General features: G+C 32.1%; 58 protein-coding genes (1 of these 58 running past the window's edge). 17 read left to right on the plus strand and 41 right to left on the minus strand.

Features of this window, described 5'->3' with window-relative positions:
* On the minus strand, window positions 1-1,420 hold a 1,420-nt coding region (locus CKA54_RS03405), incomplete at its 3' end, for a cache domain-containing protein (protein ID WP_120760007.1).
* A gap of 306 nt (window positions 1,421-1,726) precedes the next feature.
* Window positions 1,727-2,323: a peroxiredoxin gene (locus tag CKA54_RS03410; RefSeq protein ID WP_039664504.1), complete on the minus strand. Its 597-nt coding sequence runs from the start codon at window positions 2,321-2,323 to the stop codon at window positions 1,727-1,729.
* Window positions 2,324-2,506: 183 nt separating this feature from the next.
* Between CKA54_RS03410 and CKA54_RS03415 the strand changes: the two genes are divergently transcribed.
* The 6 genes from CKA54_RS03415 to CKA54_RS03440 all read left to right on the plus strand — a co-directional run bounded on the left by CKA54_RS03415 (window position 2,507) and on the right by CKA54_RS03440 (window position 5,825).
* Entirely contained in the window at window positions 2,507-2,791 is a 285-nt protein-coding gene (locus tag CKA54_RS03415; RefSeq protein WP_043020167.1) for a ferredoxin, 4Fe-4S, read from the plus strand.
* Between the two features lie 141 nt (window positions 2,792-2,932).
* On the plus strand, window positions 2,933-3,346 hold the full coding sequence (gene ndk, locus CKA54_RS03420; RefSeq protein ID WP_039664506.1) for a nucleoside-diphosphate kinase: 414 nt from the start codon (window positions 2,933-2,935) through the stop codon (window positions 3,344-3,346).
* Window positions 3,346-3,699: a hypothetical protein gene (locus tag CKA54_RS03425; RefSeq protein WP_120760009.1), complete on the plus strand. Its 354-nt coding sequence runs from the start codon at window positions 3,346-3,348 to the stop codon at window positions 3,697-3,699. The genes ndk and CKA54_RS03425 overlap by 1 nt, the downstream gene beginning before the upstream one ends.
* A 14-nt stretch (window positions 3,700-3,713) precedes the next feature.
* The gene (gene rpmF, locus CKA54_RS03430; RefSeq protein ID WP_012662034.1) at window positions 3,714-3,860 is read left to right on the plus strand and encodes a 50S ribosomal protein L32; all 147 of its coding nucleotides are present in this window, start codon (window positions 3,714-3,716) and stop codon (window positions 3,858-3,860) included.
* Window positions 3,861-3,865: 5 nt separating this feature from the next.
* Window positions 3,866-4,855 carry a phosphate acyltransferase PlsX gene (gene plsX, locus CKA54_RS03435; RefSeq protein ID WP_043020168.1) on the plus strand — a complete coding sequence of 330 codons (990 nt, stop codon included), beginning with the start codon at window positions 3,866-3,868 and terminating at the stop codon, window positions 4,853-4,855.
* A complete protein-coding gene (locus CKA54_RS03440) occupies window positions 4,842-5,825 on the plus strand; it encodes a beta-ketoacyl-ACP synthase III (protein WP_120760011.1) in 984 nt (327 codons plus the stop codon). Before plsX ends, CKA54_RS03440 begins: the two co-directional genes overlap by 14 nt.
* 14 nt (window positions 5,826-5,839) lie before the next feature.
* Here CKA54_RS03440 and motB read toward each other — a convergent pair whose 3' ends face one another.
* The 4 genes from motB to CKA54_RS03460 all read right to left on the minus strand — a co-directional run bounded on the left by motB (window position 5,840) and on the right by CKA54_RS03460 (window position 10,528).
* Window positions 5,840-6,574 (minus strand): flagellar motor protein MotB, encoded by a 735-nt coding sequence (gene motB, locus CKA54_RS03445; RefSeq protein WP_120760012.1) that lies wholly within the window; start codon window positions 6,572-6,574, stop codon window positions 5,840-5,842.
* A 10-nt stretch (window positions 6,575-6,584) separates the two neighbouring features.
* The gene (gene motA, locus CKA54_RS03450; RefSeq protein WP_120760014.1) at window positions 6,585-7,358 is read right to left on the minus strand and encodes a flagellar motor stator protein MotA; all 774 of its coding nucleotides are present in this window, start codon (window positions 7,356-7,358) and stop codon (window positions 6,585-6,587) included.
* Window positions 7,359-7,370: 12 nt separating this feature from the next.
* The gene (gene polA, locus CKA54_RS03455; RefSeq protein WP_120760015.1) at window positions 7,371-10,010 is read right to left on the minus strand and encodes a DNA polymerase I; all 2,640 of its coding nucleotides are present in this window, start codon (window positions 10,008-10,010) and stop codon (window positions 7,371-7,373) included.
* Between the two features lie 74 nt (window positions 10,011-10,084).
* A complete protein-coding gene (locus CKA54_RS03460) occupies window positions 10,085-10,528 on the minus strand; it encodes a YqaA family protein (protein WP_120760017.1) in 444 nt (147 codons plus the stop codon).
* Between the two features lie 178 nt (window positions 10,529-10,706).
* On the opposite strand from CKA54_RS03460, the gene CKA54_RS07665 reads away from it, so the two are divergent.
* Both CKA54_RS07665 and CKA54_RS03465 read left to right on the plus strand, forming a co-directional pair.
* Window positions 10,707-10,874 carry a hypothetical protein gene (locus CKA54_RS07665; RefSeq protein ID WP_172586665.1) on the plus strand — a complete coding sequence of 56 codons (168 nt, stop codon included), beginning with the start codon at window positions 10,707-10,709 and terminating at the stop codon, window positions 10,872-10,874.
* A 10-nt stretch (window positions 10,875-10,884) separates the two neighbouring features.
* Entirely contained in the window at window positions 10,885-12,471 is a 1,587-nt protein-coding gene (locus tag CKA54_RS03465; RefSeq protein WP_120760019.1) for a disulfide bond formation protein B, read from the plus strand.
* 33 nt (window positions 12,472-12,504) lie between these two features.
* Here CKA54_RS03465 and uvrA read toward each other — a convergent pair whose 3' ends face one another.
* Window positions 12,505-15,321 carry an excinuclease ABC subunit UvrA gene (gene uvrA, locus CKA54_RS03470; RefSeq protein ID WP_120760021.1) on the minus strand — a complete coding sequence of 939 codons (2,817 nt, stop codon included), beginning with the start codon at window positions 15,319-15,321 and terminating at the stop codon, window positions 12,505-12,507.
* A gap of 154 nt (window positions 15,322-15,475) precedes the next feature.
* Between uvrA and CKA54_RS03475 the strand changes: the two genes are divergently transcribed.
* The 3 genes from CKA54_RS03475 (at window position 15,476) to kcuS (ending at window position 18,623) form a co-directional block, all read left to right on the plus strand.
* Window positions 15,476-16,189 (plus strand): DUF4198 domain-containing protein, encoded by a 714-nt coding sequence (locus CKA54_RS03475; RefSeq protein WP_120760023.1) that lies wholly within the window; start codon window positions 15,476-15,478, stop codon window positions 16,187-16,189.
* A 140-nt stretch (window positions 16,190-16,329) separates the two neighbouring features.
* Window positions 16,330-18,435 (plus strand): carbon starvation CstA family protein, encoded by a 2,106-nt coding sequence (locus CKA54_RS03480; RefSeq protein ID WP_120760025.1) that lies wholly within the window; start codon window positions 16,330-16,332, stop codon window positions 18,433-18,435.
* Window positions 18,432-18,623: a KCU-star family selenoprotein gene (gene kcuS / locus CKA54_RS07625; protein WP_143297922.1), complete on the plus strand. Its 192-nt coding sequence runs from the start codon at window positions 18,432-18,434 to the stop codon at window positions 18,621-18,623. The genes CKA54_RS03480 and kcuS overlap by 4 nt, the downstream gene beginning before the upstream one ends.
* A gap of 65 nt (window positions 18,624-18,688) precedes the next feature.
* Here kcuS and serC read toward each other — a convergent pair whose 3' ends face one another.
* From serC to CKA54_RS03625, 28 genes are all read right to left on the minus strand, one after another.
* On the minus strand, window positions 18,689-19,765 hold the full coding sequence (gene serC, locus CKA54_RS03490) for a phosphoserine transaminase (RefSeq protein WP_120760029.1): 1,077 nt from the start codon (window positions 19,763-19,765) through the stop codon (window positions 18,689-18,691).
* Between the two features lie 11 nt (window positions 19,766-19,776).
* The gene (xseA, locus tag CKA54_RS03495) at window positions 19,777-20,940 is read right to left on the minus strand and encodes an exodeoxyribonuclease VII large subunit (protein WP_120760030.1); all 1,164 of its coding nucleotides are present in this window, start codon (window positions 20,938-20,940) and stop codon (window positions 19,777-19,779) included.
* Complete coding sequence (gene ubiE, locus CKA54_RS03500) at window positions 20,937-21,638, minus strand: bifunctional demethylmenaquinone methyltransferase/2-methoxy-6-polyprenyl-1,4-benzoquinol methylase UbiE (RefSeq protein WP_120760032.1); 702 nt, start codon at window positions 21,636-21,638, stop codon at window positions 20,937-20,939. Before ubiE ends, xseA begins: the two co-directional genes overlap by 4 nt.
* Window positions 21,639-21,645: 7 nt before the next feature.
* The gene (locus CKA54_RS03505) at window positions 21,646-22,830 is read right to left on the minus strand and encodes a hypothetical protein (RefSeq protein WP_120760034.1); all 1,185 of its coding nucleotides are present in this window, start codon (window positions 22,828-22,830) and stop codon (window positions 21,646-21,648) included.
* Window positions 22,830-23,243 carry a peroxide-responsive transcriptional repressor PerR gene (gene perR / locus CKA54_RS03510; RefSeq protein WP_087699633.1) on the minus strand — a complete coding sequence of 138 codons (414 nt, stop codon included), beginning with the start codon at window positions 23,241-23,243 and terminating at the stop codon, window positions 22,830-22,832. The genes CKA54_RS03505 and perR overlap by 1 nt, the downstream gene beginning before the upstream one ends.
* 82 nt (window positions 23,244-23,325) lie before the next feature.
* Window positions 23,326-25,155: a 1-deoxy-D-xylulose-5-phosphate synthase gene (dxs, locus tag CKA54_RS03515; protein ID WP_120760036.1), complete on the minus strand. Its 1,830-nt coding sequence runs from the start codon at window positions 25,153-25,155 to the stop codon at window positions 23,326-23,328.
* Window positions 25,152-25,955 carry a flagellar assembly protein FliH gene (gene fliH, locus CKA54_RS03520; RefSeq protein WP_120760038.1) on the minus strand — a complete coding sequence of 268 codons (804 nt, stop codon included), beginning with the start codon at window positions 25,953-25,955 and terminating at the stop codon, window positions 25,152-25,154. Before fliH ends, dxs begins: the two co-directional genes overlap by 4 nt.
* Before the next feature lie 4 nt (window positions 25,956-25,959).
* Entirely contained in the window at window positions 25,960-26,988 is a 1,029-nt protein-coding gene (gene fliG, locus CKA54_RS03525; protein ID WP_043020181.1) for a flagellar motor switch protein FliG, read from the minus strand.
* Window positions 26,988-28,673: a flagellar basal-body MS-ring/collar protein FliF gene (fliF, locus tag CKA54_RS03530; RefSeq protein WP_120760040.1), complete on the minus strand. Its 1,686-nt coding sequence runs from the start codon at window positions 28,671-28,673 to the stop codon at window positions 26,988-26,990. The genes fliG and fliF overlap by 1 nt, the downstream gene beginning before the upstream one ends.
* A gap of 14 nt (window positions 28,674-28,687) precedes the next feature.
* On the minus strand, window positions 28,688-29,779 hold the full coding sequence (gene hisC, locus CKA54_RS03535) for a histidinol-phosphate transaminase (RefSeq protein ID WP_120760041.1): 1,092 nt from the start codon (window positions 29,777-29,779) through the stop codon (window positions 28,688-28,690).
* Window positions 29,769-30,842 (minus strand): prephenate dehydratase, encoded by a 1,074-nt coding sequence (gene pheA / locus CKA54_RS03540; RefSeq protein WP_120760043.1) that lies wholly within the window; start codon window positions 30,840-30,842, stop codon window positions 29,769-29,771. Before pheA ends, hisC begins: the two co-directional genes overlap by 11 nt.
* Window positions 30,839-31,600, minus strand: a complete 762-nt coding sequence (locus CKA54_RS03545; RefSeq protein WP_120760045.1) for an HAD-IIA family hydrolase — start codon at window positions 31,598-31,600, stop codon at window positions 30,839-30,841. The genes pheA and CKA54_RS03545 overlap by 4 nt, the downstream gene beginning before the upstream one ends.
* A gap of 1 nt (window position 31,601) precedes the next feature.
* Window positions 31,602-32,807: a diaminopimelate decarboxylase gene (lysA, locus tag CKA54_RS03550; protein WP_120760047.1), complete on the minus strand. Its 1,206-nt coding sequence runs from the start codon at window positions 32,805-32,807 to the stop codon at window positions 31,602-31,604.
* Between the two features lie 17 nt (window positions 32,808-32,824).
* Window positions 32,825-33,886, minus strand: a complete 1,062-nt coding sequence (locus CKA54_RS03555; protein ID WP_120760049.1) for an LptF/LptG family permease — start codon at window positions 33,884-33,886, stop codon at window positions 32,825-32,827.
* Between the two features lie 3 nt (window positions 33,887-33,889).
* Window positions 33,890-34,429: an aminoacyl-tRNA hydrolase gene (gene pth, locus CKA54_RS03560; protein WP_120760051.1), complete on the minus strand. Its 540-nt coding sequence runs from the start codon at window positions 34,427-34,429 to the stop codon at window positions 33,890-33,892.
* Between the two features lies 1 nt (window position 34,430).
* Complete coding sequence (locus CKA54_RS03565) at window positions 34,431-34,967, minus strand: 50S ribosomal protein L25/general stress protein Ctc (protein ID WP_039627041.1); 537 nt, start codon at window positions 34,965-34,967, stop codon at window positions 34,431-34,433.
* Between the two features lie 46 nt (window positions 34,968-35,013).
* A complete protein-coding gene (locus CKA54_RS03570; protein ID WP_120760053.1) occupies window positions 35,014-35,985 on the minus strand; it encodes a transaldolase in 972 nt (323 codons plus the stop codon).
* Window positions 35,982-36,608: a phosphoserine phosphatase SerB gene (serB, locus tag CKA54_RS03575; RefSeq protein WP_120760055.1), complete on the minus strand. Its 627-nt coding sequence runs from the start codon at window positions 36,606-36,608 to the stop codon at window positions 35,982-35,984. Before serB ends, CKA54_RS03570 begins: the two co-directional genes overlap by 4 nt.
* Window positions 36,608-37,126, minus strand: coding sequence for a chemotaxis protein CheW (locus CKA54_RS03580; protein ID WP_120760057.1), 519 nt, complete (start codon window positions 37,124-37,126; stop codon window positions 36,608-36,610). Before CKA54_RS03580 ends, serB begins: the two co-directional genes overlap by 1 nt.
* Window positions 37,127-37,130: 4 nt before the next feature.
* On the minus strand, window positions 37,131-39,437 hold the full coding sequence (locus CKA54_RS03585; RefSeq protein WP_120760058.1) for a chemotaxis protein CheW: 2,307 nt from the start codon (window positions 39,435-39,437) through the stop codon (window positions 37,131-37,133).
* A 2-nt stretch (window positions 39,438-39,439) separates the two neighbouring features.
* Window positions 39,440-40,393: a chemotaxis protein gene (locus CKA54_RS03590; protein ID WP_120760060.1), complete on the minus strand. Its 954-nt coding sequence runs from the start codon at window positions 40,391-40,393 to the stop codon at window positions 39,440-39,442.
* The gene (locus CKA54_RS03595; protein ID WP_120760062.1) at window positions 40,393-41,115 is read right to left on the minus strand and encodes a metallophosphoesterase; all 723 of its coding nucleotides are present in this window, start codon (window positions 41,113-41,115) and stop codon (window positions 40,393-40,395) included. Before CKA54_RS03595 ends, CKA54_RS03590 begins: the two co-directional genes overlap by 1 nt.
* On the minus strand, window positions 41,112-42,851 hold the full coding sequence (locus CKA54_RS03600; RefSeq protein WP_120760064.1) for a phosphoethanolamine transferase: 1,740 nt from the start codon (window positions 42,849-42,851) through the stop codon (window positions 41,112-41,114). Before CKA54_RS03600 ends, CKA54_RS03595 begins: the two co-directional genes overlap by 4 nt.
* Window positions 42,851-43,336 carry a transcription elongation factor GreA gene (gene greA / locus CKA54_RS03605; protein WP_120760066.1) on the minus strand — a complete coding sequence of 162 codons (486 nt, stop codon included), beginning with the start codon at window positions 43,334-43,336 and terminating at the stop codon, window positions 42,851-42,853. The genes CKA54_RS03600 and greA overlap by 1 nt, the downstream gene beginning before the upstream one ends.
* Before the next feature lie 3 nt (window positions 43,337-43,339).
* Window positions 43,340-44,443, minus strand: a complete 1,104-nt coding sequence (lpxB, locus tag CKA54_RS03610) for a lipid-A-disaccharide synthase (protein ID WP_120760068.1) — start codon at window positions 44,441-44,443, stop codon at window positions 43,340-43,342.
* 78 nt (window positions 44,444-44,521) lie between these two features.
* Window positions 44,522-45,100, minus strand: a complete 579-nt coding sequence (locus CKA54_RS03615) for a cytolethal distending toxin subunit A (RefSeq protein ID WP_120760069.1) — start codon at window positions 45,098-45,100, stop codon at window positions 44,522-44,524.
* Window positions 45,101-45,109: 9 nt separating this feature from the next.
* Window positions 45,110-45,916 (minus strand): cytolethal distending toxin subunit B family protein, encoded by an 807-nt coding sequence (locus CKA54_RS03620; RefSeq protein WP_120760071.1) that lies wholly within the window; start codon window positions 45,914-45,916, stop codon window positions 45,110-45,112.
* 9 nt (window positions 45,917-45,925) lie between these two features.
* Window positions 45,926-46,732, minus strand: coding sequence for an RICIN domain-containing protein (locus tag CKA54_RS03625; protein ID WP_120760073.1), 807 nt, complete (start codon window positions 46,730-46,732; stop codon window positions 45,926-45,928).
* 153 nt (window positions 46,733-46,885) lie between these two features.
* Between CKA54_RS03625 and pepT the strand changes: the two genes are divergently transcribed.
* Window positions 46,886-48,118, plus strand: coding sequence for a peptidase T (pepT, locus tag CKA54_RS03630; protein ID WP_120760074.1), 1,233 nt, complete (start codon window positions 46,886-46,888; stop codon window positions 48,116-48,118).
* A gap of 18 nt (window positions 48,119-48,136) precedes the next feature.
* Here pepT and dcuC read toward each other — a convergent pair whose 3' ends face one another.
* Together dcuC and pepE are read right to left on the minus strand one after the other, a co-directional pair.
* Entirely contained in the window at window positions 48,137-49,429 is a 1,293-nt protein-coding gene (gene dcuC / locus CKA54_RS03635) for a C4-dicarboxylate transporter DcuC (protein WP_120760076.1), read from the minus strand.
* Between the two features lie 9 nt (window positions 49,430-49,438).
* Window positions 49,439-50,143 (minus strand): dipeptidase PepE, encoded by a 705-nt coding sequence (gene pepE / locus CKA54_RS03640; RefSeq protein WP_120760078.1) that lies wholly within the window; start codon window positions 50,141-50,143, stop codon window positions 49,439-49,441.
* A 116-nt stretch (window positions 50,144-50,259) separates the two neighbouring features.
* On the opposite strand from pepE, the gene surE reads away from it, so the two are divergent.
* Genes surE through CKA54_RS03660 form a run of 4 tightly spaced genes read left to right on the plus strand, consistent with a single transcriptional unit; the run spans window position 50,260 to window position 53,320 of the window.
* Entirely contained in the window at window positions 50,260-51,033 is a 774-nt protein-coding gene (gene surE / locus CKA54_RS03645) for a 5'/3'-nucleotidase SurE (RefSeq protein ID WP_120760080.1), read from the plus strand.
* Entirely contained in the window at window positions 51,026-51,679 is a 654-nt protein-coding gene (locus CKA54_RS03650; RefSeq protein ID WP_120760081.1) for a ThiF family adenylyltransferase, read from the plus strand. The genes surE and CKA54_RS03650 overlap by 8 nt, the downstream gene beginning before the upstream one ends.
* Before the next feature lie 60 nt (window positions 51,680-51,739).
* Window positions 51,740-52,486, plus strand: a complete 747-nt coding sequence (gene blaOXA / locus CKA54_RS03655) for an OXA-493 family class D beta-lactamase (RefSeq protein ID WP_120760083.1) — start codon at window positions 51,740-51,742, stop codon at window positions 52,484-52,486.
* A gap of 15 nt (window positions 52,487-52,501) precedes the next feature.
* Window positions 52,502-53,320 (plus strand): CPBP family intramembrane glutamic endopeptidase, encoded by an 819-nt coding sequence (locus CKA54_RS03660; RefSeq protein WP_172586666.1) that lies wholly within the window; start codon window positions 52,502-52,504, stop codon window positions 53,318-53,320.
* Here the strand turns inward: CKA54_RS03660 and CKA54_RS03665 are convergent.
* Genes CKA54_RS03665 through CKA54_RS03675 form a run of 3 tightly spaced genes read right to left on the minus strand, consistent with a single transcriptional unit; the run spans window position 53,317 to window position 55,753 of the window.
* Window positions 53,317-54,021 carry a methyltransferase domain-containing protein gene (locus CKA54_RS03665; protein WP_120760087.1) on the minus strand — a complete coding sequence of 235 codons (705 nt, stop codon included), beginning with the start codon at window positions 54,019-54,021 and terminating at the stop codon, window positions 53,317-53,319. The two genes, CKA54_RS03660 and CKA54_RS03665, sit on opposite strands and share 4 nt — an antisense overlap.
* Entirely contained in the window at window positions 54,006-54,632 is a 627-nt protein-coding gene (locus CKA54_RS03670) for a pimeloyl-ACP methyl esterase BioG family protein (protein WP_120760088.1), read from the minus strand. Before CKA54_RS03670 ends, CKA54_RS03665 begins: the two co-directional genes overlap by 16 nt.
* The gene (locus tag CKA54_RS03675; RefSeq protein WP_120760191.1) at window positions 54,629-55,753 is read right to left on the minus strand and encodes a pyridoxal phosphate-dependent aminotransferase family protein; all 1,125 of its coding nucleotides are present in this window, start codon (window positions 55,751-55,753) and stop codon (window positions 54,629-54,631) included. The genes CKA54_RS03670 and CKA54_RS03675 overlap by 4 nt, the downstream gene beginning before the upstream one ends.
* A 127-nt stretch (window positions 55,754-55,880) precedes the next feature.
* Between CKA54_RS03675 and CKA54_RS03680 the strand changes: the two genes are divergently transcribed.
* A complete protein-coding gene (locus tag CKA54_RS03680; RefSeq protein WP_120760090.1) occupies window positions 55,881-57,149 on the plus strand; it encodes an adenosylmethionine--8-amino-7-oxononanoate transaminase in 1,269 nt (422 codons plus the stop codon).
* On the opposite strand, the gene bioD is transcribed toward CKA54_RS03680, so the two are convergent.
* On the minus strand, window positions 57,123-57,671 hold the 3' portion of the coding sequence (bioD, locus tag CKA54_RS03685) for a dethiobiotin synthase (RefSeq protein ID WP_120760092.1). 24 nt of this gene lie beyond the right edge of the window; the window shows 549 of its 573 coding nt (coding positions 25-573); its start codon lies beyond the right edge, outside the window; the stop codon is at window positions 57,123-57,125. The two genes, CKA54_RS03680 and bioD, sit on opposite strands and share 27 nt — an antisense overlap.

Genomic DNA, 57,671 nt, shown 5'->3' on the forward strand with positions numbered 1-57,671 from the left:
AATCAGTTAGGTTTTTAACCGCACTTTGTAATTTACCACTTTCATCTGCTAATAAAGAAGCAAATTCAGATGATTGTCTTAACATAGCTACAATTTCTTGACCTAATACATTTGTAGTTACTTCAACCCCACCTTTAGCATTTTTAACTTCAGTAGTAAAGTCTAATGCTTTATAGCTATCAAATACTCTATTAATTTCATTCATATTAGAACCTACTTTTTGTTCTAATACATTAAGCATATCATTTAAAACATTTTTTAATTCTATAAGCTGAGGATTAGCAGGAGTTGCAGTAATTCTTACCATTAGATTACCACTTTCTATTTCTTTGGCTGTTTCTACTGATTGTTCTACTGCTTTAGCATCTTGTTCTAATGCATTTTTAGTTTTAGTGATGTTTTCATTAATGGTTTTAGCCATAGCACCAAGTTCATCATTGCTTTTTACATCAATCATAGCTGAATCTTTAGTTTTATGATTGATAAAATCAAAGAAAGAGTTAAGGCCGGTAGTGATTACCGCAATAGGTTTTAAATTTTTTATAATAGCAAATCTTACCAATATTAATGCTATGATTATGGCTATAAATGCAATAATAACTTGTTGGAATAAAACTTTATTCACAGCGGTAGTATATACTGATTCGTTAGTAATAGAACACACCATATATTTAGGATTTAAGGCTTGATTACATGTTACTACTTGAGTTTTACCATTACCATCTTTAGCATAAAACAAAGTTTTTTCTTTAGTTAGATCAATTAAACTTGGATTTGATTTAACTGCATTGGCAATATTAACACTTAGATCATTTTTAGTAAGCATTCTTCCTTCATCTTCATGAAAAATTATCATTCCCTCTTTATCATAAACCGCAGCATAAGAACTTTGAGAGTCTCCTATAGCTAAAACATCTTTGGAAAATGTTTTAAGGTTATAATCTCCACCAACTACACCTATAAACTTTCCATTTGCATACACAGGAATTGCATAAGTAATACCCATCTCTCCCGTTGTAATCGATTTATATGGATCAGTTGTGATAAATCCACCAGCTGCTTTAGCTTCTTTATACCAACCTCTATTTTTAGTATCATAACCTTTTGATAAATCAAGTATTTCACCATCAGACTGATAATTCTTTCCACTATCTTCAAATCCTATATAAACAAGCTCAAACCCTGATGTTTTTGCTGCCAATTTAAGAATATGCATTATTTCTTCAGTTGGCATATTTAAATTTGTAGAAAATTGTTCTGCTAAAGACTCTATTGCCATTCTTTTAGTATTTCCATAAAAATCATACAATGCGTTTGCATCTGTCATATTTTTTACTTGAATTTCATTTAACAGATCAAAAGTATCATTTTTGGAATTAAAATAACTAACCGTATTAATCACGACAACGATTAAAACCATACACACACATCACCCAAATAAGCTTTGAGGATAAACTCTTTGAAATTGAAAAATTCATAATAAACTCCTTTAAGTAATAATTTTTGACACATAATCGATTATAATGCTACTAATACAACAAAGATAACAAGTTAATTAATAGAACACAATAAGAAATAAACAAATAAGATATTAAATATCCTATTTATAGGATCTACAAGGAAATTGCTAAAAAATAAAAAATTTTAATAGAGATAAAAAATTATTGTAGTTTTGTAACAAGATATTGTAGAAAAAGCTGAAAGAGATATTCTTTCAGCTAGTAAATTATAGTTTGCCTTCGTTTTTGCTTAGATAATCTGCAACACCTTTAGGGTCTGCTTTCATACCTTCATCGCCTTTATTCCAACCTGCAGGACAAACTTCACCATGTTCATTAGTAAATAACATGGTGTCAACCATTCTAATCATTTCATCAATATTTCTTCCAAGTGGCAAATCATTAATCACTGCATGGCGGATTGTTCCATCAGCATCAAGCAAGAAAGATCCTCTTAAAGCTACTGCTTCTTCAAATAATACATCAAAATTTCTAGCAATTTGTTTTGTTAAATCAGCTACTAAAGGGAATTTAACTTGACCTATACCACCTTGATTTACTGGCATATTTTTCCATGCAAAGTGAGAGAATTCATTATCGCAAGATACACCGATTACTTCAATACCTCTGTCTTTAAAATCTTGATATCTTTTATCAAAAGCAATAATCTCAGATGGGCAAACAAAAGTAAAATCTTTTGGATAGAAAAAGACCACTGCACCTTTTGGACCTATATTTTTATAAAGATTAAAATCTCCAACTATTTCATTATTTCCTAGTACAGCTGGTGCTGTAAAATCAATAGCTTTTTTAGTAACTATCATATTCTTTCTCCTAATTAATAAATTTTATTTGTAAGAAAATAATATCATTTATAAATTTAAAAACATATTAATTGTGTAAAATTATCCAGAAACTATTTTTATTATCAAAATTAAGCGATTTTAAGAATAAAATTAACACAATTTTGATAATCTTACATTAAATATTAAATTAAGGAGTAAAAAATGGCAGTTAAAATTACTGATATTTGTATAGCATGTGGTTCTTGTATAGATGAATGCCCAGTAAGTGCGATCGTTGATGATGCAAACAATCCAGAGGGTGAAGATAGATATTATGTTTATGCTGATAAATGTGTAGAATGTGTAGGTCACAATGATCAACCAGCCTGTGCAAGCGCATGTCCAACTGATGGTTGTATTGTGTGGAGTGAAGTTGCTAGCGGACAACCAAGCCGTGACAGTATCGGAAGCGACTTAAGAGACGGATCAACTCCAGTATTTGCTTAATCTATATTTTATGTAAGTATCTTTTTTTAAGATACTTACAACTTCTTTTATAAACACTAAATTTTATATAATTTTAAAGCATTTTTTGATATAATTAGCTCTTTTATAAACATAAAACTTATTAAAATTAAGGGGACGATTTTGGAAAAAACACTTTCTATTATTAAACCTGATGCGGTAAAAAAAGGCGTTATTGGTCAAATTTTATCACGCTTTGAAAACAATGGTCTAAGAATAGCAGCAACAAAAAAAGTGCAACTTTCAGAAAAAGAAGCACAAGAATTTTATGCAGTTCATAAAGAAAGACCATTTTTTAAAGATTTAGTAGAATTTATGATCAGTGGTCCGGTTGTGGTTTCTGTTTTAGAAGGCGAAAATGCTGTATTAAAAAACAGAGAATTAATGGGTGCTACAAATCCAAAAGAAGCGGCTCCTGGTACTATTAGAGCAGACTTTGCAGATAGTATTGATGCAAACGCGGTTCATGGAAGCGATAGCTTAGAAAATGCTAAAATTGAAATAGAATTTTTCTTTTCAAAAACTGAAATTTTATAATGAAAATCGCTTTTGCAAAACTCAGCTCTGTGGCTTATCCTTTTAAACTAGATCTTGATAATATAGTTTTTGAAGGAACCATCAAAAAAGTCAATCCAAAACTAGCAAAAATAGAAGCTAATTTTAAAGGATTTGCTTATAGAAATTGCGATCGATGTGGCGATGAAATGGAGCTTGAAATCGATCAAAACATAGAGCTTTTTGCAAGTGATGGAATTTTTAAAGACGAAAATAACACTTTAAGCGACACGATGGAATTTTTTGATTCGCATATTGATTTAATAGAACTTGCTACTAGCGAGTTACAGTCTTATTTGAGTGATTATTTTTATTGTAATAAATGTTCAAATTAATAAAGGAGTAAAAAATGGCAGTACCTAAGAGAAGAGTGAGCAAAACTCGTGCAGCAAAACGCAGAACTCATTACAAAGTTACCTTACCTATGCCTATTAAAGACAAAGATGGTAGCTACAAAATGCCTCATCGTGTAAATCCAGTAACTAAGGAATACTAAAAACGATGACAAGCATTGCTATTGATGCAATGGGTGGAGATTTTGGGGAAAAACCTATCATAGAAGGCGTAATTCAAGCTCTAAGAGAAAGAGAATTTAAAGCCATCTTAGTGGGAGATCCTCAAAAACTTGAAACCTTAATCCCTCAAGATTTAAAATCATACATAGAATACGAAGAAGCTTTTGATGTATTTGCCATGGAAGAAAATTCCACAGATGCATTAAAAAGAAAAGATAGTACTATTTATAAAGCCATAGATTTAGTAAAAAATCAAAAGGCAAAAGCTGTAGTTTCTGCTGGACATAGTGGCGCTACGATGAGTTTAGCTACATTAAGACTAGGTAGATTGGCAAACATTGCTAGACCAGCAATTGCAACTTTAATGCCAAATATTCATTCAAGAACACTTGTCTTAGATGTGGGTGCAAATGTAGATTGCAAAAGTGAGCATTTATTCCAATTTGCCATTATGGGTGAGGCTTATGCGAAAGAAATTCTAAATATAGCTAAACCTAGAGTTGCATTACTTTCAAATGGTGAAGAAGAATGCAAAGGCAATGAACTTACTAAAGAAACTCACCAACTTTTAAAACAACTTCCAAATTTTGTAGGAAATGCTGAAGGTAGAGATATCTTTAATGGTACTATTGATGTATTAGTATGTGATGGTTTTAACGGAAATATTTTGCTAAAAACAGGCGAGGGAGTTGCAAGTGTTATTACCAAACTTTTAAAGCAGGAAATTCAAAAATCATTTTTAGCTAAACTTGGCTACCTTTTAGCAAAACCAGCTTTTAATGAGCTAAAAACACATATTGATTATGAAGAGTACGGCGGAGCACCGCTTTTGGGCGTTAAAGAATGTGTTATCATTAGCCATGGTAAAAGTGGACCAAAAGCTATTAAAAATGCAATTTTTCAAGCATTAAATTTCACACAATCAAATATAAATCAAACCATAGAAAAAGAACTTTCTAATTATGAAATCAACTAAAGCTTCCTTAAAAAGTATAGCTTCTTATATCCCAGAAAGAATTCTTAGCAACCATGATTTAGAATCTATGGTGCAAACTAGTGATGAATGGATATTAAGAAGAACAGGTATCAAAGAAAGACGTATCGCAAGTGAAAATGAAAACACAAGCGATCTTGGCACCAAAGCAGCTATTAAAGCTATTCAAAGGGCAAATTTAAACCCTGAAGATATCGATGCAATTATTGTTGCTACTTTAAGTCCAGATTATTTTACCATGCCATCAACTGCATGTAAAATTGCCCATAATCTTGGTCTAAAGAATATCACTGCTTTTGATATTTCAGCAGCTTGCTCGGGTTTTATCTACTTACTTGAACTTGCAAAATCCATGGTTGAAAGCGGTGCTAAAAAAAATGTACTAATCATAGGAGCTGAAAAAATTAGCTCTATTATGGATTATACCGATAGAAGTATATGTGTTTTATTTGGAGATGGTGCAGGTGCAGGGGTAGTATCTTTAGATGATACTTATCCTATTATAGACACTCACACTGCTAGCGATGGGGAATTTGGCGATTTATTAATGACCCAAAGATCACAACAAAGCAGTATTTGCGTTCCGCTTTCAATGCAAATGAAAGGCAATGAGGTATTTAAAATCGCGGTCAATACCTTAAGTAATGATGTGATCGATATTCTTGCTAAAAACAACATCAAAAGCGAAGAAATCGATCTTTTCATACCACACCAAGCTAATCTAAGAATCATTAAAGCTGTACAAGAAAAGCTTAATTTTAAAGATGAACAGTGTGTAGTTACCGTGCAAAACTACGGCAATACTTCAGCTGCTTCAATCCCTATGGCTATGAATGACGCTTATGAACAAGGGCGTTTAAAACAAGGCTCGCTGATACTACTTGATGCTTTCGGCGGTGGATTTACTTGGGGATCTGCACTACTTCGCTTTGGTGGAGAAAATAACAAATAAGTTTTTCTTATTTGTTATTTAAAAGCACCAATTTGATCTAATACTGATTTTCTGGTTTGATTATCTGATGATTCTACTCGGATATAAAACTCTACCCTATTGTTCATTTCATCTTCGCTATTATTTGTGAGAGGATAGTTATCGCCAAAACTTACCATAATCAACTGAGCTGGGTTAATATCTTTAGCGATTAAATAATCAGCCACAACCTGAGATCTTTTGCTTGCTAATTCAAAATTTCTTTTTGGATCCTTATCGCTTGCATCAGTATAACCTCTAAGCTCTATTTGTGCTTGCGCGGGCATTCTTTTTAAAACTTCACTAATACGCTTTAAAAAATCTTGCACATCAGCTGAATCAATATCCGTACTACCTCTAGCAAATTCAACTCTTGCAGGTAAATTTAAAACAATATTATTTTCTCTTTGATCTAATGCTGCTTTGAGCTTTTCGATGTTTTCTTGCTGAGTAATACTCAACTTTTTAAGCTTTTCAAGCTCTTCAACATTTGCATTAGAAGGCGCACTGTATTTATTGTGCACTTCGCTTTCTTTTTCCAAAGGACTTGAAGCGGTAAATTCAAAGATTTTTACAAATTCCGTTTTTAAAGCTTCAGTTTTTGCAGGGTTGCTTTCAGAAATCGCCCAAAGGGCAATAAAAAGCGCCAAAAGCAAACTCAAAAAGTCTGCATAAGGCACTGCCCATTTTTCTCCTGCTGGACACTCTGGACACTTGTGTTTTTTACCCATTTTTTAGCTCTTATTTGTCAAATTGAGAAATTCTAGGCTCACCTTGTCCAAGGTAGTTAAACAATTTAGCCTCTAAATCTCTAGGATTTGCCCCCTCTGCGATACTTACGATAGCATGAGAGATAACAATTCTTTCTTTAATTAAATCATGCGCATTTGCTTTGATCTTATGTCCCCAAGGACCAAATAAAGCATAAGCACCAAAGATCCCCGTTACCGTTGCGGTAAATGCACCCGCAATACCCGCGGCCATAGCTTGTGGATCATCTAAAAGCTTCAACGCAAGCATAAGCCCCATAACCGCACCAACAAGACCCATTGTAGGACATGTTTCACCAAAGCGAATCCAATACTCAGCACACTCTTTGTAGTACTCTTCCATCTCTTCGATTTGAATTTCCATGCTTTCTTTGATTTCTTCTACGCTTTTGCCATCAACCATCATCATCATTGTTTCTTTTAAGAATTCATTGTCAATTTCGTTGGTTTTTGACTCCAAAGCTAAAAGCCCATCTCTTCTTGCTATAATAGAGTATTCTACAAGTTCAGCTATCCTTTGGCTTAAATTAACACCAGTTCCTTTAAATGCAAGTTTTAATTCTTTATAAGCTGCTTTAACAAATTTCTTATGGGTAGCTGTCATCGCACAAAAAGCCGCCGTTGGTATCACGATCAAAAATGAACTTAAGTGCAAAACATGCAAAGGGTTACCACCCTCTAATATATCCCCTACAGAAATACTAACAACAGCTAATACCATCCCAAGTATGGTTGAAAGATCCATTAGTTATTCTCCTTATTTTAATGCGCCCCAATTTTTGGCAATACTTGATGAAGTTTTTAATTTAACTTTTAATTTTACAATATTTTCCATAATATCACTAGCCTTTTTCGCAAATTCCTCACAAAGTTCATCTTTGACTTCAAAAACAAGTTCATCATGAATTTGTAAAATCAAACGCTTATTTTCATCTAAATCTTTTGCAATTTCTATCATTGCTAGTTTTATTATATCGGCAGCAGAACCTTGAAGTGTAGAGTTAATACTCTCTCTTTCATACATTGCAACATACATCGGCTTTGCATTTTCAAAGTCAAAATAACGCTTACGCCCAAGCAAAGTCTTTATGAAGCCATTTTGCTTGGCTTCGTTTTTTACTTTTTCAAAATACATCTTAATGCTGGTAAAATTTTCAAAATATTTTTCAATATATTCTTTGGCTAATTTTGCTTCTATTTTTAAATTTTGACTCAAAGTCTTATAACCCATGCCATAAATTAAACCAAAATTAATACTCTTAGCGATACTTCTTGTCTCATAATCACTATGTCCAAAAATCATAATCGCAGTTTTTGCATGGATATCTTCATCATTTAAAAACGCTTCAAGTAATTTCTCATCTTCACTAAAATGTGCCAACATTCTCAGTTCAATTTGAGAATAATCTAGCGAAATAAAGCTAAAACCCTCTTTTGCTACAAAACATGATTTGTAATCTTTTGCATACTGACCATGCGCAGGAATATTTTGCAAATTTGGATCTTTAGATGAAAGACGTCCTGTAGCTGTACCTGTTTGCAAAAAGCTTGAGTATATCCTTGAATTTTCATCTTTTTTAGCTAATTTCAACAAAGGTTCACAGTAAGTAGAAACAAGCTTTGCAAGCTCTCTATATGCCAAAATTTCTTTCACGATCGGATGCTCATCTAAGATAGTATTTAAAACTTTCTCATCAGTAGAATACCCTGTTTTGCTTTTTTTACCACTTGGCAATTTTAATTTTTCAAATAAAATATCTCCTACTTGTTTAGGAGAGTTAATATTAAATTTTTCACCTGCTAAGCCATATATTTTTTCGCTTAACATTTTAATATCTTGATTAAAACTTTGCATCAAGCTTTCAAGCTTTTGAATATCAAGTTTGATGCCGTTATTTTCCATCATAATAAGCACCTTGATAAATTCAAACTCACTTTTTTGTGCAAGTTCAAACAAAGGTTGCTCTAAATTATGTAAAAAGTACAAATAAAATCTTAAAGTAATATAAGCATCTTCGGCAGCGTATTTGCAAGCTTTTTCTACATCAACCCCTGCAAAGCTTTCTCCTTTTTTTACTAAATCTTCAAAATGCAAAGTCTCATAGTCAAACAATCTTTTTGCCAAATCATCCATATTTACCCGCAAACTTGGTTCTTTAAGCCATGCAAGTATCATGGTATCAGCGTATTTTTTTGGAGGAAGCAAGTTGAAATTGTTTTTTATGATTTCAAAATCATATTTAAGATTATGACCTATAACCGTACTTTGATAAATTTTTTCTATGCCCTTTTTAGCTGTTTGCATAGAAATTTGCTTACAAACTCCTAGATAATCATGTGCAAGTGGCACATAAAAGGCTTCACTCTCATGAAAACAAAAGCTAAAACCTACTATCTTAGCTTCTTTGGTATTTAAACCTGTTGTTTCTGTATCAAAAGCGATTATGCTTTGTTCATCAATTTTTTCTAAAATTTCAAACAATTCATTTTCATCTAAAACTAATCTCGCATTAAATCCTAAATTTTTATCTTTATGCTCTGGATTGGTGCGTAATTTTTTCAATAAAGCATTTAACTCATAATGCTCTAAAATATCCATGATCTTAAGCAAAGGTTCATCTTTTGGATGCTCACATTTTAAAAGCATATTTTTCACATCTAAGTCTTCATACAATGAAGCAAGTTTTTTACTCAAAAAAGCATTTTCTTTGCCTTCAAGCAATAAATTACGACTTCTTTCATTGCGCACCAATGTTAAATTTTCATAAATTCCTTCAATGCTTTCAAACTCATCAAGTAAATTTTTAGCCCCCTTAGCACCAATTCCTTTAACCCCTGGGATATTATCTGAGCTATCGCCGCAAAGTGCGAGAAAATCTCTTATCTGACTAGGCTTTACTCCATATTTTTCCAAACATCCTGCTTCGTTATAATCGTTTTTTGAAATAGGACTATAAATGCTAACTTTGCCATCTTTTATAAGCTGATACAAATCTTTATCTTGGGTGATAATTCTGATAAAGATATCCTTGTCTTTGCACTCTTTAACCAAAGAAGCAATAATATCATCAGCTTCATAGCCTTCACAAGAAAAGCTTGAAAAGCCCATTTTTTCTATCATCTGAATACAAATTGGAATTTGAGCAAGCAAGTCAGGCGGAGGGGGTGTGCGGTTGATTTTATAATTTGGATCAATTTCACTTCTAAAAGTTTTTCCTTTGCTATCAAGAGCAAAGATGATCATATCGCTTGGATGTTCACTTTTTAAGCTATAAACAAAATTCGCAAAACCACTAATCATGTTACTAGGCTCGCCTTTTGAATTTTTTAACCCCTTTAAAGCGTAAAAAAGTCTAAAGAAAAAGCCAAAAGTATCAATTATCGTTAATGTTTTCATTTTTTTCCTATAATTAAAATTAATAATAATTATCGCCCAAATTTATTTAAAAGTCGGTAAAAATATCCATTGCATTAAATGGAATTTGCTATGAAAATTACAAAAGCATAACGACTTAATTTACCCAAGGCTATAAAAATACTTGCTTTAAAAAAAGAATACTTAGCAAATCCAAGCCCTAGTGCGAAAAGATCCCCTACTATAGGTAAAAAAGTAAAAAAAGCATACAAAGAGCCAAATTTTTTAAAGTTTGTATTGATTTTTTCTAATTTCTGCAAAGAACTTTTAAAATATTTTTCTAAAATTTGGCTCTTTCCAAAATAAGCTAACGCATAAGTACTCAAGCTACCCAAAGTATTTCCCAAACTTGCAACAAATAAAATCATGCAAGTGTTAAAATCTAATTTCACAAAGGCAAGCACAAAAGCCTCACTTGCCATAGGCAAAAGTGTACTAGAGAGAAAACATACTATAAAAAGCCCTATATAGCTTATGTCATTATATAAAAAATCAAACACTACAAACTTTCCACTATGATAAATTTTTGCATATTGTAGTATTTAAATATTATCAAAGTGTTACATAGTATTTTATACAAATGAAAATTATAAATAAAATAATAATGTAAATTTAATAATATATAAATTATGATATTAAATTATAAAAATTTTAAACTTAATACAAAAGGAGTTGGTTTTGGAATTTACTATACTAGTTTTATTAGCAATTTCAATCTTGCTAATACTCATCAAACCAGAAAAAGAAAAACTCATTTTTGGTGTATTTTTGTGCGGTGCTTTGTTAAATTACTTCATGTATTTGGTGGCAAGTTTTGATTCTATTATCCCAAGTGGAAACTGGTAAAGGATAGATCATGGATAGTTTAAGCAAAAACGATCAGTATTTTTATTTTTTTATGGCAAGTGCTGTTTTACTTATTTTAGCTATACCTGTAGGCTTTGCAAATATTTATTTGGGTTATATTCACAACGAATCTCCTTGCACACTTTGTTGGTTTGAACGCATTGGAATGATAGTTATTGGTGTTCTTGGAATGCTTATATTACGCTATGGTCCGCAAATGAAGTATATTGTTTGTGTATTTTTATTTGCTAGTTATGGAATTTACATGGGAATTCGCCACACAGCTAGCTGGTGGCAAAGAGATATTGGCATAGGCTTAGGAGATAAATTAGTCGGAGCGCATACTTATACTTGGGCTGTAGTTGTATACTGGTGTGTTATAGTGGTAATGGGATTTGCTTTGCTTTTTATAAGAAAAAATAGCTCTATGATAAGAGATCTTGCAGATAAAGAAATCAAAATTAAACCATTAAACACTTATGCAAAAGTTGTTATTGTTATATCATTTCTTGTTGTTTGCTCTAATGCCTTCCAAGCTTTGATCATCAATGGTTTACCACCCTATACAGGAAAATCCAACCCCGATCGTTTAACATTTGATATGAATATCATGACTAAAACTTGGACTACAGATGTTTGGAGTAGACTTACCAAATTTAGTCTTTTGGGGAAAAATGTCCCTGAAGAAGTTTTCATCAAAGATTTAAGCGAACCCAAAAAGCTAGAATTTGAAAAAAATGCTTCTTTGGGTGCTTTTGAAATTTCAAAAAGTATTGATTTGATCAAGGTTCAAGAAATTTTAATACCGGAATTAAATCGCTTTAAACATATCAATGCCATAGCTTATAATAAAAATAACAATGAATTTGCACTTGTAAGCAATGAAATGGCAGTATCCTACACTAAAGATTTTAACACCTCAACGGGTTTTGTTTTATTTGATAAAACCAATGGTAATGATATGAGATATATCGTTGATGCTACTTTCATAGGCAATAAATTTATCATTGGTGCAGCAAATAAAACTTTCACAGGCACGGAAAAAACAAATGCTCCTATTGATGAGATGTTAGAGTGGCAAGCCTTTAAAGAAACTAGCAAAGGTATTTCTCCAGCATTTTTCACCAAAAAGAAAGGAGAATGGTATGAGCCTTCTAGAAAATACATATTAACCATTCGATCCAAACAAAACTATGTGCATTCTTATGCTAGCGATGGTGACTTTATGTATCTTATCACTGTTCCTAATCAATTTAGCAAAAAACTTATTTTATCTTATGCAAGCACAAAAGATTACTTACTCAGTGGAGAAAAGATACTTTGCGTTGGAGAAAATTTAAAACTCAAAAAAGGACGCGATATCCATGATTATTATATAGTAGGTGCAGACATCAGCCAAGACAAAATGCTGGCACTTAGCTTACGCTATAGCACGCTGCTTGTTATTGATTATCATAATGCAAAAATCATCGATGCTTATGAAATTAAAAATCTTGACAATCCAAAATCTCTAGCCGTTAAAAATGATACTATATATATTTTAGATCGCACCAACGACCAAAAAGATGTGATTAAAATTTACAAAAATCCTCTATAAATTTCCTGTCTTTTGACAGGAAATTAAAATCTTTCAATTCTTAGTAAGCTCTAAGTCTAAATAATACCCCGTATAAGATCCACTTTTTTTATGATTTTTAGCAAGCTCTTCTACACTACCTTTAGCTATAACCTTACCGCCTTTAACTCCACCTTCAGGCCCCATATCGATGATATAATCAGCATTTTTAATCACATCTAAATTATGTTCTATCACAAACACACTATTTCCAAGATCAACTAAATGTTGCAAAACCACAATGAGCTTATTAACATCTTCAAAATGAAGCCCCGTTGTAGGCTCATCTAAAATATAAAGAGTTTTTCCCGTATCGCTTCTGCTTAACTCTTTAGCTAGCTTAATACGCTGAGCCTCCCCACCACTTAAAGTAGTCGCATTTTGCCCCAAAGTTAGATAATCAAGTCCAACTTTTACCAAAGTATCAAGCTTTTGTTTTATCTTTGGTACTGAAGTAAAAAATTCACTTGCTTCAATAATACTCATATTTAAAACATCAGCTATGCTTTTGCCTTTGTATTTGATCTCTAATGTTGCATCATTATATCTTTTGCCATTACACACATCACAAGTTACCATTACATCAGGTAAAAAGTGCATTTCTATTTTAATCTCTCCATCACCACTACACTTTTCACATCTCCCGCCTTTAACATTAAAAGAAAAACGCCCTGCTTTATAACCTCGCATTTTAGCTTCTTTGGTAGCTGCAAAAAGATTACGAATTTCATCCATAGCACCCGTATAAGTAGCAGGATTTGAACGTGGGGTTCTTCCTATAGGACTTTGATCAAGATAAATTACCTTATCAAGTTTTTCTAGTCCTTCTATTTTAGCTCCACTTAGTTTTTTAACTTTTTTAGCACGGTTTAATTCTTCTTTTGCAAATGGAAGCAAGGTTTGTAAAATCAGCGAACTTTTACCACTTCCTGAAACCCCTGTAATTGCCACAAGATTATGTAGCGGAAAATCTACGCTTAAATTTTGAATATTATTAATACTCACATCTTTTAAACTAATAAAGTCTTTTTGCTCTCTGTTTTTTTGATGAGCAATTTGTTTTTTACCACTCATATAAAGTGCGGTTTGACTTTTACTTTTGAGCAATTCTTTATAAGTTCCACTAAATACAACCTCACCACCAAATTTACCAGCATTTAGACCAATATCTACGATAAAATCTGCCTCTTCTATGGTCATTTTGTCATGTTCAACCACGATTAGAGTATTACCCTTTTGTTGAAGATTTCTTAGGGTTTTTATAAGTTTTGCAGTATCTCGCTCATGTAAACCTATGCTTGGTTCATCTAAAACATACATCACCCCACTCAAGCCACTACCAATTTGAGATGCTATACGAATTCTTTGCGCCTCGCCTCCGCTAATGGTTCTTGCATCACGCCCTAAAGATAAGTACCCAAGTCCCACATCATAAAGAAAAAATAACCTTTCATTAATCTCTTTAAAAATAGGCTTAGCTATCAATCTTTCTTGTTCGCTTAAATACGCAAAGTTAGCTTCTTTTGAAAAAAAAGTAGTGGTATTTTCTATACTCATATCTAAAATTTCACCTAAATTTTTATCCGCTACTTTCACAGCCAAACTTTCAGCTCTTAAACGATGACCATTGCAATCTTTACAGATTTTTTCACTCATATACTCACTAAGATCTTTTTCATCTTTTAACATTTCATAAGCATATTTAACCGCACCTTCAAATTTACGGCTTAAACGATGTCTTTTCCATAAAAAGTTAATTTCTTTTGCATTACCATAAAGTACTAAACGCTTTTCCTCTTCACTTAACTCATTATATGGAATTTTTACCCTGATATCATTTTGCTCACAAAAAGCCATTAAAAACTTATAATAATAACTTTTATTAAACCCGTATAATAGCTTTACAGCCCCTGCTTCTAAGCTTAATTCTTCATTGATAAGCTTTTTCATATCCAATGTATATCTTATACCAAGACCATCACAACTTGGACACGCACCTTTGGGAGAATTAAAAGAAAAACTCAAAGGCTCAAGCAAAGGAAAAGAAATTTTACAATCAAAACAAGCATTATGTTCACTATAATGAAAATGTTTAGGTATGCTTAATTCTTCATTATTTAAAACTTCAATTTCTACTTCACCAAAACTCTCGCTAAGCCCTTTTTCTATATCACTTGCAAGTCTTGCTAGCATATCATCTTGTACTTCAAGCCTATCTATCACAAGCTTTATCGTATGTTTTTTAGTTTTAGCAAGCTCAATATCTTCATCAAGGCGTGTCAAAACTCCATCAATTTGCGCTCTAACATAGCCTTTTGCGACTAAATTTTCTAAAAGATCTGCAAAAGTTCCTTTTTTTTCTTTAATCAATGGCGCATAAATGATGATCTTTGCTCCCTTTGGAAGTTTTAAAATTTCTCCAACAATATCTGCTGCACTCATAGATGAAATTTTTTGTCCACATTGGTGACAATGTTGTACCCCTACTCTTGCATATAAAAGTCTTAAATAGTCATAAATTTCAGTAATAGTCCCAACAGTAGAACGAGGATTTTTAGAAGTTGTTTTTTGATCAATGGCAATAGCAGGAGTTAGGCCTTCTATTTTATCAACATTTGGCTTGCCTACTTTATCTAAAAACTGTCTTGCATAAGCACTTAAACTCTCAATATAACGGCGTTGACCTTCTGCATATAGCGTACCAAAAGCCAAAGTCGATTTACCACTACCGCTTAATCCTGTAAATACAATAAGTTTATTTTTAGGAATTTCTAAGTTGATATTTTTAAGATTATTTTCTTTTGCTCCAATTATATTAATAGTATCATTCATCACTTTTCCTAAATATTCAAAAATAAATTTAAGATTTTAACATAAGAACCGTTAAAATATTTTCTTTTTCTTCAAGCAAAAATAAAACTCACTTAAGTTAAATATAAAAAATTATATATATAATGATTATCAAAATTATTTTAAAGGATACATAATGAAATTTTCAAAAATTGCACTCTTAGGCTTTTTTGTAGCAAGTTCTGCCCTAGCGCACCAATTTTTTCCCATGCAAACTGACAATGGATACAAAGTAGGATTTTGGGCTGATGATCATTGGGGACAATATCAAGTTGATAGAGTATTTGGGATTAGCGCAAAAGACTCTCATGGTAAAGCCTTAAAAGCAGGTTATGACTATACAAACAATACCATATTCATAGATGGAAAAGCTTCTGTAGCAAGCATGAATTATGATTTTGGATATTACACATTTACAAAAGATGGAAAACACTATGCACAAAAAAGATCTGAACTAACTGATGTTGCAGGTGCAAATGAAATCACACAAACAAGAAAAATTTACAAAATGGGCAAAAGTATTTTTGCTTGGGATGATGGCTCCAAAAAACCTTTAGGTTTAAAACTTGAAATCATTCCTTTGCAAAATCCTTTAGTGCTACACCAAGGAGATAAACTAAAAGTACAAGTATTACTAGATGGAAAACCTATTCAAGGGGTTGAATTTGAAGATCAAAATGACGATATTGATCATATCACTACCAACGCTAAAGGCATAGCCACCCTTACGCTAACTCAGCCCAAAGATGGCCTACAAATCATCGCAGCAAATGTTAAACTGCCTTATCATTTAGATCGATATGGAGATACTTTACAACTCACAACAACGCTTAGTTTCCATTCTAAATAACTTTCTTAGTCAATGTCATATTTTGATATTGACTAAAACCATGTTACATTTTGTAATATATTAAATTTTTATTTATTTTACATCATAATTAAACCTCATTCTACGATACACTAAAAAAACCAAAAACACAAAGGATACAAATGAATTTTACCAACAAAATATTATGGTTTTTTGTTGCTATTATTGGTGCTGTATGTTTTGGCATACTAGCACTGCAAAATGGCGAGAGCATTTCGGCTATTTATCTTGTAATTGCTGCTTTGTGTATTTATATCATAGGATATAGATTTTATGGCAGATATGTTGCATATAAAGTGTTACAACTAGATCAAAACAGGGCAACACCTGCGGTTGTAAAAAACGATGGATGTGATTTTGTCCCGACTAACAAAATTGTTCTTTTTGGACATCATTTTGCTGCTATTGCTGGAGCTGGACCTTTGGTAGGACCTATACTAGCTGCACAAATGGGCTATTTACCTTCCATGCTTTGGATCTTAATAGGCGGGGTTTTAGCTGGTGCGGTTCATGATTTTGTAGTTTTATTTATATCCACACGACGCAATGGAAAATCTTTAGGAGAAATGATCAAAGATGAATTAGGAAATTTCATCGGTGCAGTGGCTATGATCGCTATTTTTGGAATCATGCTGATTATCATTGCGATTTTAGCTATGGTAGTTGTCAAAGCCTTAGCCGAATCTCCTTGGGGTTTATTTACCATTGCAATGACTATTCCTATTGCTATATTTATGGGAATTTACATGAGATTTTTAAGACCTGGTAGAGTTGGCGAGGCTTCTATTATAGGTTTTATACTACTTATACTTGCTATTCATTATGGTAGTGAAATTGCTGCTGATCCTTATTGGGCGAAAATTTTTACTTTTGATGCGCCAACTCTAGCACTTATCATGATGGCTTATGGTTTTATTGCTGCGATTTTACCTGTTTGGTTTTTGCTTGCTCCTAGAGATTATTTATCCACTTTTTTAAAAATTGGTGTTATTGTGGTAATGGCTTTAGCCATAGTATTTGTCGCACCTGATTTGCAAATGCCAAAAATCAACCACCAATACCTAGATGGCAGTGGACCTGTATTTGCTGGAGCGATATTTCCATTTTTATTTATCACTATTGCATGTGGAGCAATTAGCGGTTTTCATGCTTTAATATCTAGCGGAACAACTCCTAAAATGCTTGAAAATGAAACTCATGCGCTAGCTGTTGGCTATGGCTCTATGCTTATGGAAAGCGCCGTGGCAATCATGGCATTAATTTGTGCTTGTATTTTACACCCTGGACTTTATTTTGCCATCAATGCACCTGCTGCTACCATAGGTGTAGATGTTGTAAATGCCGCTGCTACCATTTCTAGCTGGGGTTTTACAATAAGCCCTGAAGAAATCAGCACTCTTACTGCCAATATAGGCGAACAAAGCATACTCTCAAGAACCGGTGGGGCACCAACTTTTGCCGTAGGCGTTGCACTAATTTTACATGAGCTTTTTGGCGGGGTAAACTTAATGGGATTTTGGTATCACTTTGCCATTTTATTTGAAGCTTTGTTTATCTTGACTGCTGTTGATGCTGGTACAAGAGCATGTAGATTTATGGCACAAGATATCTTAGGCAATGTTTATAAACCTCTAGGAAACCTCAATAGTACTTTTGCAGGGATTTTCGCAACGGCTTTAAGTGTTGGTGGATGGGGTTATTTTCTTTACCAAGGAGCGATAGATCCAAAAGGTGGAATTTACTCTCTATGGCCGCTTTTTGGGGTAAGCAACCAAATGCTTGCAGGCATGGCTTTACTTTTAGCAAGTACGATTTTATTTAAAATGAACAAAGCTAAATATACTTGGATCACTCTTATACCTGCAACTTTTGTTTTAATCGCCACTCTTTATGGAGGTATTCAAAAAATTCTACCTTATAAAGAAGGTGACTCTATTCATAATGCTATAAGCCATGTAGCAGCTGTACAAATAAATAATCAAAAAATACAAGATTTAAATTTAAAACTAACTCAAACCAAAGATGAAGCAACCATAGAACAAATCAAGAAAGATATCAAATCGGCCTCTCAAGCTAAAAATTCAAATCTAATCAACGCGATATTATGCGTATTTTTCATGATCACTACTTTACTTGTGATACTCTCTTGTATTGGAATTTTCTTAAAAATCATCAATATTCCTTTAAAAGAAAGTCCTTATATCGCACTAAAAAAGGAGAAAATGTGATCAAAAAACTCAAAACCTGGTATGAAAAATCTGAAAGATTTTTTCATCCTTTGGTTGGGGTGGCAAGCTATGATAAATATCTTGAACACATGAAAGAAAATCACCCCAACATGCCTTGTAAAACAAGAAAAGAATTTTTCAAAGATTTTCTTGAAAAAAAATACAATAACGCACTAGGAAAATGCTGATAAATACAAAAAGAGTAAAGTTTTACTAATACAAACAATGATTTTTGGTGAAAACCACCAAAAATCTAAGCATATTTTTTTGCAAAAGCTTTCATAAATTCACTTAATCTTTCAACTTTTTCAAGACTAATTGAATTATAAATACTCGCACGAATTCCACCTAAAATTTTATGTCCTTTAAGACCAATCATACCATTTTCTTCAGCCTCTTTTACAAAAACTGGCTCTAAATTTCTATCACGAATAATATTAAAGCTAACATTCATCAAAGATCTATCTTCTTTTTTAGCATGTCCTTGGTAAAAACCCTCGCTACTATCAATCACATCATACAAAAGTTTAGCTTTTTGTATATTTTGCTCATTGATTTTGTCTAAACCACCTTGACTTAAAAGCCATTTCATTTCAAGATTAAACATATATATAGCAAAAGTTGCAGGTGTATTAAATAAAGAATCATTTTCAGCATAAACACTGTATTTTAACATACTAGGTATGTTTTTACTTTTGCTACGCTCTATCATATCTTTACGGATAAATGCACAAGCAAGACCTGAAATACCCGCATTTTTTTGCACCCCACCAAAAAGCATAGCAATATTGGAAAAGTCTATCTTTTTAGAGAAAAAGTCACTAGAAGCATCAATAATCAAAGGGCTTTTGGTTTTTGGATAGCTTTTGTATTGGGTTCCATAGATAGTATTATTTGAGCAAATATAAGCATAGTCCGCATTATCGCTAAATTGAAACTGAGGAATATGATCAAATTCACTTTCTTGACTATTTGCAACAATTTTAACATTCACTCCTAAAATTTCAGCTTCCTTGATAGCTTTTTTAGTCCACACTCCCGTATTAGCAAATTCACATACTCCACCCATATATAAATTCATAGGAATCATAGCAAACTGTAAACTAGCTCCACCTTGCATCAAAAGCACTTCATAATCATCACTTACACCATAAAGCTCTTTAGCCATTTCAATCGCATCAAAATGCACTTGCTCAAAAACCTTACCACGGTGAGAGACCTCCATAATAGAAAATCCTTTGCCATGGTAATCATATAAATGTTCCCTAGCCTCTTTTAACACCTCATCGGGTAGATTAGAAGGACCTGCGCTAAAATTCATCACTCTCATTTTTTCTCCTTTTATAGTATTTGCGCTTCTTTGCTCTCATTTATAGAACAAAGCTTTACAATATCTCCTTTTTTTAACTTTTTAAGTGAAATATTTTTACCATCTTTTTGGATATTGATCAAATTTTGACTTTTATCAAAGAAATTTTTGTGCTGATTTAAAAGCTCTTCAAAATTATCTAGCCTATTCTCATAATTTAGTAATTTCAATTTTAAAACACCTTTTAATTGACTTTGCAAAAAATCAAGTTTTTGTTTTCTAAGAAAAAAAGCATTTTCTAAAGATTTTGCCTTGGCTAAATTTTGCAAATGATCGATTTTATTTTGATACAATTTAAGATGATTAAGCATTTGATCTTTTAAACGCGCATTAAGCTCATCAAGCCCCTGCTCTAGACTTAACTTGTTTGGAAAAATCATATCAACAGCTGCGCTAGGAGTTGGTGCTCTTAAATCTGCCACAAAATCACTAATAACATAATCAATCTCATGCCCAATCGCAGAAACAATAGGTGTTTTTAAAGCAAAAATACACCTTGCAAGCTCTTCATCATTAAAACAAAACAAATCCTCTCTACTTCCACCGCCTCTTGCTAAAATGATCGCATCTAGATTGTATCCATCTGCTTTTTTTAAAGCATTGATTAAAGAAATTGGGGCGCTAAGTCCTTGAGTGAGAGCATTAAAAACTGTAATCTTACAAAGATTGTATTCTTTTTGTGAAATTAGCTTTAGCATATCTTGCAAAGCTGCTGAAGTAAAAGAAGTAATGATGCCTATTTTTTTGGGAAATTTTACAATGCTTTTTTTGGCATTTACATCAAACAACCCTTCTTTTTCAAGTTTTTCTTTTAGTGCCAAAAATTTAGCTTCTAAATCTCCAAGGCTTGTTTTTTGCATACTTTTAGCAATAAACTGATACCTACCGCTTGCCTCATACAAACTTACATAGCCTCTAAGATCAAGCATATCACCCACTTTGGGTTTAGCTTGTGCAAACTGATTAAAACCTTTAAACATCACACAAGCAATGCTTGATTTTTCATCTTTTAAATCAAAATACCAATGCCCTGAACTGTGAATGGTGATTTTAGAAATTTCTCCACTAAGCTCTATATCATCAAGATGAAACTCTAGTAAACTCTTAGCTTTTAGGTTAAGTTCTGAAACTTTCATTTTTTTCTTGCAACAAACATAGAACAAACACCAAAACTAAAGCTTTTATACTCTAGCATTTCAAAATGTTCGCTCAATTCTTCGATAAAATCTTCTTTGCTTAAAAAATCTTCTATGGAATTTGGTAAATATTCATAAGCACTATAATTTTTACTGATAAAACCACCTATCTTTGGCAAAATATTTTTCAAGTAAAAATCTCTACAAGCTGCTATAAAACCACCTTGTTCTCTTTTGGTAAATTCAAGTACTAGCAAAATTCCATGCTTCTTCAACACTCTTGCAAATTCTTTTATAGCTTCTTTTCTATCCACTACATTTCGGATACCATAACTTATGCTTATAATATCTGCACTTTCATTTTCAAGAGGAAGTTCTTGTGCTTTTGCTTGTATAAAAGCCGCTTCAGGAATTTTCTTTCTAGCAACCTCGAGCATACCCGCACTTGGATCTACTCCTTTTATGCTAGTAATGTTTTTTTGCGCTTTAAAGGCTTGATTTTGCCACTCTATAATCATATCGCCTGTACCACAAGCCACATCAATAATATCTAGCTCATTCTTAGAATACTTAAAAACACTCAAACATGCTTTTTTTCTCCAGCTTACATCGCTTCCAAAACTTAAAATTCTATTAGCTTTATCGTAAGTTGGTGCTATATCATCAAACATTTTAACTATTTTTTCTTGTTTTTGCATGTTTTTCCTAACTGTATATTTTTAATTTTTTTGTGATTTTATTAATTTTTTTCATTATTTTTTTATCATGAAAAATCAAACCCACATCGCTACAAACAAAATAAGATTTCAACTTGTTTATATTTTTTTCTTCAAACATAGTTGTAAAATAACATAATAAAAATTTTATTCTCTCTATTTCCTCATCAAGATTGCTGTGAGATTTTACAATTTTTTTCTTTAAAAAAACTAATTCTTTTCTCAATTTAAATGCTATAAGACGCTTTAAAATTTGCTCCTTGGCACCTTGGTAAAAATCGTGTTCATTTTTTAAAATAAATTCCAAATCCAACATCACACTGTGCATTTTTAAATCACTTAAAATAAAAACATATCGCTCTAAATCCAATGCATGTATTTGAGTTATATCAATTTGTTGTTTTAAATTTACAAAATAATGCTTAAGCTTACTTTGTATACTTGCTTCAAAAAGTGTAGTAAAAAGATCAAAAAAGATATTAATTTGACTCAAACTTGTATAAAATTGTTTTAAATTTTCAACACTCACTTTTTGTAGAAATTGAATTTTTTCTTTTTTAAATCTTTTAAACAACACAAAAAGCAAAATTTTTCCCGCTTTGAAGCTTTGAATTTGACTAGGAAAATGCAAACTAATCTCTTCTTGTTTATCCAAAATTTTAATACATCTTGCGCTATCAAAAATCTTAGAAAAGTCTCCATATAAAGCCAGATTTTTGCTATAAAAATTTTCATCTTCACTAATTTCTTTATAAGTTTTTAAAAACAAAGGAGGATTAAATTGTTTTGCTTTTTCAAAAGTAGGAAAAACTACTTTTAGTATCATTAAATCTTGCAAATTACCTTTAAATCGATAAAGATAAAAGGAATTTCCTGATAATTGAAAGCTAATTCTTGTTTTATTAATTACCTTTGTTAAAGATCTTTTGTATTGTTTTTTAAATTCCTTTTTTGAAAGCTTACGTGTTTTTTTGTCTAAAATATCATGTAGCTTATAAAGTGAAAATTGAAAGTAGTTTTGATTTATCTTTTTATATTTAACATCACAAAAAGGACTTATACGCGTAAAAAACACACGTATTTTGTCCTTAGAATAAGAAATTTTTTCTTCTTGTAAAATTTTTATAAAGTCATTATTTTCAACTAAAAAACGTCTTTGGACTTCACAAACCATTATTTTTTACAAGCTTTACAACCATTAACATAAGCAAATACACCTAAATAATCAATAATATTTCCGATTTTTTTCTCAAGGTCTTCTTGGTATTTATTAATCCCGCTATCCTCATAACATACATCTTCAATATGATTGCATTTACTACAAATAACATGAATATGTGGATACTCATAAATATCATAACAAGTTTTTTGATTTGGTGTATTGATTTCTACTACTAAGCCTTGCTCTTTTAAAGTGTTTAAATTTTTATACACTGTGGCCAATGAAATAGAAGGATATTCTTCTTTGATACTTTCGTATAATGATTCAATATTTGGGTGTTCATGGCGTTTTAAAATTTTTAAAATACAAAGTCTTTGCGGAGTAGCTTTTAAATCGCAATTTTTTAACATCTGAATAAGTTCCATAGTCATTTTCTCCAATATTTTTTGCATAGTATAACGATTTTTATATAAAAAAATAATTATATTAAAAGATATTTTTTATCTTTTAATAAAGTTTTACTTTCTGGCACAAGGAAGCAACATCAAGCTCTAGAGATTTTTCTACCTCATTAGTTTTACCATGAGTGATAAAACGATCTTCAAATTCAAAACTTACTAGCTTAATATGATGAAGTTTTTCTTTTTGCAAGAAATCTGCGATCAAGCTTCCTACCCCACCTATTCTAGCAGTATCTGAAAACACATACCAAGTTTGTGTGCTATTTGCTAATTCTTTTAAAAGCTCCTCATCTAAAGGTTTGGCAAAGATCAAGTCTACTAAAGTAGCATACTCAAAGCCTAATTCATCTAAAACCATTTTTGCTTTTGCAACTCCTTGTCCAAAACCTAAAAATACTTTATCGCTTTGCGCTTTAGACAAAATTTGTGCTTTAGCAAGCTTTATCTCACATGGGTTAAAATCATTATCTAATAAAAAATTACCCCTAGGATAACGAAAAGCAAAAACCCCTTGATGAAAATAAGCATATTCCATGATTTTTTCCATCATCATTTCATCTCTTGGTGCAGCCAAAGTGATATTAGGTATAGCACTTAAGAAACTAACATCAAAAACCCCTTGATGTGTTTCTCCATCTTCTCCTACAATCCCTGCTCTATCCATAGCAATCACAACATTTAAATTCATAATCGCACAATCATGAATCACCTGATCATATGCTCTTTGCATAAAAGTGCTGTAAATTGCTATAAAGGGTTTAAACCCTTCTTTTGCCATAGCTGCCATAGAAGTAACCGCATGTTGTTCTGCTATAGCTACATCCCAAAAACGTTCGGGGTATTTTTCTATCAGTTTATCAAGTCCAGTGCCACTTGGCATAGCAGCAGTTACTCCAACAATATTTTCATATTTTTGAGCCAACTGCAACAATGTATTGGAGAAAATTTCTGTTGCACTTTTTTTATTTATACTACCTTTTAAGCTTTCTCCACTACTTTTATCAAAAGCACTTACTCCATGCCATTTTGCATTTTTTCCCTCAGCTAGTGCATAACCCTTGCCTTTGATAGTTTGTGCATGTACCACACAAGGTTTATTCATAGCTTTTGCTTGATTGAGCGCATTAATCACTTCATTAAGATTATGTCCATCGATAGGCCCAATGTATTCAAGCCCTAATTCTTCAAACAAAAGTCCAGGTGTGATAAGCCTTAAACCCTCTTCAAAACGCTTTGCCATATAAGAAGCACCTTGAGGAAAATACTCTAAAAGATTTTCAATGCGCTTTTTAAATTTTTGATAAAACTGCGTTGCCATTGCTTGAGATAAATACTTAGAGATAGCTCCAATTGGCTTGGAAATACTCATTTCATTATCATTTAAGATAATTACACATGGGTACTCTCTATCACCAAGCTCATTTAAGGCTTCATAAGCCATACCTGCACTTAATGCACCATCGCCTATTAACACCACTGGCACACGATCTTCATTTTTTAATCTTATAGCTTTACAAGCTCCAACCGCTAAAGATATAGAAGTACTTGAATGACCCGCTACAAAATAATCTCCTTCATCAGGCTTGGTATAACCGCTTATACCATTAAACTGCCTTAATGTGTGAAAGTTATCAATTTTACCGCTTAAAAGCTTGTGTGGGTAAGACTGATGTGAGACATCAAAAATAAAAGGGTCTTTTTGAACATGAAAAACATAATGCATACCTATGCTAAGCTCTACAACTCCTAAATTAGAGCTTAAATGCCCACCATTTTTACTCACTGTATCAATGATAACTTCACGCAAATGAGAAGCTAGGTTTTCTAACTCTTTAATTTGCATATTTTTAAGGTCTAAATTGTTAAAATCTATCATTCATTAACCATATTTTTGATTTTTTGCAAACGATTATTAAGGTTTGACTCTATATTTCCTGCATCACTTAATATCAAAATACTCCCTTTATTAATCGCATCATCAAGACTAAATTTAATATTACTTGGTTCTTGCAGGTGTGCTTTAACATAATCAAAATCATCAGGGTTTAATTTTAACTCTATTTTGGTTGCATTTTTAAGTTCACCCATAAGTTCTTTTGCCAAATTTAAAGCTATAAGAGAAGAATTTTCTTCTAATTCTTTGGCTATTACTTCTTTGGCTATTACCACCGCAGTGTCTGCTAATTCTTTTTCGTTTTTAGATAAAAACTCATTTAAAGTTTGCACTGTATTTTCGAGTTTTTCCACGCTTTTTAAGTATTTTTCCTTCAAAGCTTCTAATTCATTTTCAAAATTCTTTTGCGCTTCTTCATAACCTTCTTTGATAAATTTTTCTTTTGCATGTTCTAATTCTGTGTTTAAGCGGTTATTAAATTCAGCTTCTTGGCTTTCTATTTGCATTTGAAGTTTGATGATATTTCCTGACATTTCATCAGTTTTTTTAAGTAAATCTTCTACAAAATCGGGTTGAATTTGTGGTTGTGATACAACCTCTACATTTTGAATTTCTTCTGTTTGCGGGGTATTTGTAGAAGATGTTATTTGTGTTTGAACCTGGGCTTCTTCTGCTTTTGGCTCTTCATTAGAGTTTACTTCACTTATAACTTTAAAATGATAACCCTCAACTACATGAGATGAGATGTTATCAGGTGAGATCACATTGGTTAATTTAGCCATGCTTTTACTCTATCATCTCATCAGCCTCACCCACTTGGATAAGACCTTGTTCTGCAAGTTTTTGCACCACTTCCACCACTTTTCTTTGTGCTTCTTCTACATCTTTAACACGTACTGCACCTAAAAATCCCATTTCTTCTACAAAAGCTTCAGCTGCACGCGTAGACATATTTGCCATAAATTTTTGCTTTAGATCCTCGCTTGCACCTTTTAAACCTATCATCAAATCACGCTTATCAGCAGCCTTTAAAACCTCTCTAATTGCATTGGTACTAAGTTGAGAAATATCATCAAATGTAAACATTAAATCTTTAATGGTTGTAGCAAGTTTTTCATCGCTTTGTTCAATATAAGAAAGTGTTGTTTTAGAAGCTTTTTGCCCCAAACGATTAAGTACTTCAGCAACAGCTCTTGGACCACCCACTTCAACCTTATAAGAAGTAAGACTTTCGAGTTTGCTTTCAAGTACAGCAGATACTCTTTTGATGATTGAAGGTGAAATATCTCCAAGATTTGCCATTCTAATCACAACCTCAGCTCTTAATTCATCGCTAAAATACTCTAAAGTTTCTGCCGCTTGAGTAGTTTCCATATGCGCCAAAATCAATGCAATGGTTTGTGGATGCTCTTTAATGATAAAGTCTGCAAGTTGTTGTGGTTTGATTTGTGAAAGATAAGCAAAGTTTTGGTTGTTTTCCATACTTTTGGTAAGTTTTTCCAAAATTTTATTGGCAATTTCAGGACCAAAAGTTCTAAATAAAATTTCTTTTGCATATTCCAAACCACCGCTTTTTAAATACTGGTTTGACTGCAATAAAGTATAAAATTCTTCTAATACTGCCGTAGCTACAGGTTTATCAACATTTTTCGCCAAAGCAATATAACGTGAGATTTCTGTAATGACATTAATATCCATATGAGAAAACAAAACTGTCGTTACATCTTCTCCTAATTGAATTAAAAATATCGCAACCTTTTCTGGCATAGAAAGGTCATCATAGACCATTTTTTGTTCTTCGCTAAGCTTTATCATTAGATATCCTTCTCACCAAATTCAGCTTCATTTTCTACAAGCTTTTGTAACAATAGCGCAACTTCTTCACCTTTTTCATTCGCCACAGCCCTTAATTTTTCAAGTAAAACATCATACTGAAGCGCATCTTCATCAAAATTATCTCCAAAGCCAAGTTGTTCTTCAACTTTCTTACGTGCAGCATTGAATTTTTCAATGGCATCTTCAGCCTCGTCAATGATTTGTCCGTCTTTACCTTCCATCTCTTCTTCAAGCTTGATATCTGCAAGCATTTTTTGTGAAAATGGAACGATAACTTTTTTGTAAAAGATAAAAAGTAAAATCGCGGCAAAGACATACTTAACAGGTGGGATAAATGGTTCCACAAATTTAGAATAAAAAGTTTGAACCTTGTTTTCAACCTTGACTGTTCTATGAAACTCTAAGTTATTAACTTCAACTGCATCACCCCTAGCAAGATTAAATCCAATCGCACCTTTGGTAAGATTTTCAATAGCTTGAATTTCTTTATCACTCAAAGGAATATATTCGTTTGTGATATTTCCTTGATCATCAGTAATTACTTTGTATTTTCCATCTACTACAACGGCTGCAGAAATTCTTTTAATCGTTGCAAATTGCTTAGTGGTGTTGGTGATTTTTTTGGAAATTTCATTATTAGTTGTAGTTTGGTTTTTAGTATAAACCTCGCGTGCACCTTTATCATCTAAACCCTCTACAGGACCGATGTTTGAAACAGCACCTGGTACACCTTGAATTTCTTTATCTTTATAGCCTTCTTTGTGTTCTTCTAAAGTTTGCTCACTACGCACGACCGTGTTTGGATCATATACTTCACTTTGTGATTCTTCTTTAGAAAAATCATAATCAATACTAACCTTTGCCACTACTCTATCATAACCACCCGCAAATGGAGCAATAGAAGCAACGATTTTTTGCTCTAGTTCGTACTCTTGATCTCTTTTATATTTAATTTGAGCAGCGATCAAATCACTCTCAAAAGCACCCTCATCATCTAAAGGAATACCTTTTTGATCCATGATTTTTACATTTTCAGGGGTAAGTTTTGTCACTGAAGAAGCAATTAAGTTTTTAATCCCCATAATTTGCTTTTTATTAAGCTTTAAACCTTCTTTTATCGTCAAAGCTACTGAAGCAGTTGGTGGGACTTGTTGTTGGGTAAAAAGTGTATCTTTAGCAAAAGCAATATGCACTGTGGCACTATGGATAGGTTCTAAACTTTCAATCGTTCTAGCAAGTTCACCTTCTAATGCTCTTTGATATTTTACTTTTTGTTCAGCTTCGGTTGCGCCGAATTCTTGTTTATCAAAAAGCTCAAAGCCTACTTTATTATCCTTTGGTAATAACCCTGCAGAAGCAATAGCTAAACGCTGTTTATATACTTGATCATTAGGCACTAAAATAGTTCCTTCATTACGCAAAATATAAGGAACCCCACTTTTTTCAAGCTGCGTTACTATCATCGCTGAATCACTAGTATTAGCATTTTCAAATAGTACCGAATATCCAGCCTCACTAGCTACTGTAGAACCGCTTCTAAAAAGGGTTAAAAATACTAAAAATCCAACTACAACAACAATAGAAGCAGCAATAATAATACGCTGTCTTAAACTTAAATTTTGATAAAGCTGACCTACTTGGTGCAGTATAGTTTTATAATCCATTTATTTCCTACAAACTAAAAATTTTTAGAAAACTCTTCAAAAAACCTTGAATTTTCATACTCTGTACCTATACTTATACGCACAGCATTTAAACCATAACTTTGTAAATTTCTTATTATTATACCGTTTTTAAGCAGTTTTTCAGATAAATCTGTGCTATTTTTTTCATCAAAAAAATAGGTAATAAAATTTGTATAGCTTGGAATGTATCGAATTTGATAATTTTTAGCAAAATCTTCATAAAATTTCATTTGTGAAAAATTATTTTCCAAAGTTTTTTGCACAAACTCATCATCATCTAACGCAGCAACAGCAGCTTTTAAACTCAAATTAGTCACATTAAAAGGTGCTCTTAATTTATAAAATGCATTGATAATTTCCTTGCAAGCTATACCATAACCCACTCTCATACCACCCAAACCATAAAGCTTAGAAAAGGTTCCTAGATATACTGCATTTTGAAATTTATGGATTAATTCTTTAGGATCAATACGCTTTTTATCATCTTTAAATGCAGCAAATTCATTATATGCCCCATCAATTGCTACCAAACAATCATCATCAATATTTTCTAAAAATTCAAAAACTGCATTTGCATCTAGACATTCTCCTAAAGGATTATTTGGTAAACATAAAAAAATCACTTTTATTTCATTTTTATGTTTTTGGTATAGCTCACTAAGCTCGTTTAAATCATGGGTTAAACTTGGAGTTTTATACACTTTAACCCCTAATTGTTTCGCATAAATTTCATACATAGCAAAACTAACCCCACATTGCAAATATGCTTTAGAATGATCTAATTTTGCATGCACAATGTATTCTATGATTTGATCGCTTCCGCTGCCTATAATGATGTTTTCATTTAAGATGTTGTAACGTTTTGCCAAGGCTTGTTTTAATTCACTCATAGTATCATCAGGATATAAATAAGCCAAGTGCGCATGATCTATAATAGCCCTTTTAGCCTTAGGACTAACCCCATAGGGATTTTCATTACTAGCTAGCTTAATCACCTCATTTAAGCCATATTCTTTAGCGATTAAATCTATATCCTTGCCACTTTCATAGGTTTTAATTGCTTTTAAAAAAGGATTAAATTGCATTGCTTTCTCCTGACAAATAAGACCCAAGCCATTTTATATGATCTGCTTTTTTCAAAACCCTTTGAACACGCTCATCATCAATATGACCTTCAAAATCAATATAAAAACTATGCACAAATTCTCTTGCTTTTACTGGACGTGATTCTAATTTAGTTAAATTAATCCCTTCTTTTTTAAACTCATACAATAAATCACTAAGTCCACCAGGTTTATGTGCAGCAAGCGCTAAAATAGAAGTTTTGCAACCTGACATTTGCGGGATCTTAATATCACTTAAAATCAAAAATCTAGTACGATTAGCCAAATTATCTTCAATAGTTTCAAATAAAACAGGCACATTATAAAGCTTTGCAGCAATTTTAGAACAAATTGCAGCCGAAGTAAAATCTTGCGAAGCTAAATAAGCCGCGTGGGCTGTAGATTTACTCGCGACAAACTCCACTTCGCTTAAATCATGGCTTTCTAAAAAATTTCTACACTGATTATAACCTTGTGGGTGAGAATATATACGCTTGATATCTTTTAAATTTTCACTCATACTTACAAAAGAATGATGAATATCCATGTAAATTTCAGCAAAAATTTTTACCTCTTCATATTTACCAAGACAATCTAGTGTCACACCCACTGCACCTGCAGTATTGTTTTCAATTGGTACTACTCCGTATTTTGCTTCTTTGTGGGCTAATTCTTTAAAAACATCTTCAATATTTGCAAGGGCAATATAATGACTCATCGCACCAAAACGTGTTCTTGCTACTTGGTGTGTATAACTTCCTTCAGGTCCTAAATAAGCTATATTTTGAGGTTTTTCTAAATTTCTAGAGACAGCAAAAATTTCTTGATAAATTGCTTCAATGGCATTTTGATCTAACAAACCATTGTTGTTATTTTTCAACCTATTAATAATAGCTCTTTCGCGCTCAGGCCTATAAATACTCCCACCCAAATTTTGCTTAATTATACCTATGTCTTTAACATAAAGCATTCTTTCGTTTAATAAGGTCAAGATTTTATCATCAATAGAATCGATCTTAGTTCGTAATTTTTCTATCTCTTTCATTTAAACCTCGATACGTAGTAATCCTTAATACTATCATATACAAAATTAAGTTTAGTTGTATCTAAACCTTGGGTGTTAGAAATTTTACCACTTAAAACCAAAGCTGTTTGCATACCAAGTGCATACGCACCAAGCAAATCTCCTTTAAAATCATCACTGATGATCAAAGTATTTTCAAAACTTGCATTTTCATTTTGTAGTTTTAATAACTTTAAAGCACTCTGATAAAAAGCTTTACTTGGTTTGCCAATAACACTATATTCAAACTCTTGTGTATTTTTAAGCATCGCCATAATACTACCTACGCCAGGGTATAATTTTGAGTTTTTCTTATATATACTGCCCTCATGCATTGCAATAGCTTTAATACCATTTTTTACATATTCAATCATATTAGCAAAATCTTGAAATTTAAAATCATCAAAACTTGCTACCAAAAAAGCTTGCGGATTTTTAAAATCAAGTTCATAGCCTAAATTTTGAAGTGAATCCAAAAATTCTTTCGCCCCAAAAGCTGCTATTTTACAAGGTTTAAGATGATCTTTTAAAACACTAAAAGGATCAATATATGCTTTTTCATCGATTTCAAAACCCAAATTTTGCAAGTAATTTAAAAAATCTAATTTTTTAGTATTATTGGTGATTACCACATAAGGAATTTTTGCTTTATTCAAAGAACTAATGAGTTCTAAAGCACCATCTATAGGACTTTTATCATGATCTGATATCAAAGTCCCTTGTACATCTAAAAATAACATTTCATTCCTTTAAATACTCAAGTTCTAAAGCAACCTGCTCCTCATAACTTTCTCTTTTTCTAATCATTCTAACCACACCATTTTCTTGCGCAAGCTCACAAACTCTGTTGCGTGAATTATAATTACTGCTCATGCTAAAACCATACGCTCCAGCACTTTTTACTACAATCAAATCTCCTGCTTGAGTTTTAGCCAAACTTCGATCTTTGGCTAGAAAATCCCCACTTTCACATACCCCACCAACAATATCACAAAGACTTTCCTCGCTATTTGCGCCCAAAAGTTCGATTTCATGATAAGCACTATATAAACTTGGTCTTAGCAAATCATTCATCGCACCATCAACAATAACAAAACGTTTTTTCTCATTAAATTTTTCATATAAAACTTTAGTCACAAACTCACCTGCATTCGCAACCAAAAATCTTCCAGGCTCCATACCTATACACACATCAAGTCCATGCAAACTTGATAAAATTCCTTGAGCATAATCATATAAACTAGGCTCTTGCTCATCTTTATAACAAACTCCTAAGCCACCGCCAATATCAAAAAATTTGATATTAATTTTAAGAGCTAAAAGCTCTCTTACTAATTTTGCAACAATAATCGAAGCTTCATGAATACTACTAATATCAAGAATTTGAGATCCTATATGAAAATGCACACCAACAGGTTCTAAATAGGCTGAATTTTTCGCATAAATATACATTTTTTTAGCATTTTCTATATCTACACCAAATTTATTTTCATGCAAACCTGTAGAAATATAAGGATGAGTTTTTGCATCTACATTGGGATTTACCCTTATACTTATACGCGCAACTTTTTGATTTTCTTTTGCAATTTGCTCTAGAAGCAGCATTTCTTCTTGACTTTCTAAATTAATATATAATATATTTTGCTCTAATGCGTATTTTAATTCATCTGCACCTTTACCTACACCGCTAAAAATAATTTTATAATTTTTCGCTCCTGCTTTTAACGCTCTATAAATTTCCCCTGCACTAACACAATCAAACCCACTATCTAAAGAAGCCAAAAACTTTAAAACACTTAAATTAGAATTTGCTTTTACAGCATAAAAAATTTGAGATTTTCTTGCCTTAAAAGCATCTTTTAGCATTGTAAAACGCTCTTTGATTTTATCAAAATCATAAATATAAAAAGGAGTGTTGTATTCTTTTGCTAATTTAAAATAATCCATAAAAAACCTTTTTTTAGTTATTTGTGTTTAATATAATAAAAACTTCCTATACTCATCAAAATAAACACCGGTAACATTATACCAAGCTCTGGAAGTAAAATTTCATTTTCACTTAATCTTGTGAATAAAAACAACATTCCCCAAACCAAAAGAATGCATACAAAAAATACAAAAGCCAAAAGCGCAAGGTTGAAAAATCTTGCGGTTAAAGGAAAGTAATAATACACAATAAGCATTAAAAAAGGCGCAAAAAAAGGTGTAAGTATCAAAGAATACAAGCTACTTCTAAGCGTATTGGTTGAGATATTTTGTTTTGCAAAAATCAACATGCTTTCTAAAGCATCTAAAATAGAATATGAAGGCTTAGTATCTATAAGAGAAATTCGCTCTAGTATCTTTGGAGAAAAATCCTCCAAGCCTTTGATATTTTGAAATTCTTCAATGCTTAAGCCTTCTTTTGAAACAACCAAGTCCTTTGGAATATTTGTTGCCTTAGCATTATTTAAATTCCAAGAGTTTCCATCAAATTTAGCACTTTTTGCTTGGGTTATGCTTTGTATGTTTAGATCATCTACATCAAAAATTTTTACATTGTATAGAGTTTGAGAGCTTGTTTTTTCTATATAAATAAATTTATTATTGTATTTGATTAAAATCTCCCCTCCTTCTCTATCTACAACACCTCGTTTTAAAATATTACTTTTATATTCATCTGCATAAGCAAAAGGAGTGAAATTTAGGCCTACATAAACACAACAAAAAAACATCGCCCAAATAAAAGGGTACAAAATCACTTGGTTTTTACTTAAACCCAAAGCATACAAACTCACAAATTCATTTGAGCGTATCATGTTAAATACACATAAAACCAAAGCAAGAACTATAGCTAAAGGTAGTATATAAGAAGCTGCTGAACATGTTAAAAAAAAGATATATAATAATTCCAAATTTGCACTTTTTGGCAATCTATTAAAATTAAGTAAAAAATCAATAGCTACAAAGAAAAAAGTTAAAGAAAAAAATAAGATAAAAAATGATTTAAGATATAAAGATGAAATATAACGAAAAAAAATACTCATTATCTAACTTTTTAAAGAATATTTCGAAGCAATTTTTTCTATATTAGAATCTAAAAGTTCAAATAAAGCTTTTTTACTATGTTCTAAAACCTTAGCTAAACTTTCTTTTTCATCTTGCTTAAATTTACCCAAAACATGAGAAACCACATCTTGGCCTTTTCCCACACCTATACGTACTCTCTCATAAGCATTCCCACAAAGACTATCAATACTTTTAAGCCCATTATGACCACCGCTTGATCCGCCCATTTTAAATTTCAATGCACCTAAATTTAAGTCAATATCATCATGGATTACGATAATTCTATCGCATTTGTAGTATTCACTAACTGCTTTAACGCTTTCTCCGGATAGATTCATATAAGTGGAAGGTTTTAAAAAAAGAGTAGAAGAACTTTTAAAAAGTTCTCCTTTAAATTTAGCATTTGAAAGTTTTGTTACTTCCAAATCTTCTATAAGCAAGTCAATCAGCATAAAACCGACATTATGTCTAGTTTGCTCGTATTGTTCTCCTATATTACCAAGTCCTACGACTAAGGTCATTTTATCTTGCTTTTTCTACGCCAACTACAGCTACTCTATCAGCATCAACCATAGTTACACCTTCAGGTACAACTACATCACGAATTAAAAGTGCATCACCTACATCAAGCTTAGTAACATCTAATTCAAAATAATTTGGTAAGTTTTCAGCTGCACATTTTACTTTTAATCTTCTTTTTGATTGGATTAAAACACCTTTATTTTTAAGACCCATTGCAGTTCCTACGATTTTTACAGGAACCATATATTTAGAAATAACACCTTTTTGTGCTACTTTTAAATCCACATGCTTTAATTCTGCTGTTACAGGATCTTTTTGGTAATCTACCACTACAACGTTTAATACTTTATCTCCAACTTTTACATCAAAAGCTAAAGTGGTTTTTTTGCGTACTTCTTTAATAAATTCATTTACTTTAAAAGCAGCATTGATGTTTTCTAATCCTTTTCCGTAGATGTTTGCGATTAGATAACCATCTCTTTTTAAAGCTTTAGCAGCTTTTCTACCGATACTCTCTCTAACGATACCTTCTAACATCTGTTTCCTTTCTAAAAAAATAAACGCTAATTATATCTAAATAAGTTTATAAAGATTTTAAAATATCTTCATATGCGATACAAAATTGTTCTAAACCATCATCAAGCAAATCTTTACAAGCTTTACTTAAAGCATCTTTTGAAATATTTGCATTGAGCTTTTTCTCTATACACTCATCTTTCAAAGGCTCTTTAAATACAAGCGCTTTACCTTTAAAAGCCATGATAGCATCTAAAGGTGCAGTGTTGATAGCTTTATCGTATAACAACTCTTTAATATAATAATCTTTTTCTAAATCATCACCCTTTACCCCAGTACTAGCAAACAATGCTCTAATGTTAGCTTCTTCTTGCTTGATGATATAATTATAAGCCTTAGTTGCTGTAAGAATTCCTATATAGTTTTTATCTAGAACTTGATGATTTAAAAGCCTATCAAAACGGCTTACAAAAATACTAATCACAGCTTGTGGTTCTTTTCTTGCCGCAATGTTATTTTTTCTAAACTCTTTTAATCCTAAACTCAAAGCTTCAAAACACTTTTTAGTTTGCTCAAAATCAAAAATCAAAGTTGCATTTACACTAATACCATTTTTCATCAATTCTTGCATTACCTCATAAGAAGCTTCAGTAGCAGGAATTTTCATCATCACATTTTCTTTGGCAATTTGTGTGTATAGTCTTTTTGCTTCAGCCAAAGATAAGCTTGTGCTATCTTTTAGCCTTGGATCAATTTCAATACTAATAAAACCATCGTTATTTTCATAATAATTCACAGCGAGTTTGTCTGCAGCTTTAGCGATATCTTCTATCGCTAGGTGTTCATACAAAGATTTTTTATCCTGCATATTTAGTTTTTTGATTTTTTCTTTGTAAACATTTGAATTAAGAATTGCGTTTTTAAAAATTGCAGGATTTGATGTGGCACCATTAATTGTTTTTGACTGGATTAAATCCAAAAACCCATGATCTAAAAATTCATTTTCTATAAAATCACACCATAAAGAAAATTGTTTCATTGAATTACCTTTATTATCTCTTTTAAATCTTTTTTGTCTATACAAATATCTGCATGAGATTTTAAAATTGCTTTGGCACAAAAGGCTATTTTTAAACCACATTCTTTAAACATAGAAATATCATTAGCCCCATCGCCAACACACATTATTTCTTCTGTTTTTAAATTTAAAAACCTTTTTACTCTTTGTAGGATAATGCCTTTTGAGTCGCTAAACATAATTTCTCCACCTACTTTTCCAGTTAAAAAACCATTTTTTTGATGTAAAAAATTAGCATAGCCAAAATCAAATTGAAGTTCATCTTGTAATAAATCGATTCCTTCATGAAAACCGCCACTAAAAACAATGATTTTTATATCTTTGCTTTTTAAATACTCACATAATTCTTTAGCGCCTTTCATCAAGGGTAAGTTTTCGCAGCATTTTTTTACTTGCTCGATTGGCATACCTTCTAGCAAGGCCACTCTCGCACTTAAGCTTTCAAAAAAATCAAGTTCACCATTCATTGCTTTGTTGGTGATCGCTTTTACAGCATCACCAACATTATATTCATCTGCTAAAATATCAATGGTCTCTCCATCCATTAGCGTAGAATCAAAATCAAAGGCACAAAGCTTTATCATCAAAACTCACGCTTTAACAAAGCTTCAGCTTTTAATATAGTTAAGATATTTTCTTCTCTTTTTCCTATACCAAAAATCATACCTTTTTCTTTCAATAAAGTTTCAGGCGGCGGATCAATTCTGCTTCTGTGAATTTTGATAGCCTCTGTTAGTCTATCTATCACAAATCCCGCATTACCTGCAGGAGTTTGATTGCCATTTGCTATACCCTTTAAAACAATATATCTTGTTTGAGGTGTCATTTTTGAACCACCTTGATTAAATCTTTTTGCAAGATCAATCAAAGGCATTACATTACCCCTCATATTAAACACACCCAATACATAATCAGGTACGCTTGGAACCCTAGTATACTCTATAGGTTTAATAATCTCTTGGATATTAAGAATTGGAATAGCATATTCCTCATCTCCTACCACAAAACCAACAAGCTGAATAATATCCTCTTCTTTATCCACATCTGGTTCTGCAATTTGCGCTTGTTGTTTTTGCAAAACCTGGCTTAATTTATCATTCATCTTCTTATCCTAGTTTTAAATTTTTTCTAACTACATTTTCTAAGTATTCTGGAGAGTAAGGCTTAGTAATATACTCAGTCATTCCTACTTCCACACCTCTTAAACGGTCTGATTTACTAGTTCTTGAAGTTACTGCAACAAGCGGAAGGTTTTTGTATTTAGAATATTTTCTAATCTCACCTGCTAAAGTGTAACCATCCATTCTTGGCATTTCGATATCAATAAGCACTGCATCAATATCATGCTCGCCTGATTTGATTGTGTTTAAAGCTTCTACACCGTTAGTTGCTTCTATAATGCTTACTCCTAGTGGTTCTAATGATTTTTGCATGATATTTCTATCCATCTTAGAATCATCTACTATAAGCACGGTATAATCGCTTGGTTTTTCTTTAACCGTTTTTTTAGATTGTGATTCAATTTGAGCTTTAATATCTACTTTGATTTCTTTTGCAATATCCATCATAGCTGCAACATCGATGATTAATGTAACTCTACCATCTCCACGAATAGTTGCTCCTGCTATACCTTGGATGTTTTGCAAGTATTCACCCATAGATTTAATAACAATCTCTTCTTGACCCACTAAAGTATCAACTATGATACCCAATTTGCTTTCTGCCACACCAATAACAACCACATAAGTTTGATCAGTATTTTCAAGCACTTGTTTTACACCAAAAACATCTGAAAGTCTTACTAGAGATAAAACTTCATCTCTTAAGCGCAATACATTTTTGCCTTCAATGGTGTATATATCATCAATTGGCACTCTAACAGTTTCAAGAACGCTTGCAAGTGGAATTGCATAAAATTCTTCTTGCGTACCCACAAGTAGTGATTGAATAATCGCTAAAGTAAGTGGAATTTTAAGCTTCATCACAGTGCCTTTTCCAAGCTCACTATCAATCTCGATTACACCATTTAATTTTTCAATATTTGTCTTAACAACGTCCATTCCAACGCCACGACCCGATACATTAGTAATCTTAGCAGCGGTTGAGAAACCTGGTTTGAAAATCAACGCAAATGCTTCTTTGTCGCTCATTTGATCTGCTTCACGCTCTGTGATTAAGTTTTTCTCTATTGCTTTTGCTTTTAATGCATCTGCATCTAAACCTTTACCATCATCTGCAATTTCAACAACAATGTGGTTTCCTTCATTGTAAGCTTTAAGATTAACTGTTCCTTTTTCTGGCTTACCATTTGCTGCACGTGTTGCTGGATCTTCGATACCATGGTCACATGAATTTCTAATCATATGCATAATCGGATCGCCAATTTCTTCTACAATTGACTTGTCAAGTTCGGTTTCTTCCCCTGAAATTTCAAGCTCCATTTGTTTACCAAGCTCACGACCCAAGTCACGTACAACTCTTGGGAATTTGTTGAAAACTTTTGCAATAGGCTGCATTCTTGTTTTCATTACCGCAAGTTGAATATCTGTTGTAACGATACTAAGCTGTGATACAACTTGATTTAATTCTTCTAAGAATTTTTCACCATCATATCTTTCTTCAACATCATCATAAATTTTTAACAAGCGGTTTTTACCCAATACTAGCTCACCAATTAAATTCATCAAGTGATCAAGTCTTTTTACTTCAACCCTAATGGTCTGATCCATATTTGCACCGCTGCTTCCACCACCTGCTGCAGGAACTTTTTTCTCAGCAGTTGCACCTTGTGCTTGCGGAGCTGCTTTAGCAGGAGCTGCTTTGGTTTCTTGTGTTTTTTTCTTTTCTGCGCGTCTTGCTTGATCTTCTGCTTTTCTTACTTTTAAAAGTCTTTCGATCTCTGCTTCCACTTCATCATCGCTTAGTTTATTCACATCTACTTCAGGCTCTTCAGCTTTTGGCTCTTCTTTAACTTCTTCTTTTACCTCTTCGGTTTTAACCGGTGCAACAGATTCTAAACTTTCACCTTCTGAAATAGCTGTCAATCTTGCGCAAATTGGAGCAATATCAAGCCCAATAGCTGTATCATTTCCATTATCTCTAATAGAATTTAATAAAGTCTTCATCATATCAATAGACTCTAAAACCACATCCATTACTTCAGGAGTAATTTTAAGTTCATTATGTCTTGCTTTATTTAAAACATCTTCCATGTGATGAGTAAGTTTTGTTAGAACATCAAAATTTAAAAAGCTTGATGAACCTTTAACAGTATGTGCAACACGGAAAATTCTATTTAATAGTTCTAAGTCTTCAGGATTTGCTTCTAATTCAACCAAATCATGGTCAATTTGCTCGACTAATTCAAAGGCTTCAACTAAAAAATCCTCAAGTATTTCTTGAATATCTTCCATTTTTACTCCTCACCTTTTTCATGTTTTTTAATAACACGAGAAATTTCAGCAAAGAAATCACTTGCGTTAAATTTAACCAAATACCCTTCACCGCCTGCTTCTTTAACACCTTTATCACTCATAAATTCATTAGATAAAGAAGAGTTAAATACGATAGGGATATTTTTAAATCTCTCATCTTCTCTTACTTTAGCTGCAAAGTGGAAACCATCCATTTGTGGCATCTCTACATCGCTTACGATAATTCTTAGCTGCTTTTTCAAATCATCGCCATAAGTATTATGCAATTCTTCTAGTTTTTGCAGACCCTCTGCGCCATCTTTAGCCTCTACAACTTTTAAGCCGATTTTATTTAACAAGTCTTTTACGAGCTTTCTTGCAGTAGAGCTATCATCAAGCGCTAGTGCCATACCTTCAATTTTTTGGATTTTATCATCCTCAATATCAGTTTGCGGGGTATAAATTCCAAGTTCTTGCACAATGCTTTCTAAGTCTAAAATCAACAATACCTCATCGCCTTCGATTTTAGTTACACCTGTAATTTTACCCTTATCTAAACTACCTGCGCTTGTTGCAAAAGTAGCTGGCTCAATATTTTTCCAATTAATTCTGCGAATTCTTTTTGCCTCATGTACGATAAAACCGATTAATACATTACTAAACTCAGTAATGATTACCCTAGGTTTTATATTTGTCATTTCTGGTTCTTGAATTTGCATCCACTTAGCTAAGTTAATCACAGGAATTACCACACCACGAAGGTCAAAGATACCTTCAACATACTCAGGCACTCCTGGAATTTCAGTCAAGAAAGGAATTTTAATGATCTCTCTAACTTTAGAAACATTCACACCATAAATTCCCTCATAGACTTTATCTTGGCCTTGCTTAAAGATGCGAAAATCAACAAGTTCCATTTCATTTGAACCTGTTTTAACGACATTCTCATCAAACATTATGCCTCCTTAAGTTCTATTTTATGAAATCTGATTTCTGAACTGTATTCTACTATAAAAAAACTTTCCTTGTATGCAAAAGTGGGTAAATTTAGATATTTTACATCTTCTTCTTGCAAAAAAAGATCTTGATGATAATGTCCTTCGATCACAAAGGCAGCACCATAATGCTTTAGGCGCTCTTTCACCATAGAAGAAAAATGAGGAATTTTTCTAGTAAGCTGTTTTTTGTATTGTTTTTTTAAAATTGTTTGGGTGATTTTTTCTTTGCTAATGATGTTTAAAAAATTTAAAATGCGTAGTAAAAAAGAATTCCTTAAACTCTTCAAACAAAACTGTAAAAAAGGTTTTAAGAAGATATCCCCGTGAGCCAATTTTACCAGTGTATGATCTTGAAATTCACAAAGCACGGGTTGCTGGTTTATGTTAAAAACTTTCACTTTTTTAAAAAATTTAGCCAAATTAAAATCATGATTGCCTTCTAAATAAATGATTTCAATCTCATCGGCAAGTTCTTCAAGTAAATCTATATAAGCTTTTGCAAATTCATGCGTGGCTTTTACTTCATACACTAAAAGATCAAAAATATCACCCATTAAAAAAAGTTGAGGAGTTTGAAGTTTTTTTTGTTTTAAGGCTTGTAAAAACTCCCAAAAACCACGCCTATTCTCATTTTCATGCGCATCAGCAATAAAAATAGCCTTGTTTTTAATATAGATCAATATTTTGCTTTCTCATATTTTAATATTTTATCATAATCTGCTTCACCATTAAAAAATCTAATGCGATTAAGATTAAACTTTTCGCTTAATACATCTCTACTTTCTTCATAATCCTTAACTTGAATACCCCCAACGGTTGCCATTGTATGAATCAAATCATCTGTCATAAACAGTCTATCTTTGGCTTTGACTATTTTATTTAATAATTCTGGATTATTTTGTTTAAATTTATCACTAACTATAAAAAAGAACGGAATTTCAGCGGTAAATCTTGAAGTTACAAAATGTTCTGCTTTATCCCTGTACTCATAGACACTTTCACCATGATCACTAATATAAACAATAATCGCTTCCCTATCTTTAAACAAGTTAAAAACTTCATTAATAAAATAATCATTATAAAGAACTGCGTTTGCGTAGTTGGCTACCACTTTTTTTTCTTCGAGCCCAAGATTTCTATTGTTAATATTATCTGCATCAAATTTAGCATAGCTTTTATCATATCTTCTATCATACTTAAAATGCGTACCCATTAGCTGAATTACAAAAAAATCATAAATATTACTAGCATTTTTTATATATGGCAACATTGCACCATCTGGTTGTTTTGTAAAAATTTTATCATCTATGGTGAATTCATCCAAATATATAGTTTTATTAGCTCTACTAGCAACAGCTCGAGTTATACTAGTATGACCTGATAGGGGTTCGTGGTTAGATATAAACATGCTCTTATATTCCGCTAAATTATACAAATCCACTATATTTATTCTATCGTACCAATTTTTCTCATTTTCTATATTTGAGAAATTCATAACCCTTCTTAATGAAGCTTGAGTGCTTGCAAAAGGCGATATCGTGTCACTAAATTTAATCAAGTTTCCATTTTTTTCTAAAGTATCTAAATTTGGTGTAGTTTTTAAATCATAGCCATATAAACTCATATAATTTCTTTGAGTGCTTTCACCTACAATAAAAACCACACAAGGGATTCTTTTTTCAGATATAGTAGCTATGCTATTTTTATAATCATTTGCGATTTTCTCATAGTTTTTTAAATAAAAATTATAATCAGCCCAAATGCCATTTTCGCCATAATATCTTAAAAATTGTTCCGGAATATCAATAAAAAATGAAAAATTGATCTTATCAATCGAATTAACTCCTTGTTTTTTTATAAAATATCTATTAGCACAATCTAAAAACAGACCAACAATTATTAAAATATATATTATTTGAAATACTTTAATAGTGTTATCTTTTACATATTGTTTCAATTTTATTTTTTTGCAAAAATATAAAAATACACCTATCAAGACAATAAAAGCGAGACATAAAATAAAATATTTTTTATCAATATAGGTTTCTATAAATTCTAATGTTTCTTTTGGAGATATTTGTGAAAAAACATCTATAAACATAGGGTTGAATTTAGCAGAATAATTTACTAGCAAATAAGCTTGCAATATAAAAGCAATGATAGCATAAGCTGCTAAAAAATATACAATATACTTAGCTCTTTCTTTAAAAAAAAGAAAAAATATATGAATGATAAAAACTTCCAGTATAAACACTATAAATACATTTTTTATAGCCTTAAATATTACCCATTCATAAATTTCTCTTTCAAAGGTCAAATAACTCCACCATAGCGAAATACTTGTATCTAAAATAAAAATTAAAAAAATATACGGAAAATACTCAACGACAAAATCGAAATATCTTTTTTTTTGCATTAAAATTCCAAAGCTTTATATTCTATAGAGATGATTTCAAATTCACTTTCACCTTTTGGCAAACATACTTTAAAATCATCGCCTTCTTTTTTACCAAGCATTGCTTTAGCAATAGGCGAACTAATAGAAATATAACCTTTTTCTAAATTTCCTTCATTAACTCCTACTAAAGTATAGGTGCTTTGTTTTTCACTGTCTAAATCTTCTACTACCACAGTTGAGCCAAATTTCACGCTATCGTGCTCATAAGAAGATGGGTCGATGATTTGCGCTCTTGAGATCAAATCTCCAAGTTCTGCTATCTTGCCTTCTATGAAAGCTTGTTTTTCTCTAGCTGCGTGATATTCTGCGTTTTCTTTTAAGTCGCCATGGCTTCTTGCTATGTCTATTTCTTCTACCACTTTTGGACGTTCAACTTTTTTTAAATGCTCTAATTCTTTTTCTAATTTCTCATAGCCATATTTACTCATAGGTTCTTTTTGCATAATTTATCCTTGTTTGATTTCATAAAGTATTTTAGCCAAATTTTTTGCACTTGCAAATTGCAAATATTCTTTTAAAAAATCTACTTTATCAAAAAATGCCTTATAATCGTATTTAAGATAAGCTTGATGTAAATTTTTCACACTCACTTGCTCTTGTAAAAATTCAGGATTGAGCTCGCTTTTTCCTGCAAAATCTAAAAAAATATTTGCAAGGCCTATATGCTTAAGCTTCACGAAACATCTTGCGATAAATACATCAATAGCTTTAGCTTTATAAGCAAGCACAAAAGGCGTGCCAACCAAAGCCGCTTCAAGCGTAGCTGTACCACTACAAATAAAAGCAAAATCAGCATTTTTAAGCACTTTTGGGGTATTAGTTTGAATTTCAAAATTACTCACATTCCCGTAAATTTCTAGTCTTTTTAAATTAAACTCTGGCACACAAAGGATTTTTTTACCTTTAAATTTAGTGCTTAACTCTCTAAAAATAGGCATCAAACGCTTTATTTCGCTTTTTCTCGAGCCCGGTAAGAAAGCGATGACTTTTTCATCATCATTTTTTGAAAGTATAGAATTTACATCTTCTTGGCTTTTAAACTCTTTTATCTCATCTAAAAGTGGATGTCCTACATAAGTGCTTTTGCTAAAAAACTCACTATCAAAAGGCAAGATAGAAGCTAGCACATCAAAATGACTTTCTATGATAGGTATACGACCTTTTTTCCACGCCCAAACTTGAGGTAAGATATAATAAATTCTTTTTACTTTAGAATTTGCTTTTTTTAAAGCTTTTGCAAAAGGTATGTTAAAAGCGGGAGAATCTATACATAAAATCGCATCTATTTTTTGAGTAAGACTTAAATTTACTAGCTCTTTTATGGCTCTTTTAGCTTTTAAAATGAGAGGCAAAACCTCTATAAAACCCATAGCACTAAACTCATGTGAACTATAAAGTGGCTTGGAATTTAAACCAAATTCTTTACACAAACTCTCATCATAAATTCCCACTAGATTAAATTCTTTATACTCATTTTCATAAGCTTTTAAAACTTCTTTTAAATGCAAATTTGCTGAAGGCTCTAAGGCACAAACTAAAAAGGTTTTCATTAACTTACCTTACAATACAATTTAAAATATTCTAACAAATTTTAACTTAGAGTTTAAACCCGCAAAAGCGGGTTTAATTTAATAAAGCGGAGTTGCTTCAACGATAGCAGGGGTTAAAAACATTAATTCATAAAGTTCTAAAAATAAAGCTGGATCATCAAGAGTGCATTGTTGAATACCAAAGCGTTGTTCAATAGGAACTTGAGGGTTATTAAACACGACCATACACTCCCTACCTCCTAACACCAAAGATCGAATTTGTACCGCCGAAGTAGTTGTAGGCATGATAGAAAAAACTGTTTCTAATTTCCCATCTTTTAGATCTTCTTTGCAAGATTTTCCACCAAAAAAACCACTTTCTAAGATAGCCAAACACAAATCATCATTACTTGGGTTTGCAAATTGCACATAGCCAAAAGGTAATTTTTCGGCTAAAGTGTCTTTTTGCTTTAATTCATCACTTAATATAATTTCTCTCAAAATCCAATTTTGATCTTCTAATTTGTTAGAACTTTCTCTAAATGGACTTAAAGAAATACCCGTTTCTAAAGATCTTATGGCAAACATAGGAGTGAAATCTGGCAAATCTCCTTTTGATGGAGTTGCGCCAAAAACAAAACTTAAACTCATTAACATTAAAAAAACATATTTTTTCATCGCTTACTCCTAAAATCTTCTAAAATTTACCGGAAAGTGATCTGAAGCCAAAAAACTTCTAAGACCAGCTAATGCCAAAACAGCAGCAAAAGCAGGAGGGGTATAAAGTGCACCTTGATTTGAATTTCCTGTTACCGCATAGTCAATAACATTACCACTAGTCTGTGTAAATGAAGGCGGCGAAACGATATTAATGCGCGATCTTAAATCCGCATCAAGTAAGCCAAAAAGATTATTAGGAGTTCTGTTAAAATCACCCATAATCATCCAATTGATTTGTGGCATATTTCTAAAATGCATATCCACAGCACTTACAATAGCTCCTGCATCATTACCGCCTCTTGCTAAAGCATGGATACTAAAAAATACATCATTACCTATGCGAATTCCTATAATCGGTCTTGAAGCTACACTTGGAGGAGGCAAAACTATCACCTCATCAGCTTGCACTCTACTTACTATAGCCATATTCACACGATTAGCGCCAACATCTACTCTTGAGTAATATATAAAAACCGAATTAGGGCGTGATAAAGAACCCAAATTCCATTCATACTCATGAATTGGAATTCCCACTCCTACAGGTTGCACTTGTCTTGGAGTCATCATAGCAGTTGCTGGTAAAACCCCAGCTTCTTGCACAGCTAAGATATCCAAAGGATTATCTCCTGTCACTAATTGTCTTATACTGATATTCCACTTACTTTCGGTAGCTGCTGATGAACCTTGTAAATTCCATGTTCCTACATTATAATCATCTAAAGCACCAAAAACCAAACTTGCACTAAAAATAAAAGATAATATTATTTTTTTCATTATTTTCTCCTATTTTGCCATATAAGGCGTTTTTGCCGTAAAAGTCGGCACAGTAATGTACCATTGTCTATCTAAATTTTTCTCACCATGTTTTACACAATCACTTAAATATATATTGTAAAAACTAAAATTAAATTCTCGCATGACATCTTTTACAGGCGTTTGGATACACTTTTGAGTAGCAAAATTTTGAATTTGGAAAGACCCATTACTCATTGCAAAAAGTTTCCAAAACTGTGCATAGTTGCTTTGATCGCAAGGGTAGTGTACTATGCCATTTCCGTATGCATTTAAACAAGTGTTGGTTTTTGCATTTTTAATCATGACAAAATCATTTGGAAATTCAATAAGCTGCCAAACTCTTGCATCGCCAAAAGACTTGCTATTAAACAAACTATACCCCCAAATCCAATTACCAGGTGCTAAAGCCCATACAGTTAACGCAGCTCCATTAGGATTCATAATGGTTACAAAATCGCTTGGAAATCCTCTGTTTTCAAAAACTGAAGCATCATTAAAACTTCCGTTTGCTTTTAATCTTGGAGTAGGACCTTTGATAGCATTATTTCCTTTAAAGGTATTTGTTTTTATTAGTGGTGGCTCTAAAGGCACAGCCGGAACTAAATTTTTACCTTCAACCAAAGCAGGTGTTTTTTGTTTTGCTGGTGGCGTAGGATTTACCCCTATATTCAAAGGATCTCCATCATCTATCGCACCAAAAGAACGACCTAAAGGATTAATTTGCTCATTAAAAGAACACCCTATAAAGAATGTCATCATTGCACTCAATATCATTACAAATTTTATTTTTTGCATATTCTCTCCTTTTATAAAAAAGTATAAATATATTAGCATATTTTTACTACTTTAGTAGTAAAAGCACCATCTTTAAAATCTTTTTTTAACTTTATAAAATATTTAAAAAATGAATTGTTATAATTTTCTAAATTTCAATCATAAGGAAATATTATGGATATTGTTCAAAGATTTATAAACTATACCAAGATTAACACCACAACAAGCAGAGAAAATGGAGCTAAAGGCATCATGCCATCAAGTCCCAACCAAATGGAACTTGCAAAATTACTTGAAAAAGAACTACAAGAACTAGGTTTAAACCACATCAAAAGAAGAGAAAACACTATCACAACAGCTCTTTTACCAGCCAACACTCCAAATGCTCCTAAAATAGCCTTTTTTGCACACTTAGACACAAGTATGGAGCAAAGCAATGACACCAAAGCGCAAATCACCAAATATGAAGGCGGAGATATATGCTTAAACAAAGATTTAGATCTTTATTTAAAAGAAAGTGAATTTAAAGAACTTAAAAACTACATAGGAGATGATATCATTCATACTGATGGCACAAGCTTGCTCGGAGCAGATGACAAAGCAGCCATTGCAGCCATCATGGATATGCTTGAGTTTTTTGTTAAAAATCCTGATATAAAACATGGTGATATTTATGCTTGCTTTCTACCTGATGAGGAGCAAGGTTTAAGAGGAGCTAAAGCCTTTGATATCAAAGAAATTGACGCTGACTTTGGTTACTGTTTAGATTGCTGCGGAATTGGTGAGTTTATTTATGAAAACTGGAATGCAGGAGATTGCGAAGTGGAATTTATAGGCAAATCCGCCCATCCTATGAGTGCCAAAGGAAAACTAGTCAATTCTTTGCTTTTAGCACATCAATTCATCTCTATGCTTCCAAAAGGAGAAGCCCCTGAATATACAGAAAATAAAGAAGGTTATTTTTGGGTTAAAGAACTCAAAGGAAATAGTGCTAAAACTACCTTAAAAATTGACGTTAGAGAGTTTGACGATGAAAAATACAAACAAAGAATGCAATTTTTGCAAGATCTAAATGATAGCTTCAAAAAACTATATGGAGAAGAAAGAATAAACATTAAATTAAATGATCGTTATAAAAATGTCTTTAATAGTCTAAAAACAACCGAGTCTTTACCTATCAAACTCGCTCTACAAGCTTATGAAAATTTAAACATCAAAACCAAAATCATTCCTATGCGAGGAGGATATGATGGGGCCGTACTTTCAGAAAAAGGCCTGCCTTGCCCAAACATCTTTACCGGAGCACATAATTTTCACTCTATTTATGAGTATTTGCCTGCTAAATCTTTAAAAGCAGCAAGTAAAGTTATACAAGAAATCATCATTCTAGCTGCTAAATCAATTTAAGCCTTAAAAGGCTTAAATTTATAATAGCACAAAAGCGATCACAACAACCGAGACAACACAACCTAAAGCAGTTCTTTTTACAATCTCTAAAGGACTTACACCTGCTATAGCTGAAACAATAATGCAAGCTCCTAAAATAGGCGAAAGATATCTTCCAAGTACTGCGGACATCGCCACTGCAGTGCCAAGTTTTACTTGATCAAAACCAAGATCTTGCGCATGGATAGTCACAGCTTTGTTAAACGCCATAGCAGCAGCATCACCACTACCTGTTACCATAGCCATTAAAAACGGTATAAAAGTACCACCAAAACGCACATAATGCTGCTCATTTTTAAGCCATTCTATAATAACATCAATCACCCCACAAGCTTTCAAACCAGCAACAAAAACACTTGCAGCTATAATAATCCCTATAATCTCCGCATAAGATTTTCCCATACCGTTAAAAAATTCTTTAAAAATATTATCAGGCTTACTCATTGTTACCACCAAAGCCACGATCGCCCCCAAAAGCATAGCTTCAGCAACTCCAACTTGTTTTGTCCATGCTAAAAATTCATATTCATGCAAAGGACTTGCGCCTATGATCAATACAACCAAAGGCACCAAAGGCATTAGTGCATAAAATACATTTACTTTTTCAATATCTTCTTGATTTTTGTTGTGATTGGCTGCTTCAAAAACTTGCCCTTTTTGATAATCCTTAAAAAATACCGCCATAACCATTAAAGAAACCATCACAATCACTCCTGCTGTTAACGCATTAGGGGTTTGAGTTAAAACAATCTCTTGGATATTTTTCCCTGAAATTTCTGAAATCAAAGCCGTATGTGATACACCTGGACTTAAAATTCCTCCTATAGTTCCACAAAGCACAGTTGCTGCTGCCATAGCAGGTTTTATACCCGAAGCCATTAAAAGCGGTATTAAAGTTGCACCAACCGCAGCTGCACATCCTGCGGCTGAAGGTATAGCAATAGCAATAAAAAAAGTCACCATAAAAGCGAGTGGGATTAAGAAAAATCCTACATTTTTTAAAGGTGCTGTGAGTAGTTTCACCAAATGCTTATCACATTGAGTTACTTTCATCACGAAAGCAAAACCCATACTTGCACAAATTGCTTTAATCAAAGCAGGCTGCACCATAGCATGCGTAAAAGCACTTAATGCTTCAATAGGTTTAAAAGAAATCAAACACAAAATAAAACCAACGCTAATTAAAGCTGTTTTTGTTTCTACCTTTTTTATTAGCAAATACACAACCGCCACAACCCCAAAAACTGCAGCCAAAAGATAAAAAGTTTGCATTTTTCTCCTTTATACTTTAACGATTTGATTGGTTTTTAGATATTCCACATTAAAAGGATGGCTTAGTTTCAATACATCATGATAACCTACAATTTCTAAGCTATCATCTTGCATTTTTAAAGCAGAACCTTCTGGTATAGCATAAACAATGTCTTTTGGATTAGTCAGCAAAAACTCCTCCAAACGCTCTTCTCTACTTTCGCCATTGTGTCCGGGAATTTTTCCACTAATAAAATGCGGATTGATTTGATAAGGAAAAACTCCTAAACTATCAAAGCTTTTTGGCATGATTATAGGCATATCATTGGTTGTTTTTATGCTAAGTCCTGCGATGTTAGATCCTGCACTCCAACCTATATAACAAGCTCCATTTTGAATACGCTCTTTTAAAATTCCAAGCAAATCATTTTCATACAGTTTATGTAAAAGCATAAAACTATTGCCCCCGCCTACCAAAAAAACTTTTGCATTTAAAATCGCTTCTTTTAAATTTTCAAAATGATGTAAAGATTTGATATTGTCTTTTTTCAAACCCTCTTTTACCCTAGCTTCATAAGCATCATAAGTTCTTCTAACTCCTGCATAAGGGATAAAAAGAATTTCCTCATCAATCATAGAATTTTCTTTTAAAAAATCATCTATAAATTCTCTAGTATGGCTTAAATACGTGCTATCTTTGTAACCTGAAGCACTAAATAGTAAAAGTTTTGACATCACTATTCCTTTGATTTTATTTAAACAGTAATTTTAATATTTAAAAAATGAAAAAACAATATAGAGATAAAAATTATTGTATTACTTGTGTTAAAATTGAAACAAAAGGAAGAAAAATGAAAGAAATTTTAATAACAAACGATGATGGCTATGAAAGTGAAGGTCTAAAAAAGCTTATAAAAATGCTAAAAAAGCATTTTAAAGCTAAAATCACCATTGTAGCTCCTGCTAGCGAAAAATCAGCATGCTCGCATGCCATAACACTGACTAAACCATTAAGGTTTCATAAAGTGGGCAAGAGATTTTACAAACTCGATGATGGCACACCTGCTGATTGTATTTACCTTGCTTTGCATGCTTTATATAAAAAACGCTTGCCTGATCTTGTCATTAGTGGGATCAATAAAGGTGCCAATGTAGGCGAAGATATAACCTACTCAGGTACTTGCGCAGGAGCAATGGAAGCTGTACTTCATGGAATTCCTGCCATTGCTTTGTCTCAATTTTATCAGGATAACCAAAAAGAACTTGATTTTAAATTAGCATTAAAACTTACCAAAAAAATTGTTAAAAACATTTTCGATCATGGTTTTCCTTTAGACAAAAAAGAATTTCTAAATATCAATTTTCCTTCTAGCAAGACAGCTTTTCAAGGCATAAAAGTATGTAAAGCAGGGAAAAGAATTTATAGCTATGAAGCACACTCTAACACCAACCCAAGAGGAGTGGAGTACTACTGGCTAGCTGCTGCTAATCTTGACCATGAAAATGAAAAAAATTCAGATATAGCACTTTTAAAACAAGGTTATGCTACAATCACGCCTATAATGCTTGATCTCACAGCTTATAAGCAAATAAAAAATCTCAAAAAATGGATAAAGAATGGATAGATACACGCGTATAAAATGGCTTATTAATGAAGAAAATTTTGCTCAAATTCAAAACACTAAGGTTTTAGTTTGTGGCTTAGGTGGAGTTGGTGGAATTTGCACAGATGCACTTTTTAGAAGCGGTTTTAGTGATTTAACTTTAATCGATGCAGATAGATTTGAAACAACTAATCAAAACCGCCAACTTCATAGCGAAAACATAGGCGAAGAAAAAGCTAAGGTTTTTGAACGTATTTACAACGCCAAAGGTATAGTGAGTAAAATCGACAATGAATTTTTGCAAAGTTTTAATCTAAGCGAGTTTGATCTTATCATCGATGCAATCGATGATATACCCGCTAAAGTTGCCTTAGCTAACTTGGTTGATTTAAAAAAGCAAATTTTTATCTCATCAACTGGTGGAGCTAGAAAACTTGATCCAACACGCATTAAAACCACAAGTATCTTTAAAACACACGGTGACGCTCTAGCTAAAAAATTCCGCTATGAGCTTAGAAAATCAGGCTTTAAAGGGGATTTTGATGTGGTATTCTCAGATGAAGAAGCTCATTGTAAAGAACTTGGTTCATTTATGGGCGTAACAGCTTCTTTTGGACTTGCTCTAGCTTCTTTAGCCTTAAGAAAAATACTCAACAAAAAAGCTTGATTGCAAGATTTGAATTTTAAAATCAAGCTTTAATTATAAATAACACAATGAGGCTTAACAATGAAAAAAATATTTTTGCTTTTTAGTCTTTTTTGCTCTTTTGTTTTGGCAAATGAAAATTTAAAAGATCTTTTTGAAGATTACAATGAAAGTGGAGTTTTTATAGCTTATGATGGTAAGAATTACTATAGCAATGATTTTAAAAAAGCAAGCAAACGCATTTTACCTGCCTCTACTTTTAAAATTTTTAACACCCTAATTGCACTAAATGAAGGCGTTGTAAAAGATACTAGTATAATTTTTTATCATTACAAGGGAGAAGAAGTTTTTCTCCCTTCTTGGAAAAATGATGCAAATTTAGCCCTAGCCATGCAAAGATCTCAAGTTCCTGCTTATAAAGAACTAGCTAGAAAAATAGGCTTAGAAAAAATGCAAAAAAACTTAAACAAACTCAATTACGGCAATCAAAAAATAAGCAAAATAGATGAATTTTGGCTTGATAATTCTTTGCAAATTAGCCCCAAAGAACAAGCTAGTTTGCTTTTTAAACTTGCCAATTTAACACTAGATTACCCTAAACATATACAAGAAGAAGTGATTAATATCATCAAGTTAAAAGAAAATGATCACTATGAACTTTTTGCAAAAACAGGTTGGGGTCTTAGACAATATGGACAAATCGTAGGTTTTATAAAAAGTAAAAAAAGTAACAAAATTTACGCTTTTGCTTTAAGTATGAATATAAGTGATTTTAACAAGCTTTATCTAAGAGAAGAAATAGTACAACTGTATCTAGATCAATTATAAAAAGGATTTTATATGATGGCTTTAAGCACTCATCTTTTTTTAGCTATTTCTTTGGTGTTGCTTTCACTTGATAAAGCTAAAATATCGTATTTATTTTTACTCTTTTCACTTTTACTAGGATATATGTTTAACATTATAAACGCAACCTTTATAATGATTAATGTATTAGTTTTTATCATAGCTATATTGTATCAGTATAAAAAATTTTTCATACTTGAAGTAGCTTTATTTATCTATGCTTTGGCTTTATTTCTTCATTTTATCCCAGGCGTAAATAACATCAAAGTCTTAGATCAAGTCTATGCAAGCGCAAATAGTGCACCTTTTAATCTTTACTTTAGCATTGATAAACCCCTAGGTGTTTTTATACTTTTTTTACTTTTTCCAGTTTTATTTAAAAACACAAACTACACCAAAGCTTCAGTGTTAAAATGGGGTTTGTTATTTTTATCTCCTATTCTTTTACTATGTGTACCTTGGTATTTAGGCGTAATCAAGCTAGAAATCAGCTTACCATCATGGATTTTGTATTTTTTATTTTCAAACCTTTTATTGGTGGCTTTAGTAGAAGAAGCTTTTTTTAGAGGTTATCTCCAACAAAGACTTACGCAGTTTATCCACCCCAACCTTGCCTTACTAATCGCAAGCATAGCTTTTGGACTAGTGCATTATAAAAGCGGTGTTTTGATGATTGTATTTGCTAGTATAGCGGGTTTGATTTATGGTTTAGCTTATAAGTATTCAAAAAGCTTATGGAGTAGTGTATTGTTTCACTATGGTTTAAATTTAATCCATTTGGTATTTTTTACCTATCCTTTTTACCTAAAACACTAATGGTTATGTTTTTCAAGTAAAAAAAACATAGGGTGATAAGTCAAGGTATTTTGAAATTCTTTTTCATAGTTTTTTAAAAATGCCTTGCTTATGAAAAATTTATCACTCAAAGCATTTACCCCGCTTAATTTCAAATGTCTAAAAAGTTCTAAAGTATGATCAAATTTTAACTCTTTTAATTCTTCTTTTGCTTTTATGATCTTAAATTTTTTAGAAAGCTTTTGTGCAATTTGCTCTAAAGTTAAATATTCAAGTGATAATTTGGCGCTTTGTTTTATTTGAGTGAAATTTTTTTCTCCAAAAGTAGAAAAAAGCAAAACCCCATTTTGATTTAACATACTTGCAAGATTTTCTAAAAGCTCATCTATCTTTAGCCACTGCATACAAGCATTTGAAGCTATAAGATCAAATTTTTTCGTATAAAAATGATGATTTTTAAGTTCATTCATATCAAAAACACCAAATTCATCAAACTTACAAGGATTTTCAAAAGGATAAATATCATTTAAAAAATAATGCTTAAATTTAATACACTCTTGCAAGATCTTACTAAAATCCCCTACCCCACAGCCAAATTCAAACACCGCTTCAAAATCGCTCAAATCATTCTCAACAAGCATTTTACAAAGCTCTTTAGCCATGTCTTTTTGCACAGGTGTATTTGCGCTATAAGTGTCTTTTGCTCTTATGAAAGTTTGCAAAGTGCTTCCCAAGTGCGGTATTTAAAAAATGCAAAATGTGGTTCATCGACAAACATTGCCTTTTCTTTGAAAAAATGAAAAGCATGCTTTGGCGGAAAGATTTTATCATCTTTACTGATTATGGCTTTATCCCAAGTGAAATTTTCATTTAAGTCTTTAGTGCAAAACTCATATAAACTTAGAAGTTCTGCTTTTAAATGCTCGTTTTTTTCAAAGTAAAATTCATCACTTAAACTCATTCTTTTTTCAAATAAATTCGCTTTAAAATCTTCCAAGGCAAATCTTTTCATCGTTAGTTTAAAAATGGCTTTTTTGATCCCAAATTCATCATCTATAGGTAAATTGGTGCCATTTATGGCTATTTTTTTATCAAATTTTATATCTTTTAAAATTTTACTCGCTACACAAACTCCCATAGAAAAGCCAATAAGAGTGATTTTTTCAAATTTATTAAGATCAAATTCCCAATCAAAACTCGTATAATCATATGCCATTAAAACATTTACATCACTTTTTAAATGTGCAAAATGACTAAAATGCGAGCAAAATCCTGAAAAAAATAAAATCAACTCAGATGAATTGGCATTTTCATGTAAAAAATGAGTTTTCAAAGTACCTCCAAAACCTTTTCTAAGTCTTTTTTCACTAGCCCAGCATGCAAAGAAAAGCGAATTCTAGCTGTATTTTTAGCCACGGTTGGCTCTTTAATAGCAGGTGCAAAAACACCATTTTCTAAAAGCTTTTGTGAAATTTCACTAGCTAGTGCATTTTGCCCTAAAATAAAAGAGATGACATAAGCATCACCTAAAACTAAACCTTTACTTGCTAAAACATTTTTAAACCAAGTGCTTAACTCTAAAAGCTCTTTTCTTTGAGTGTTAAATTCATGCAAATGCTTAAAAACATGCAAAGTCCAAGCTACATTGATAGGTGCAATGGCAGTTGAGTATATAAAAGCTCTTGCTTTGTTGATAAAAAAATCTTTTTCATCACTTATCATGCAAGCTCCCATAGAAGCTATAGCCTTGCCAAAGGTAAAAACTAAAAAATCCACTTCCTTTTCTAAGCCCAAAAATTTCACATAACCCAAACCATCATCATTAAAACACCCTATGCTATGAGCTTCATCGATGTAAATTTTGATATTTTTAAACTCTTTTTTCAAGCTTACAAATTCTTTTATAGGTGCAAAATCCCCATCCATGCTAAATAGCGCTTCACTTATGATGATGATATTTTCAAATTCTTTATAATGCTTTTGCACTAAGCTTTGTAAATGCTTTGTATCATTGTGCTTAAATCTTATAAATTTAGCCCCACCAAGCCTTAAACCATCGATGATACTTGCATGTACTTGCTTATCTGCTAAAAATAAAGTATTTTTAATGCTTGCTAAAGCTTGCAAACAGCTTACATTTAAAGCATAGCCATTGTTAAAATGCAAGATTTTTCTGCCTAACTTAGCTTCTAAAAAACTTTCAAATTCATCAAAAATCGCATAATTTCCACTCAAGCTTCTTGAACTTGAACTAGAAAATTCAAATTCTTTTAAATGCATTAAAAAATCTTGCTTTAATGCTTTTTCATTGCTTAAATTTAAATAATCATTGCTCGCTAAATTCAGCAATTTTTGCTCATTGTAAACGACATATTTTCCCTCATGTTTTAATGAGCGTAGAATTCTAAAATTATCTTGTTGTTTTAACTCATCTAAAATTTGTGCAATTTGCATACTCAACCTATTGTTACTATTTAAATATTCAATTATACAAAAAATGTTAAAAGAAGTGATTGCTATTTTTAGATAACACATAAACTTAAATGTAGTATCATTAGCAATAAAAATCAAAGAAGTAAAAATGAATTTAAAAGAACTAGACTTAAAACACATTTGGCACCCTTGCACGCAAATGAGCGATCATGAGTTTTTACCTTTAATACCTATAAAAAAAGCCAAGGGAGTATATTTGTATGATTTTGATGAAAAATCCTACATAGACTGCATTAGCTCTTGGTGGGTGAATATCTTTGGCCATTGTAATGAATACATCAATGAAAAAATCAAAGATCAACTTCAAAGTTTAGAGCATGTCTTACTTGCTGGCTTTTCACATGAGCCTATCATAAAGCTTTCACAAAGACTTTGCAAGCTTTTACCTTTTGATAAATGCTTTTTTGCAGACAATGGTAGTTCAGCCATAGAAGTGGCTTTAAAAATGAGTTTTCAATACCACTTAAACAATGGCTCTAAAAAGGATAAATTCTTATCACTTAGCAATTCTTACCATGGAGAAACCTTAGGTGCATTAAGCGTTGGCGATGTAGCACTTTATAAAAAAACCTATGAGCCTTTACTTTTAAAAAGTATCACAACGCCTGTGCCAACAAGCAAGGACTATACAAAAGAACTTGAAATTTTAGAAAACATTTTAAAAAATCATCATCATGAAATTTGTGCTTTTATACTTGAACCTTTACTTCAATGTGCGGGCAATATGCATATGTATGAGCTTGGGTATTTAAATGAGGCGGTTAAACTTACTAAAGATTATGATGTGCAAGTGATATTTGATGAGATAGCCACAGGTTTTGGACGTACAGGAAAGATGTTTGCGCTTGATTATTGCTCACAAAGTATTGATTATATATGTCTTTCTAAAGCTATCACGGGTGGGTATTTACCCCTTTCAGTAGTGCTTACTAAAGATGAAATTTATGAGAAATTTTATGATAGTTATGAGAGTCAAAAGGCCTTTTTGCACTCTCACTCTTACACGGGTAATGCCCTAGCTTGTGCAGCGGCTAATGCGACTTTGGATATTTTTGAAAAAGAAAATATCATCGCAAAAAATAAAATCAAAAGTGTTTTTATAAAAACTCAATGGGAAAGTTTAAAAGAATTTGATTTTTTAGGAAATTTTAGAAATTTAGGCATGGTAAGTGCATTTGACATACAAAAAAGCAAATACCAAAGAGCAGGACTTGAAGTCTTTCAAAGAGCCTTAGAAAAAGGCTTGCTTTTAAGACCACTTGGAAATACAATTTACTTCATGCCACCATATGTTATCAATGAAGATGAGATTGCTTATGTCATGCAATCTTTAAGAGAGATTTTCAAGGATTTTTGAAAGCTTTTCGCACACTTTATCATCAAATTCTATGATAGGAATTTTAGCATAGTTGCTTATAAAATCCTTGCTAAAATTATCTTGGCTTTTTAAGATTAAAGCAAGGATTTTAATATCTCTTTGTTTGAGTGCTTCTATGCTTAAAAGCGTGTGATTGATACTTCCTAGATAGTCTTTTGCAACTAAAATCGTAGGGTGCTTAAACGCACTCATATAATCAATCATCGTTTTTTCATCATCAAGAGGTGAAAAAAGCCCACCAGCTAACTCGATGATGAGTTTGTCACTTTGTGGAATTTGCATATCAAAGGCTTTGTAGTTTAAATTCTCTAAAATCCTACCTTTGTGCGGGGAAGCAGGGGTTTGCAAAAACACACCTTCTTTGAAAATCTTAGTTTTTGGGCTAAATTGAGCTATTGCCTCGCTATCTTTTGGTACACCTGCTTGAATAAGCTTAAAATAATTAAAGCCTAATTCCTTACAAAGTCTAGCACTTAGATAAGTTTTGCCAACATCTGTGTC

This window comes from Campylobacter sp. P255, assembly GCF_003627915.1.
In the GTDB taxonomy this organism is placed as follows: domain Bacteria; phylum Campylobacterota; class Campylobacteria; order Campylobacterales; family Campylobacteraceae; genus Campylobacter_D.

What these genes read in the sequence shown, in the direction of transcription:
- CKA54_RS03410 (WP_039664504.1), bottom strand. Translation starts at nt 2,323, where the DNA reads ATGATAGTTACTAAAAAAGCTATTGATTTTACAGCACCAGCTGTACTA.
- CKA54_RS03415 (WP_043020167.1), top strand. Translation starts at nt 2,507, where the DNA reads ATGGCAGTTAAAATTACTGATATTTGTATAGCATGTGGTTCTTGTATA.
- CKA54_RS03425 (WP_120760009.1), top strand. Translation starts at nt 3,346, where the DNA reads ATGAAAATCGCTTTTGCAAAACTCAGCTCTGTGGCTTATCCTTTTAAA.
- rpmF (WP_012662034.1), top strand. Translation starts at nt 3,714, where the DNA reads ATGGCAGTACCTAAGAGAAGAGTGAGCAAAACTCGTGCAGCAAAACGC.
- plsX (WP_043020168.1), top strand. Translation starts at nt 3,866, where the DNA reads ATGACAAGCATTGCTATTGATGCAATGGGTGGAGATTTTGGGGAAAAA.
- CKA54_RS03440 (WP_120760011.1), top strand. Translation starts at nt 4,842, where the DNA reads ATGAAATCAACTAAAGCTTCCTTAAAAAGTATAGCTTCTTATATCCCA.
- motB (WP_120760012.1), bottom strand. Translation starts at nt 6,574, where the DNA reads ATGGGTAAAAAACACAAGTGTCCAGAGTGTCCAGCAGGAGAAAAATGG.
- motA (WP_120760014.1), bottom strand. Translation starts at nt 7,358, where the DNA reads ATGGATCTTTCAACCATACTTGGGATGGTATTAGCTGTTGTTAGTATT.
- polA (WP_120760015.1), bottom strand. Translation starts at nt 10,010, where the DNA reads ATGAAAACATTAACGATAATTGATACTTTTGGCTTTTTCTTTAGACTT.
- CKA54_RS03465 (WP_120760019.1), top strand. Translation starts at nt 10,885, where the DNA reads ATGGATAGTTTAAGCAAAAACGATCAGTATTTTTATTTTTTTATGGCA.
- uvrA (WP_120760021.1), bottom strand. Translation starts at nt 15,321, where the DNA reads ATGAATGATACTATTAATATAATTGGAGCAAAAGAAAATAATCTTAAA.
- CKA54_RS03475 (WP_120760023.1), top strand. Translation starts at nt 15,476, where the DNA reads ATGAAATTTTCAAAAATTGCACTCTTAGGCTTTTTTGTAGCAAGTTCT.
- CKA54_RS03480 (WP_120760025.1), top strand. Translation starts at nt 16,330, where the DNA reads ATGAATTTTACCAACAAAATATTATGGTTTTTTGTTGCTATTATTGGT.
- serC (WP_120760029.1), bottom strand. Translation starts at nt 19,765, where the DNA reads ATGAGAGTGATGAATTTTAGCGCAGGTCCTTCTAATCTACCCGATGAG.
- xseA (WP_120760030.1), bottom strand. Translation starts at nt 20,940, where the DNA reads ATGAAAGTTTCAGAACTTAACCTAAAAGCTAAGAGTTTACTAGAGTTT.
- ubiE (WP_120760032.1), bottom strand. Translation starts at nt 21,638, where the DNA reads ATGCAAAAACAAGAAAAAATAGTTAAAATGTTTGATGATATAGCACCA.
- CKA54_RS03505 (WP_120760034.1), bottom strand. Translation starts at nt 22,830, where the DNA reads ATGGTTTGTGAAGTCCAAAGACGTTTTTTAGTTGAAAATAATGACTTT.
- perR (WP_087699633.1), bottom strand. Translation starts at nt 23,243, where the DNA reads ATGGAACTTATTCAGATGTTAAAAAATTGCGATTTAAAAGCTACTCCG.
- dxs (WP_120760036.1), bottom strand. Translation starts at nt 25,155, where the DNA reads ATGATAGATTTTAACAATTTAGACCTTAAAAATATGCAAATTAAAGAG.
- fliH (WP_120760038.1), bottom strand. Translation starts at nt 25,955, where the DNA reads ATGGCTAAATTAACCAATGTGATCTCACCTGATAACATCTCATCTCAT.
- fliG (WP_043020181.1), bottom strand. Translation starts at nt 26,988, where the DNA reads ATGATAAAGCTTAGCGAAGAACAAAAAATGGTCTATGATGACCTTTCT.
- fliF (WP_120760040.1), bottom strand. Translation starts at nt 28,673, where the DNA reads ATGGATTATAAAACTATACTGCACCAAGTAGGTCAGCTTTATCAAAAT.
- hisC (WP_120760041.1), bottom strand. Translation starts at nt 29,779, where the DNA reads ATGCAATTTAATCCTTTTTTAAAAGCAATTAAAACCTATGAAAGTGGC.
- pheA (WP_120760043.1), bottom strand. Translation starts at nt 30,842, where the DNA reads ATGAAAGAGATAGAAAAATTACGAACTAAGATCGATTCTATTGATGAT.
- CKA54_RS03545 (WP_120760045.1), bottom strand. Translation starts at nt 31,600, where the DNA reads ATGTTATTTTTAGATGTACAAGGGACTTTGATATCAGATCATGATAAA.
- lysA (WP_120760047.1), bottom strand. Translation starts at nt 32,807, where the DNA reads ATGGATTATTTTAAATTAGCAAAAGAATACAACACTCCTTTTTATATT.
- CKA54_RS03555 (WP_120760049.1), bottom strand. Translation starts at nt 33,886, where the DNA reads ATGAGTATTTTTTTTCGTTATATTTCATCTTTATATCTTAAATCATTT.
- pth (WP_120760051.1), bottom strand. Translation starts at nt 34,429, where the DNA reads ATGACCTTAGTCGTAGGACTTGGTAATATAGGAGAACAATACGAGCAA.
- CKA54_RS03565 (WP_039627041.1), bottom strand. Translation starts at nt 34,967, where the DNA reads ATGTTAGAAGGTATCGTTAGAGAGAGTATCGGTAGAAAAGCTGCTAAA.
- CKA54_RS03570 (WP_120760053.1), bottom strand. Translation starts at nt 35,985, where the DNA reads ATGAAACAATTTTCTTTATGGTGTGATTTTATAGAAAATGAATTTTTA.
- serB (WP_120760055.1), bottom strand. Translation starts at nt 36,608, where the DNA reads ATGATAAAGCTTTGTGCCTTTGATTTTGATTCTACGCTAATGGATGGA.
- CKA54_RS03580 (WP_120760057.1), bottom strand. Translation starts at nt 37,126, where the DNA reads ATGAATGATAAATTAAGCCAGGTTTTGCAAAAACAACAAGCGCAAATT.
- CKA54_RS03585 (WP_120760058.1), bottom strand. Translation starts at nt 39,437, where the DNA reads ATGGAAGATATTCAAGAAATACTTGAGGATTTTTTAGTTGAAGCCTTT.
- CKA54_RS03590 (WP_120760060.1), bottom strand. Translation starts at nt 40,393, where the DNA reads ATGTTTGATGAGAATGTCGTTAAAACAGGTTCAAATGAAATGGAACTT.
- CKA54_RS03600 (WP_120760064.1), bottom strand. Translation starts at nt 42,851, where the DNA reads ATGCAAAAAAAAAGATATTTCGATTTTGTCGTTGAGTATTTTCCGTAT.
- greA (WP_120760066.1), bottom strand. Translation starts at nt 43,336, where the DNA reads ATGCAAAAAGAACCTATGAGTAAATATGGCTATGAGAAATTAGAAAAA.
- lpxB (WP_120760068.1), bottom strand. Translation starts at nt 44,443, where the DNA reads ATGAAAACCTTTTTAGTTTGTGCCTTAGAGCCTTCAGCAAATTTGCAT.
- CKA54_RS03615 (WP_120760069.1), bottom strand. Translation starts at nt 45,100, where the DNA reads ATGAAAAAATATGTTTTTTTAATGTTAATGAGTTTAAGTTTTGTTTTT.
- CKA54_RS03620 (WP_120760071.1), bottom strand. Translation starts at nt 45,916, where the DNA reads ATGAAAAAAATAATATTATCTTTTATTTTTAGTGCAAGTTTGGTTTTT.
- CKA54_RS03625 (WP_120760073.1), bottom strand. Translation starts at nt 46,732, where the DNA reads ATGCAAAAAATAAAATTTGTAATGATATTGAGTGCAATGATGACATTC.
- pepT (WP_120760074.1), top strand. Translation starts at nt 46,886, where the DNA reads ATGGATATTGTTCAAAGATTTATAAACTATACCAAGATTAACACCACA.
- dcuC (WP_120760076.1), bottom strand. Translation starts at nt 49,429, where the DNA reads ATGCAAACTTTTTATCTTTTGGCTGCAGTTTTTGGGGTTGTGGCGGTT.
- pepE (WP_120760078.1), bottom strand. Translation starts at nt 50,143, where the DNA reads ATGTCAAAACTTTTACTATTTAGTGCTTCAGGTTACAAAGATAGCACG.
- surE (WP_120760080.1), top strand. Translation starts at nt 50,260, where the DNA reads ATGAAAGAAATTTTAATAACAAACGATGATGGCTATGAAAGTGAAGGT.
- CKA54_RS03650 (WP_120760081.1), top strand. Translation starts at nt 51,026, where the DNA reads ATGGATAGATACACGCGTATAAAATGGCTTATTAATGAAGAAAATTTT.
- blaOXA (WP_120760083.1), top strand. Translation starts at nt 51,740, where the DNA reads ATGAAAAAAATATTTTTGCTTTTTAGTCTTTTTTGCTCTTTTGTTTTG.
- CKA54_RS03660 (WP_172586666.1), top strand. Translation starts at nt 52,502, where the DNA reads ATGGCTTTAAGCACTCATCTTTTTTTAGCTATTTCTTTGGTGTTGCTT.
- CKA54_RS03675 (WP_120760191.1), bottom strand. Translation starts at nt 55,753, where the DNA reads ATGCAAATTGCACAAATTTTAGATGAGTTAAAACAACAAGATAATTTT.
- CKA54_RS03680 (WP_120760090.1), top strand. Translation starts at nt 55,881, where the DNA reads ATGAATTTAAAAGAACTAGACTTAAAACACATTTGGCACCCTTGCACG.